The following is a 57,399-nucleotide window of genomic DNA, read 5'->3' on the forward strand; positions in this document are numbered from 1 at the left end:
GAACTCAGTAGTGAAACAGACCAGCGCCGATGATAGTGTGAGGCTTCCTCATGCGAAAGTAGGTCATTGCCAGGGCTTTTTTCCTAAGCGGCTTTTAAGCCGCTTTTTTTGTTTTTGATTAGCAGTAATATTGCTGATAAGAATGTTGGTTACAGCCTAATTCAGCGAAAAGTTGAGTGGCTTGAGAATTTAAAATTCCAATTGCTAAATCATTTTTTCAAAAAAATAAATTGGTAAGAATGATTCTCATTTGAGTTGTTTATGTTATTCTACCCACCACGCTGTCATTGCTAAAGTAGTAAACAAACGATAAATTGTTCTCGTAAGTTTAAAATAAATGCATTAAAATTAATTACCATTACAAGGATGTAGAGCAGTATGCTAGTCAGTCGAGTTCATGAATTTATCAAGGCTGTAGTAAGCATTGAACATAAGTTAGGAAAGGTTGATAAGGAATTTCTTCATGATTTCCAAGAAAAATATCCTCTTCTTAATAGCACTACTTCACTAAGTGTCGCTCAGCGTAATCCTCAAGACAGTCTAAATGAATATGAACTTCAATGGATTCAAGAAATCTTTGCCCAACGATGGCAGGAAATAGCAGATAAAGCAGAAGATTATACTTTTGATCCCAGAGAAAATAATGCACCTTGGGTTTCAATGGCTAAAGATTTGGCGATAGATCTGAAGAAGCCTTATCTTTTGATATTAATGCCTGTTCTTACGAATAAGTCTGATCCGGAGATGTTTTATAGATTGGAGCAAGATCAGGACCCCCGCTCTATCTATCTTTCCGATGATAATACTTGGCATAGAATTCAAGGGCTTTTCGAGCGGTTACAGCAGCCATCGGCGGTATTTTCAACTTATGATTTGAAAAAAGTTAAACCCAGAGCATTAACATTAAAAGAAATGTTTAGAATTCGTTCCAAGAAAGGTGCGGAATTAGCTAAAGAAATCGATAATGAAACCTATGTTAATTTCTGGGATTATGTGATTCGGCGAATTGCTCCTACTTGGGAAAAAAAGGGTAAATGCCCTGAGCAGTTATTGCCGAACTTGCTGGAAATAATTGAACTGTATTTTGATGCTAAGGCAACGAATGGCAACTTAAAAGATTTTCATGAAAAATTAAAAATATTAACGAGAGACTTGGAAGCTTGTCCTTTAGACGATATTAACCATTTCTATGGCATAGAAATTTATGGTAAGCAACGAAATCATTATCTTGTTGATATTTTATTGGATTGTTTGAATGAAGCGCCTGACCTAGAGGAAAAACTTGCAGATGTCGCTAGGTGGTTGTGCCGCTATGATCCTACATTAGTGAGTAAATGCAAAAATTTGATACCAGTATACGAAGTCTTAAAGGTGGGGGAATATTTTGATGCTTCGCATCTTCGCCAATCAATCACTAAACTTGATGTAGGGGTGGCAGAAACCAAGCCCAAGATTCAAGAACTTTTAGAAGTGATTCCTGAAGCTGGCCAAATTACATCCGAAATCATCGAAAATATAAAACGTCTTTATGCGTTGCGTTGGCAAAAAATTAAAGATACACCAGATGATTATTTCCGAAAGCCGAATGCAGAAAATCGTTCTTGGATTCGCTTAGCCCAATACTTAGCTGGTGCCGGTTACATCGACGCAAATTACTATAAATTACTAATTCCAACATTAACGCACAATACGGACCCGATTACTCAGGAGAATTTAACAAATTATCCTTTATCCCATTTTATTTTATCTGAAGATGAAAAAGAGCTGCTTTACTTACCTAACTGTGTCAGCCAGCATCAGGCTAATGGAACTTTTTATTGCTTCTCGATTACTAATCGATTCCGCATGTTAACTTTGAAAGAGTTAGGACGCTTACAATTTGCAGCATCACAATTTTATGAATATTACATGCAAGTAGTCGCTACTGAAGAAGTAAATCTTCCTATAAATAAAGAAACGATTGCTGCCCTGAAAGATTTAGTAAATGGTACTTTAAATCCATTAGCGCTGCGCTTAAGCCATAAGATCACAGTAGATCAAGAAAAAATTGCCGAGCAAGCTTATATTAAATTTTTTGACTTTTTGAGTGATTTACCGAGCGATGAATTAGCTCGACTTTATAATCATACAGTTATTTGGCGTGCTCAAAAAAAACGTATTTCTGAAATTATAGAAGATGTGCAGCTCAATGAAACGCCTAAGGTGGTTCAAGTTTCTAAGCCGGCACGTGTTTCAGGCACAGCAGAGAGTAGCTTTATTACCAAGCCTCAGGAAGGGCTGTTACTGACTGAAACGCTCCCTACTAATAAAGAAGAGCCGCCACGAGAGCGAGAGTGCATTGCTGTGGCTGGACAGTTTTTTGCCAAACTAGTGATTGACTATGATCCACAAGTCAAATTTCGTCCGGGTATAGAAGAATTGCCCTTAGCTGCTCTTGATGAAATGCGCCTGTGTTCCGCTAAAAATGTTTTTCGCGATTGGAGGCATATTGATGATAAAGAGGCTACCAGACGAGCTTTGACAATCCTGGTTTCCTTGATGACGCATAGTTTTAGCTACGTGTGGCGTACAGGGACCGCTCTGCAGGTTTGGGATGAAACAAATACCATTACTGCCACAGGAAAAGAGTTATATAAGGCTTTAGAGTTTGCTCTTGAGTTAGGTGATTTTAGTAAAATTCGATTTATTTATACTTATGTAATGCGCAATATTGTTGATAAGGCGCTTGCGCAAAATGACATTATAAAAAAATACACGCGTTATGAAGATACGCTGCATTGGTTAAAAACTATCAAGGATGAGTCTTTGTTTAAACCTGAGAATAGGGTTTGTTTTGATCCAAAGTTATTGCTGGTAACACTTACTCCTTTGACAAGAAAATACGGCAATAAGTCCAGATTTTTAATAGAGGGTTTTCTAGAGCAATTAGTTCACACATTAATGCAGCCACAAAATGAATATTTACAGTGGGTTCGCATAAATATTGAATTTAATAAATTATTAAGCAACAAAAGTTTACCATCAAAAGATCGTAAGGATATTCTTGAGGTTTTAAGAGGTGCCTCGGAACAAGTTAATGAAAGTGAGTTTCATCATAGCTTAATTAATTTTCTTGTTCAGCGTTTATCAGTTGTTGGGGTCCGAGCCAATAAGAAGCAGGGTATCTTTGGAACCAATCCAGGGCAGCATAGGCAGAGCTTTAGTTATATTAAAGAGAGTCTAGAACGTCATCTATCTTCCTTTTTGATAAAGCAAGACTCTGAAAAACTTGCGCCTACTGATATATTTTCGCAATTGAAAGAAGGGCTCCAAGAGTTAGGATTAAATCAACGCACTGTTTTGATACGTTATTTGGACTCACTACAAAAAACCATAACCCCTGAGAGAACAGAGCCAGATTTCATAGCTCATGAAACACTGTCTTCTTATAATTTAGCCTAGGGGGGCAGGTAACTCATCCTAATATGCATGATGTCCATGGGGGATGTAGGTAAAATTTTTATTTTACAAATTGTGTGGTAATTTTAATAAAATTTTCATAGCGTCTGGTTGCAATGTGACCAGTTTTTGTGGCGGCGATTATCGCACATTCAGGTGTGTCGCGATGATTACAATTACGAAATTTGCATTGTGAAATAAGAGGGCGAAATTCTCGGTAACCCTCAACTATTTGGTTCACGGGCATATGCCATAATCCTAATTCACGTACTCCAGGTGAATCAATCAAAGCTCCTCCTGCTGGTAAATGGTAAAGACGAGAATTACTGGTTGTATGACAGCCCAATTCAGTTCCTGAGGATATTTCAGCCGTTTGGATGTTCGCCTCGTGAGGCAAGATGCCTGCAATTAAAGAAGATTTACCCACACCTGATTGTCCGACAAAAACACTGACATGATGATTAAGTGCTTGGGATAACTCCCGGTAACTTTGTTCAATTATTTTACTGGTGAATAATAGAGGATAACCTAAAGGTTGATAAAGCTCTAATAACTCTTCTTGTATTGCTTCACAAGCCAGATCAATTTTGTTGAGTACAATACAAATTTGTAATCCTAAGTTTTCGGCCATTACTAAATAACTATCTAGCAAATGCCAGGATAGCTCAGGTTTTACTGCCACAACTATCATGATTTGTGTAATATTAGCTGCCACAGGCTTAAATTCGCCACGTTTGTCAGGACGCCCCAGCATTGAATCCCGAGGATAGCGGCTAACGACAACTCCTTGACCTTCACCTTCTGGTTGCCAGATAACACGATCACCCGCCACCAAAGAATCAATATTAGGACGAATGGAGCAATGGATACGGTTGCCCCCACTGTCTTCAATTTCTGCGTGTCTACTAAAACGAGTTAGAACCAAGCCAGTAGCAGAAAATTCATTGACTTTAGCATTATGACGGTAATCTGCCTGAATTTTTTGGATGCGTGCAGATTGTTGTTTGTTTACTCGTCTTTTACTCATGATTTAAAAATAGTCTATAATTGCCAAGGTTTAGAAACGTGGTCTCTGCATAATTTTACCATAGAAGCAGAACTAATTTATTATGATATAGTGAGTTAACCTCACTTGAGCGATGTTATGCCAAGCTTGATAATATGAGAAGCATATATTCATGAAAATCTATTTAGTGGGAGGTGCTGTTCGCGATCAATTATTAGGATATCCAATAAAAGAGCGCGATTGGGTAGTTGTTGGAGCAACTCCTGAAGAGTTACAGCAATTAGGCTACCAACAAGTTGGACGGGATTTCCCTGTTTTTCTGCATCCTAAAACAAAAGAAGAATATGCCTTAGCAAGAACCGAGCGGAAATCTGCTCCTGGCTATTATGGGTTTAAGTGTGATTTTAATCCTCATGTTAGCTTGGAAGAGGATTTATTACGTCGTGATTTGACCATTAATGCGATGGCTTTAGATACAGATGGTCAGTTGATTGATCCCTATCATGGACAAGCAGATTTAAAAGCCAAATTATTACGACATGTTTCGCCTGCTTTTGCGGAAGATCCAGTACGTGTTCTACGTCTAGCACGCTTTGCCGCGCGTTATCATCATTTAGGATTTAAACTTGCTGATGAGACACGTACCTTAATGTATCTTATGGTAAAGCGAGGAGAGTTAAGCCATTTAGTACCTGAGCGTGTTTGGCAGGAGTGGTATCGGAGTCTTGAAGAGAGGAACCCTGAGGTATTTATTAATACCTTAAGAACATGTGGTGCTCTCAAGGTGGTTTTACCCGAAATTGATGCCCTTTTTGGTGTTCCCAATCCTAAAAAGCATCATCCCGAAATTGATAGTGGGATACATAGCTTAATGGCGTTGCAAAGTGCCGCTAAGTTATCTAATGATCCGATGATCCGGTTTGCAACACTGGTGCATGATTTGGGAAAAGCTGCTACTGCGATGGAGGAGTGGCCTAAACAAATTCAGCATGAAATAAAAGGCGTTAAAATTATTAAAGCATTATGTGAGCGTTTGCGAATTCCTGCAGATTACCGTAAGTTTGCAGAAATGGTCTCTCGTTTCCATTTAAATATTCATCGTTTATTTGAACTTACGCCACAAACAAAAATTAGAGTACTTGAACAAACAGATGCTTTTCGTCGTCCACATCTATTTGAGAAGTTGCTCCTTGTTTGTGAAGCAGATGCAAAAGGGCGAGGACTCGAGGAGAAAGAATATAATCAAGCTGCGAATTGGCGTCATTTAATTAAAGAATGTGCAAAAATATCTCCGCAAGCATTAATAGCCCAGGGGTATCAGGGAGAGGCTATTAGAAAAGCGCTTCATGAGCAACGTGTTATCTGCGCAAAACAACTTTGGAATCAGAATGAAAAATAATGATAATTTAATTTGGATAGATTTAGAAATGACTGGTCTTGAACCAGAGAAAGATCGCATTATTGAAATCGCAACAATTGTGACGGATGCGCAATTAACAATTTTAGCGGAAGGGCCTGTTTTTGCAATCCATCAAGACGATGCGTTACTTCTTGGGATGGATGAGTGGAATACAAAACAACATAATCAATCTGGATTAGTAAAGCGTGTCAGAGAATCAGTAATAAATGAGGCTGAAGCCGAGCGTCAAACGATTGATTTTCTTAAAAATTATGTTGATAAAGGTAAATCACCGATGTGTGGTAATAGTATTTGCCAGGATAGACGTTTTTTATATAAATATATGCCTGAATTAGCTGCGTATTTCCATTATCGCAACCTTGATGTCAGTACTTTAAAGGAATTAGTTAAACGTTGGCGCCCCAAATTAATGAATGGTGTGATAAAGGAATCTAAACATTTGGCCCTCGATGATATCAAAGACTCCATTGCTGAACTTGTATACTATCGTCAACATTTTATTAATATATCGGGTACCTCATCATGATTGAACGTGAGCAATTAGCACTGCCAAACGGGGCGGATAAATTATTACTCCATTCTTGCTGTGCCCCCTGCTCAGGGGAGGTAATGGAGGCATTATTAGCGTCAAAGATAGATTTTTCTATTTTCTTTTATAACCCTAATATTCATCCTGTACAGGAATATGAAATTAGAAAACAAGAAAATATTGCGTTCGCTAAAAAGCATGACATCCCTTTTATTGATGCCGATTATGATAAAGACAATTGGTTTGCTCGCGTGAAAGGATTAGAGTGGGAGCCTGAGCGTGGAAAACGCTGTACAGCTTGTTTTGATATGAGATTTGAGCGAACGGCGCTTTATGCTTATGAACATGGTTTTGCAGTCTTTAGTAGTTCTTTAGGGATTTCTCGCTGGAAAGATATGAGTCAGATTAATGATTCCGGGATTCGCGCTGCTAGTCGTTATCCCAACATGGAGTATTGGACCTATAATTGGCGCAAAAATGGCGGCTCGGAAAGAATGTATCAAATAGCCAAACGTGAGAATTTTTATAAGCAAGAGTATTGTGGCTGTGTTTATTCCTTACGGGATACCAATTTGTGGCGCAAACAGAATGAGCGTGAACGTATTAAAATTGGGATAAACTATTATGGTAGTGAGGAGTGTGGCCTGCCCAATATTTCTGAAAACCAGGAGAAAGAATGATTTTTCACCAACATGAACATGATGAGCATGACCACAATCATTCTCATTCGCATGCTCACGGGCATCATCATGAGGTGTCACAATTTAATGGGGCATTCTTAATTGCCATTATTGCCAATGGATTATTTGTTATTTTCCAGATTATTTTTGCTTATGTGGCTAACTCCACCAGCTTGCTCGCGGATGCCATACATAATTTGGGCGATGTGCTTAGCCTGATTTTAGCTTGGATTGCAAATCGACTATTAAAACGCATCCCTACCAATCATACGACTTACGGGATGAAAAAAACTTCCATTTTGGCTGCATTGGCTAATGGCGTTTTATTGGTATTTACTTGCGGTATCATTGCGACTGAAGCCATGTATAAGTTGTTTACCCCGACAGAAATTCAGGCGGTTTCCGTTATTATTGTTGCCAGTATAGGCATTTTGGTGAATGGTGCCACCGCTGCCTTATTTATGCATGGTTCAGATGATTTGAATATTCGCGGGGCTTTTTTGCATTTATTGTATGATGCACTAATTTCTGTTGGTGTTGTGATCTCAGCAATTATCCTTTATTTCACCCATTGGCTGTGGATAGACCCTGTGGTTGGTTTATTAATCGCATTTATAATTATTAAAGGAACCTGGTCATTGTTTACAGACAGTTTTCATTTAATTATTGATGCTGTACCGCGTGGGATTTCTTGGATGGATGTGCGTGACTCCTTGCAGGCAGAAGACGGTGTAAAGGAGGTACATGATTTGCACATTTGGGCTTTAAGTACCAAAGAAAATGCTTTATCCGTTCATCTTTTTATGCCGGAAATGCCTCTGAGTGATGAGGCCAGGCAATCACTAGTTAAGATGTTGCGCGATAAGCACAAGATTCATCATGCAACTATACAAGTAGAGCGCAGTTTAACGTTTTGTGAGGATGCATGTAAACCTATTCTAGATTAGGTGAAGCACTAGATTGGCCGTAAATTTTCTATAGAGTCTTGGGTGTTTGAATCTGTTGATTCTTCAGGTTTTTCATTGTTGAATGGCGTTGGTTGATATTCTTTCCAGGAACGGGATGTGTAGTCAAAGTGGTGTATTTGAATTTTATGATGCTCATCAAATTGAAATTTAAATTTACCATGAGGTTTATGATGGGTACTCGTTACTTTTTTTTGGCCATTTATTTCATCTACTGAAACTGTCTCTATTCGTGCAATAACCGTAGTATTTATATTGAGCTCTGCTAGTTTTTTACAAAGTTGATAAGCAAAACTATTTTCGGGCCTGATATTTTTTTTTATAGAACCCGCGCCATAACAACTAATCAAATTAATTGTAAAGGAATCAGTACTTAAGGGAGCTTTTTTTAAATAGGAGGCTAAATATATTGCAGTATCATCAGGAGATTTTTTACCATTCTTTAGGGTGATTAAATTCCCGCCTCCATGTACATCAATAGTAACTTTTTGGGGTTTAAACTCAGAAAATGCCTGATGTAATTTTTCATCATTATCCTGCATGGGAGTAAATAATAGAGGATAATGATAGCGACTTTTTTTATTTTTTAACGCAGTGTCATCAAATTCAGTAAAATTAATAATAACCTCAATTTTAAGGAATTTACTGTTTTTCTTGATAAAATTTAAAACATCAACTAACAAACTCTGTTCCAAAGTTTTATCAAAGAAATTTGAGTCAATGCAATTGAAAATTTGATTTGTTGTTAAGAAATTGTTTGGACTTTTAAAGATGGCTGTGATTTTTTCTAGCTGTGATATTGGGACAAGATTAAATTCTTTAAGAATAGGAGCATGATATATTAGGTCAGAAATCACTCTAATGATATTCTGAACTTCATTGATTTCCGAATCTTCTTGCCTCCAATCAGCAATAAATCTTCTAAATAAAAATTGAGAAATATTCTGAGTAAGTGCTTTGTAACCTGATAACGAAGGGAGGTATTGCAAACTTTTTTGTGATGATTCTTCCCCCGATAGCTTATAACAAATAGCTAAATATTCATTCATTAGTGAACTGTATTCTTTATTTTGAACAGAGGTATACATTTTTGCCAAATACAGCACATACCAATGCATCATTGTCAGATCAAGACGAATTGTTTCTGGCAACTCTTGGATCAATTTTGCTAGATTAACGTAACATTTAGATCGAATAATATCTGTTTCAAGCTCATCTTCTAAGATACCTTGAAATGCGAGAATATATTGCTGCAATAGGAGTGGACTTAAATTTTCTAATTTAGGAAGTTGTTGCCGAAATCTATAAAAAAAACATTCTGCCCGAAGATTCTCTGCTTCTTTACTTTGATCGCAAACAAAGGTTGCATAAGTAGCAGAAATATCCAGTATTTCATTAATAGTCAAATCCGATAAAGGATTCTCTTTATGAGCTTTTAAGGTAGAGTCAACATAATTAAGATTTTTGAAAATAATGGCATCTTTTCCCACAATGCGTTGAATTGCATCTTGGATTCCCGTGTATTGTTTGTTGCCTGCTGATGTTTCTTCAATCACACACCCTGCATTATCTGAAGGTATGATTAAGATTTTTTTCTGTAGCTTATGCTCATGAAGATAGGTTAATTGTATTGTATTGTGTTCTTTTTGTTGCAAAATAACTATTTGCTTGGATGATTCTCTTTCAACAATTTCTTGGGCCTCATAATCTTCAATGGAGTGTAAGTAATTATTGATATCTATTGCCTCTGCAGAGGAAGGATCAAACCAATAGGAGAAAGAAGGGTCTTTTGCTTTCATTATTGACCAATAAAATAACTTATTGGTTAATTATACAACCAATAAGTTATTTTTGATCAAAAATAAACCATTTATTGTTTGAATGTTATAGCTAATTCCATATAAGACCCTAGAAGAGGCTTAATGAATTATCAAGCTAAAGGACGAGCTGCATCGTTCAGCGGTACTTCTTTTCTATTTAAGAGATAAGAGTCATTCACCAGCGCTCGGTAGAAAACTTTTGTTGACTCTTTCTGAGCGGTTCGCGGAGAGTCGAGTGCTTCTTGAGCATACTCTTGTATATCTTTATACAGTTTATAAGTCTCTTCTTCAGTGTGTGTTGTTTTGCTTTCATACTCCTGAATCAAGTCGACCATTTTGGCTACTCGGTGGGGGACTCTAAGGGTTTGACCATCTAAAGTTGTGGTAACCCCGCCGCGAAAAAATGCAAAACCACCTAAATCCCAGGGCTCTTTAATACGAGCTTTAATTTCTTTTATAGCTTGAACATAAGCTTCTGGATCATTGAGGCGAGCTTCGAAATAGCTATTAAGAGCCTCGGTGTTACTAATAACCGCCTGCATATTTCTTGCAAGGTTCAGGTCATTAGCTGCTAAAACCAAAGGATTAAAAATTTTATTGGCCAAATTACTCCATAAATTTTTGACAAAATTTTCATTCTTTTGAGTTGCAGCATATTCTTGGGCAACTTTTTTAATTAAAGAGAAAATTGCTTTAACTTCTTTATCGAATTCATAATTAAGAGGTAATGTCGTAGGTCTTGCCTTAAAGCTTGCGGCAAATGTCTTGCTTTCCTCGCGTGCCAGCTCTTTTTGTCGAACCAGTTCAAAGAGGATACCACCTAAAAAGTCGGCACTTCCACCTCTAATAAAAAGAGGGCCTTTGTCTGCAAAGCACAGTCTACTGAGTTTTTCTATTAAGTGAGGGAAGTTGGAGTCACGTTGCGCAACTATGTTTTGCGCGAGTTCTTCTCTCTCTTTTTTAGATAAGGCATTTAACTGCTGATAAAATTGTGTATCGAGGTCTTCTTTTAGCAAAAAAGAGGTTTTATTGGGGGCCGCATTAAAATTCGCAATAGTAGGCATTGGTTATCTCGATTGGGTCAATTCTGTGCATAGTATAGGAAAAAATACTTAAATGAAGATTAACGTATTGCAAAAGTTTTTATTGAGTGAGAAATAGATTACTAGGGCTGTTTATATTTCGCCAAAATGGTTTGATTTTGAAGATTAGAGTATACATTTTCGGAACGCAGAAAACTAAGCCACCTGGCTCAGATAATTGTAACAGGCCTTAAGGTTTATTTTTTTGAATGGTTAGAACTAACCCTTGGTGATAAGCGTTACATGCACCAGCCTGATCACTAAGTTTTTCAAGCAATTTTCCCAATTCAACATAAGCCTCAGCAGTAGCTCTGAAAGCAATGCTTTTTTCAAAATAGTTGCGCGCTTTGCCCCATAAATTATTGGTCAAACTTAAACGCCCCAAGCAAAGGTATAAAGCTGCAGAATCAGGATTTTTTTTAAGGAGTGATTCAGCAAAGATCAAAGGTTTATCTCCCATATTCAATTGACCATATAAGGTAATTAATTGTTCATTAAATTCTTTTCGTAGACAGTGATGAAGAATTGATTCCGCTTTTTTATCTTCATGACTTTCAAGTAAAAAGCGGCAATAAATAGCCATTAACTCGGGATTTTGAGAGAGGTCTTTCGGTAAGTTGGCTATCATTTTGTTTAAAAGTTCAGCCTCGGAGGATTTTGCAAGGTCATCCAACACTTCTTTGTAAGCTTCAAGACGTAATTGCTCAAATGTTTTAGGTGAAAGTACCCGATTCTTTTTTAATTCAGGTAATAAGGTAATTAATTGTGGCCAATCTTTGACTTCCTTATAAAGACGCACCAACAGTTTGAGGACATAAGGATGATGAGGGGCTAAATCTTGCAAATGTCTGAGAGTAGCTAAGGCTTGTTCCCACTGTTTGTTAGCCAATTGTAGTTGAGCCTGAGTGAGCTCGACTGCAATTTTGGCATCTGGCATTGATTGTTGAGCTTCACGTAAATAATCATCCCGTAATTTATTATCGCCCATCTCTTGGGCAGCACGGGCTGCGGTTAAGTAATTGAGTAATGGGGAGTCTGTGTCGGGAAGAGCTCGAATCAAATGATTTTTCGCTTGTGCCCAGTAGCCCTCACTAAATTCGATGAGTCCTTTTTGGGTTTTGGCTTGTGCTTTTTGAGTACGGCGTTTCATCTGCCATTTACGAAATGCATCAGGACTATGAGTAATTTTGCCTAAGATTAATAGAAAAATATGAATTAAAAAAAACGCAAGAATTACTCCAATAATTGCAACCCATAAAGTCGTTTCAATTGTCCATTGGTTAATAGCAATTAATATATAGCCAGGATCCCTGTTTAATTGAATACCTAACCAAACAGAGGCCAGCAGGACTATAAAGATGATAAGGATACGTATCATGGTAACTGCTCTCCTTCCTTGGATGCTGGAGTATGTGATTGTAAATTTTTGTTGTCAATTAATTGATTGAGTAAAGGAAGTGCTTTGCCGATGACAGGCTTAGCCAGGTTTAATTTTTGTTGTTGCAAGGCTTGTAATTGCTTAATGAGCGCTTGAGTGCTCGAAGCTGTTTCATCAAAAGTGCGTTTTATTGCGTTTATGGCTTGTGTTAATGCTAATTGATATACCGATGAATTATTTTGCAATATGGCCCATTGAGCCTCTTCCAAGTTCAGGCGAATTACTTCTTGCAGCATGGCTTGCTGAAGCGGTGATAACAACGGTTCAACATTCTCTTCATGCCGACGGATAACTACTAATTTCCCAAGAGAGTTGATGCTATCTCGCAATTGGTCACGCCATTCGGAAGACGTTTTCCCGTTAGTATCATGGGATTGCGGATGGGAGATTGGTTTTTTTAATGGCAAATTAGATAGATTATTTTTAGCCGCATCTAATTGGCTTAATAAACCTGCGACATCTACCTTAGGGAGGACTTGAAGCTGCGCAATTTCTTGGGCAATGGCCTGTCTGATAGTCAAGACTTGCTGATAAGATAAGGCTGCTAATAGCGTATCTGCTTGTTGTAAAAGAGCAATAGTAGTTTGTTGGTCGTCACTCCAGTGAGCATTAATTTGTGCAAGCTCTAAATAGTATCGTGCTTTTAAAAGAATCCAATCTTGTTTTTGATATAAACGTTGTTGTAGTGCAATTTTTAAAGCATTATCGAGGGCTTTTATATGATCTTGTAACTGGATCTGGCTTTGATTAAGGGTTTTGATATCCGTTTCAAGTGATTGGGCTTCTTGCTGCTGTGCTTTTAATGAGCTGAATTCTGTGCTTAATAGTTGTGTTTTCTGTGTGGTTTTTGCGACTAATTGCAGATTAGCTTTAAGCGCATAAATGCTACAAACAATGGCAATAGCAGCGGTGGCGAGAGCGAGTATTGAGAAAATTAAAACGAATGTTGGAGACGAAGTTAAGGTGACAGAAGGCTTTTTTTCTACGTGCGGCGTAGATTTTTTAGAATCATCCGGGATTGATTTGGAAGACGATTTTTTAGTCTGCACTTCATTGTTATTCGCCATGAGCTAATCCTTCGTTAAATTGATGCAGTGTCTGTAAAATGGTTTCTGGATTGCTGACCATAATTTGCCGAATCCCTAATAGCGCCGCTGCTTCTGCTAAGCGCTCACTAATAACTAGACAAGGCGTATTGCAGAGCCAAACATGAGCGGCTTTACCAAACATCGTAAAGATATTTTGCATCGCTTGCTGACTTGTAAACAGTATAATATCCACAGCATTTTCACGCCACAACGAATCAAGATATTGTTGCTTAAAGTTGGGCATGATGCGTTTGTAAACTTCTATTATGTTTAGATTAGCCCCACGGGCTATTAATGTTTCAGAAATAGTAGTGCGTCCTCCTTCCCCCTTAAATAAAAGAACAGTTTTGCCTTTGATATCTTGTAAAGTAGAGAGCGTTAGCAGTGATTCGCTTGTTGCTTCATCGGGAAGACAATCAATAAGGACATTTTGTTTCCGTAACGCGGCAGCAGTACCTTGGCCAAGCGCAATGGTTTTAATTGCCGATGGCCAAAGGATGTGTTGTTGTTTTAATTTATCAAATAAATAATTGACTGCATTGGCACTAATAAAAATAGCTTGTGTCGCATGATGCAGGTTAGGTAACGAAAATTTGAGGGCTTCAATGGCTAATGCTGGGCATTCAATTGCTATACCACCTGCTGCGACAATAGAGGAGCTTAGTAATTTTCCTTGTTCTAATGGTCTAGTATTTAAAACACGTAAACCTTGCAAACACTTTATCATGGTTGAAAAAGTAATTTGTCAGCACCCTTACTAAGGAGCGCCTGTGCACAATTATCTGCCAGAGTCATTGCTTCTGAATGGGCTCCTTCTTGGCTGTCTTCAATCATGACTGTGCCGCTCATATTTAAAACTCTGGCACGTAAAAGCAGTTGCTCACCCGGTTGTGGCTTGCAATAAACAGCCAAAGGGACATGACAATTTCCTCCCAAAAGTGCATTAACATGCCGCTCAACTTTTACGCAGAGAGATGAAAGTATGTCATTTAAAGGCGTAATAAGTTTTTGAAGGACTGTATCGTCTTGACGACATTCAATCCCCAAGGCGCCTTGGCCACAGGCCGGTAACATAATTTCATCATCTAAAATTTCACTTACATTCTCCACCATCCCTAAACGTTCAAGACCAGCAAGTGCAAGCACAATTGCATCATATTCTCCGGCCTTTAATTTCTCTAGACGCGTATTGACGTTGCCACGTAACGGTTTAATGGTTAAATCAGGACGATGGGCAAGTAACTGTGATTGTCGTCTTAAGCTTGTAGTTCCTATGATTGAGCCTTCAGGTAGATGTTCTAAGCTCCGATGTGCTTGGGTGATAAGTGCGTCAAAAGGAATATCACGCTTACTAATCACGGGTAAGCAAAGACCTTCGGGAAACGAAGCAGGGACATCCTTCATCGAATGAACGGCAATGTCAGCACGCTTGTCTAATAAGGCCTCTTCAAGTTCTTTAACGAAAAGCCCTTTACCACCAACTGCCTGAAGTTTGTCTTTTTGAAATCTATCGCCTGAGGTTAGCATAGGAACGAGTTCTATGCGTACAGCAGGATGGAGTTCATTAATTTTCTCCGCAATAAAATTAGCTTGCCATAAAGCCAGAGGGCTTTGTCTTGTTGCAATCCGTAAAAGCTCCATAGTGAACTCTTTGTTGGCCGTCAATGCCTGGATCATATCACTAATTTTAACAATAGCTATTGCTCATGTTGGGTACTTTTACCCATACAGGTTTTAGCATCCAAATGGTAAATTTGCGCCCAATTCATTCATTAAAAGTTCAATTGGCTAAATTGTTATGAAAATATATTGGGACAGAATAATAGGTGATCCGAGTTTGTTGGAGGGATATCAAGAAACAATTAACAAGATTGTGTTTGGTAATTATAAAGCAGCTGATCTGGACTTAAAAAAGTTATCCGGGCATCGTGTTTATAGTGTGCGTGTTAATCGGCGTGACCGGCTTCTTTTTACAACAATTCATGTACAAGGAAAAGCTTACTTATTATTGCTAGAGGTAGTACCTGAGCATGATTATCAGAAATCTCGTTTTCTTAAATCGGGTGTTTTAAGAAATTATCTTGAGAAAAATGCGAAGGGTTTGACGGAAGAGATCATTAATTTCGAAGAAGGTTTTATTGATTGTGCAGAAGAAGAGATTAAATTGGAAGGTAGTGCGGAGGATCCAGGGCAACTGCAATATGCGCAAGTAGAATTCTACAATAAAACATTCATTGAATTTAATGTTCGTCAACAAGAAGTCAAGCGAGCACCACTACCTCTTCTCGTCAGTGGTCCCCCTGGTTCAGGGAAAACATGTGGGGCCTTTGCAATATTAACCCAGGCTGCACTTCAACAAAATCAAGAAAATGGAGCCTCTTTTCTTTATATTACTGAATCGGCAGATCTCGTAAAAGTAATCCAAGAAATGTGGGAGGAATTTGCGGCTTATTACGGCGTTGCCAATAATAAAGTGCAATGTAAAACGTATCGGCAGATGCTTCATGAGTTAGATCCAGTTACGAAAGAAAAACAATTTGTAGGAGAAGAACATTTTTTTACTTGGTTTACTACTTACGTAGCTAAGCGTAAAAAAATATGTAAAACCACACAAAAAGGAGCACGTTCAAAGAACTCAGAAGAAATAAAAATTTTGGATGAGTTTGTAAAACAACAGGAGCAGGTCTATCAAGAATTTCGGATTTTAGGTGCTTATAGTAATCCTATGGAATATATGAAGTTAGGAGAAAAACAATCTTTGTTTCATAGCCCTCGACGAAAACAATGGTTGCTTGAAGCTTATACCTCCTATACCAAAGAGTTGGACAGTAGTAAGTTTTTAAACCCTGCTTTTTATTTTTTTGAATCGAAATCTAATTATTCTCTTGTTGTTGCGGATGAAGCTCAAGATTGGTCTTTTCTACAATTGATGTTGATCAGTAATCTAGCTCAAGATTGTGCCTTTCTTATGGATACTCATCAAAGTCTTCGAGACAAAATATCAAAAAGACCTTTTCTTTTCGACTTATATGAAAAACGGCGCAAAAAACTAACGCATGTTGAGTTATCGACAACATATCGTTGCCCGTCGAATGTTATCCCGTTGGTGAATGAAGTCATTGATATTAAAAACGTATTAACAGGAGGGATTGCAGATAAGAATGAGTTTGTCGAAATTGCTGACTCTCAAAACACAGATAGTGTAGGTGAGATCCGATGGCGAGATAGATTTTCTGATAATGAGCTCGCAGAATTAATAAAAGCGGCTTCTACTCCAGCAGTAGCCGTGATTACGCATGAGCGTTTCAAGAAAGAAGCCTCTGCCTTGTTTAAAACGCCGTTAGTTTTTTCGTCTGATAAGATTAAAGGACTTGAATATCCAATTACTATTATCTACAAGCCATTGGAACATGAACTTTTTATCGAGGCCAATACGATTTTAACCCAAAATATTAAGTCATTAGGGAAAACAATTCATCGTGCTAAGGAAGGCATTGGTAATGTCAAATTTGGCCCTTTGTTTAATCAACTGTTTGTCATGCTAACACGGACACAGGACATGACAGTGATTTATCAAGAAAATCACCGGGGTTTGGAGACATTAATTAACCGTCTATACCTAAAGGTAATACCCAATAGTAGTAATCAACCATTAGCCTATGAAATGGCAACAACAATGAATTGGCAGGACGAAGCAAAAAAGCAATATCAAAACGGAAATATTGAACAAGCCAAGCAGATTTTTATTGAAAAACTAGGGAAGCAAGAAGCAGATTTTGTCAGTTTTTTTTCCCCAAAACCGCAAGTGACTGTGATATCACAGGAAAAACAAAGATCTGATCAAGTAACCCAAAAAGAACAGCAAGCTAAACTAACAAAGCCTGATGTTATAGTTAAAAAAGCTCTGCTAACTAAGGAAAAGAAATTAACCAAAGAGCAATACGTGGAGGGATTATTAAAAAACTGTACTGCGAATAATTTAAGGAAATTATTTAAAGACCCAAATGCAACAAAATATCTTTTTGAGATAGTGCTTCCAGGAAAAAAATGCCTATTCTTGGAACTTGCTTCATCGGAACATAGTCATGATTTGCTAATTGACGTGTTGAATCAAAATAGTGCGTTTTGTGAGTTAATTACTGCAAAACACTTAGAAAGCATCTACGCTGGCACGGCAGAAAAACCTTTATTGCTCAGTTTAATTCCATATAAGAAAATTCCAGCATTGCTTTATGTATTAGTTAGCTCCAACCGAATGCTAGCTCATAAACTATCTGCACAAGTGTTATGTCAATTAGTTCCTTCGTCTAAAAATCATCCGGGTTGTACGGATATTAACGCTGTTTATTTATTATCCCGTTCTGAATTGGGAACGCAAATACTAGGTTACTTATTGATTGAAAATCCAGCCCTAGTAACCCAATCATTTGCTGAGGCGCTGTGTCATATGGCTAATACGCCAGATGATGTAGCAACAACAGCATTTGCGAACTTGGCTGTCGATGAGAAGGGAATCAAGTTGATTACTTATCTTTTAATTAAGTACCCGTGGATGATTTCCCATATAACGTCTGAGACTTTATATCATCAGATTACGCTTGAAGGCCCAGGGCTTGAAAACAGCTCCCTTTTTTCTATTTTATGTTTAATGGGGGAGGAAGGGATAGAAATCCTAACTTTGTTATTAGAGAACAATGAGTGTCTTCGAGGAGAAGCGTTTAGTAGTGCTGCTAATCGTGTAATGTCCGTTCATCATATAAAAGCATACTCTGGCTTATATTCTTTACTGATGGTGAAAAATGGTGTGAAGTTATTTCATAAGTTATTAAACCTTCCTTCTTCACCTGGCCCCACTCTTTCTGTCGATGCATTAAGCCAGCCCTTTATTGTAAAGCCGGGTATAGTGTCGCCTGAGGCCAATGCCACCTCTTTGTATCTCTTAGTTCAAAGTAAGGAGGGAGAGGAGGCATTAATTAAATTATTAAATCAAAATCCTGGGTTAATGGATGCAGTTGTTACTACAATGCTTTGTAAACCACTCAACATAATAAAGCATAAAGGGGAAGAGATATCAGTTCTTTATTATCTTAGTTTTTGGCAACGATTCGATCTACTCTCCATCATTTTTCAGAGAAGGGACTTGGCGACCGATGAGTTTGCAACCGCATTATGTCGTGTAACAAAAGATGGAAGCAGCTCTTATGCCTTTTATTGGCTAACAGCATCTGTATCTGGCCAATTGTTACTTCGACAACTATTTTGTAACAATCCTAAATTAATAAAGCTCTTAAAACCTGAAATGCTAACGATAACAGTTAATAAACAAGAACAGGCATTAACTAACTTACTAAACACTTTTACAGGGCAATACATTATAAAATTGTTTCTTGAAGTGCATCGCTCAGACTCTATCTCCGAACGTCTCCTGGAGGCTAACCCCCCCCCTGAGACTTTAGAGAATAGCGAGACAAATCGTATTGGTTGGCAATTTTTTGTTCCTGCAGACAAAGACCAACCAGATCCACAAGTGCAGGATAGACCTGCAACGAATTGTTAGAGTGGATTGCTTGTTTCTTCAGCTATACAATGGAGTTATTTAGGGATAGCGATAATTTCATACATGGCAAAGAATAATCTAAAAAAGATTATCGATTATTTTGATAATTCGATGCAGCGAAGCTTATCAAATGCAGCGCATCAGCTTGTTGCTGTGGGGGCGATAGCTTTTTTTGGTTTCCCTTTATTTTATTGGGTCTGGACTGAGTGGTTTCCGCAACCTTATGAGACTTTATGGTTACGTTTGATAGGTAGTTTTCTTGGTTTAGGACTCATGTTAACGCCTTATTGGCCAAGCGCAAGCAAGCCTTATCTGCCTTTGTATTGGTTTGTGACTATTCTCTATACATTATCGTTCTTCTTTGCTTATTCGTTCTTAATGAACCAGGCCAGCGTCATTTCAGCGATGTCGTTACTTTGTAGTATTTTTTTGCTGGTTTTATTAGTGGATTTGCTAAGTCTCACGGTGTTGTTAATGTTTGGATGGGGACTTGCATTAATCTGTTATTACGTTGTTTCGCCAGAGCTTTATTTTGGTGAAGAACATCTTGAAATGACGGTCGTTTTGTTTTTTGTCATTGTAGCTGGTTCTACCGTCAACTATAAAACTGCGATGTTACAACAGCAACGGTTAGCGGGAATGGCGGCTGCAGCCGGCATGATAGCTCATGAGTTACGTACTCCTTTGTTAGGGATCAAAAGTGGTGCGAAAGCAATGGCACATTATTCACCCCAATTATTTCAGGCTTACTATTTAGCAAAAGAGCAAGGATTATTAGATTCCAGTATTCGCGAGACGCGATTACAACAGTTAGAAGAGGTTAGTGAGCGAATTATTGGGGAAATTGATTATGCTAATACGATTATAGATATGCTGCTTGTAAAGGCTGGGCGAGAAAATTCATTGCAAAATTGCATACTAGAAGTTTGTTCAATGGCTGATTGTTTAAAAGAAGCTTTTTCTCGTTACCCATTTAAATCCGTGCAAGAGCGAGCTTTAGTCAATTGGCAAGGTGATTTTGTTTTTACAGGTTCAAAATTGCTCATGCAGCACGTGCTTTTTAATTTATTAAAAAATGCTTTATATGTGATAGCTACTGCCCAAAAAGGAGAAATTACTATATGGACAGTGCCTGGGGAAAAATTTAATATTCTTTATTTCAAAGATTCTGCGACAGGAATGTCGTCACAACAACTTTCAAAGTTGTTCAATCACTTTTATACCACAACATTTATGGGAACAGGTCTAGGATTATCTTTTTGTAAGTTAGTTATGAACCGTTTTGGTGGAGATATTCGTTGTGAATCAGAGGAAGGATGTTATACGCAATTTGCCCTCTTTTTTCCTACGATGTGACTCTTAAAAATTAAAGAGGTTTAGTCTGAAGAAGATTGATTTTTATTTGGGAAAAGCATCTACTCATGTTATTTTATATTCACAGAACTTATGGAAGCCCGCAACTTTTTTGTGAAAATTATTTTCATTATTTGATATGACTAGGATCAATTTACATTTCGCCTAACAATTTCTCGAATTGATAATCTAGACGAATGTTGACAAAGGATGTACTTGTAATAGGAGCGCTGCTCAGGAGGAGCTATGCAACATTTCTCGATACCAACCTGCTACTTTCCGAGCACGGCCTTGTTCATTGATGACAGCCGTGACTTTTTATTAAATTTTGTTTTGCAATTAGACGAAGGGCTTGCTTATCGAGTTTTTGATTCCCCGTTTGATGCCTTGGATTGTATTCATAAACAACGCTGTGAGTTAGACATGCTTAGCCAACGGTGTCTAAGTGAGTACACCGAGGCTAAAAACTGCCCTTTGACGAATCACACGGTAAATCTTGATTTAGCGGCTATTCATTCCGAAATTTATAATCCAAAACGCTTTACTGAGGTTTCAGTTGTAGTGGTTGATTATGCAATGCCGGGTATGAATGGTATTGAATTTTGCCGACGAATGGGGAATACGAACATAAAAAAAATTCTTCTAACAGGACAAGCTGATGAGCGGCTTGCTATAGAAGCTTTTAATGAAGGATTGATTCATCGCTATATTCAGAAAAGTGAGCCCAATGTTGCTGAGCTAATTACCAAGAGTATCTATGACTTGCAGCTGCAATATTTTCAATTGATGTCCGATATGATAGTACGGATGTTGTCAGTGACATCGCCAAGCTGTTTGCATGATAAAAAATTTGCTGATTTCTTTCGTCAACTCCGTCAAGAAAAAGGAATCGTCGAATATTATTTAGCTGATAATTCAGGGAGTTTTTTATTATTAGATGATGATGCAAATGTTAATTTCCTAATTGTAAAAAACGAGGCTGATATGCGTTTGCATTATGACTTGGCCTTGGATAATGGGGCTAGTGAAGAGGTGCTTGATCAATTAGCAAGCGGTGAAAAGATTCCCTGCTTTTGGCAAGCAAACACACAACCCCCAGAATGGAATGAGTGGTCTACTTGTTTAGTTCCCGCCCATCGTTTTGTTTCTGATGAAACGTATTTCTATGCATATACCTCAGGTGCGAGCTTGTTCGATGTGCATCAGGATAAGATACTTTCTTATCACCGCCATTTGGAGGATATTGATGCGGAAGAATTGCTGCTAATGTAAGTTAGCCATACCGCGACTTGCTCGCGGTATCCTAAGTCCTTGTAAACAAATTAGGGTTGTACATTAAATAATGGCAAATTTTTTCCATAGCGTTTAATTTTTAATAAACTCGCAAGCACTCTCTCTAACTCATCATATTGATGGTTAGCGCTGACAGATAAACGAATCAATGCATTGTTTTTGGGTGTTGCCGGAGAGCAAAAGACTGCACCATGAATATCTGCTTTTTCGAGTTCGTTACGAAGCCAGATTGTATTTGCTTCACTTCCTGTAAGAAGAGGAATAATTTGCGAATTACTTCCTCCTAAATTAAAGCCGGCTTGTTGCAAAGATTCACGCAGAAAAAACGCATTGTCATGTAATTTTTTGCGTCGCCATTCTTCTTTGGCAATAATATCTATGGAAGCTTGAAAGCCTGCTAAATCATGAGGTAAGAGGGTTGAACTAAATATAGTAGGTAAAGCAGTGTAGCGAATTAATTCAATTAAGTGATGATTGGCAATAATGATGCCTCCGCGGCCCGAGAGTGCCTTTGCAAGGCTTGCCGTAATAATGTCTACCTCATTGGATAAACCCAGATCTGCCACTAAACCACTTCCTTGCGGGCCGTGCGTTCCTAAAGAATGAGACTCATCGACAATTAATAAGCAATTGTATTTCTTGGCTAGCTCTACATAGTCTTCTATAGGACTAATAGTGCCTGTGGTACTGTAAATGGCATCGATGGCGATAATTCCTGAGCCATAGCGCTGCACGCGTCTATGGAGTGACTCGACCGAGTTATGTTGAAAAGGAATTGGTTTTGCATTAGCAACTTTCACGCCTTCCCAAAAGGACATATGCGCATAAAAATCTAAATAAACTGGCAAATCTCGCGACGCTAAGGCTTGAATTAATCCGATATTGGCGCACCATCCAGATTGCGCTAATAAACAAGCGGGATAACCAGTAAAATCAGCGAACTGTTGCTCGCAAGCTGCAAGAAGACTATCGTCATTTAAAAAAACAGGCGATTGCATTTGTCCATTACCATGCTCCATCATGGCTACTACTTGCGCTTGGATTAGCAGGGGATGACGACTTATATGTAAATAATCATTGCTAGTCAGTAGTAAAGCTTTCTCGGTGGGAGTCTTGCCTTTGAGAATATGGTGTCCTTGCCATGATTGCTGGACCCTAACTTCAAAGTATTGTTGCATGGCTTGTTGGATAAATGGGGGGAAATTATCGTTGCTTCTGGCGGCACTTCCTTTTGCAAAAGCCAATGAAAGTTGTCTCTTGTATTCTACCATCTAGTAGCTGATCCTGGCTGTTACCGATGTTATTAAATCGGAACAATAAATTGCTGTTACTAGGGTTATAACAAGGTCAGAGGGGTGCCGTCAATTTGTCTGGATTGTGAACTCACCCAATCTCAAGGGTTTGCTTTTCACTCAGTAAATCAAAGGACGAAGAAAAGCGTAGTTTCAGCAAATAAATGCACGAAGCAGTGGTTATTTTTAAAGATGCACCAAAAAGATAAGGCCAAATGGCAACCCACCAAGCTTGTAATGGCCCGAGGTAAAAACTTAAGACGACATAGCCGCAAAATAAAATTAAAGTCTCATTTAAAGAGAGACAAAGCCATGCGCTGAAGAAATTTTGAGGCTTTGTGCTTAGTAAGATTCTTGGTAAATAAAAAGATGAGAGCAAAAAGCCAAAATAATACCCGGCTGGTGGCGAAATATACCATTGGGAATTAACTGTGCCTTCCGGGAAAACCGGAAATGCTAAAGTTGCCAGACACAAATAAAATAAAACTACCCCAAACGCACGCTTACCAAGAAAAAGTACTAAAACTGAGATACTTAAGCTTTGTAAGGACATATAAACGGAAGTGCCTGGGATAGGTAGCTTTTTTAAAGCCATAAGTGTCATAAAGAAAGCCCCCAAAAATAAGATGACTCCTTGTGTCAGGGAATTAAAGATATTTAATTTTTTAGGGTTCGCAGGCATTGTTTTTACAGATAACAAAAAGAAAACACTATTTTATTAAATATCTTTTGTTGATCAACTAAATAAGATAAATGTTATAAGCCAAAACCTGATTTTAATCTTTGCAGAGAGTATTTTGCTTGTTCAATATCTTCATCTTCCAAAGCAAATTCTAAGGCTTCTATATTTATTCGAACAGCATTTAGATTTATTCGTCTGATGCTTCTTAAGAGAAAACCAATACAGATAAAAACAAGCATACTAAAGAATGGATATTGGCGTATAAACTCTTCCAATGATTTCATAAATACCCTTAAGCAATTCCTGAGATTCTCCCATCATATGCTTGTCAAAGAAACGGCTCAATAGCTGGATTGTTGCAGCCAGAAAATCGTTAAACTTACAATCCCGAAACAGGTTTTTTCCCTGAGAGCACATCATCAAGAAATTCATACTCTTGGATCATATCTTCGGAGCGGTGGCATCCAAAAATGTAACTTACAAGACGTTTAAACTGGGTGAAAATGGATTCATCATGAATGTCATTAAGTTTCATATGGAGTGTCTCTTGCATACGCTCTAAAATTTGTGATGGAGAAATCTTATCCAAAAGGGCTAGATGCGCTTTTAACTCATGTATCCCATGCGGTATAGACACTTGTTTGCCATCTTTATTTAATTTATAGCGAGAGCCAAAATATCCAAGTGACCAAGGATCATTTTTACCTTTAAGCGCTTGCTCTATCTTTTGATTTAAATAATTATCAATTTTGAGCAATAAGGTCCGGATACTTTGATTTTCCTGATCAATAATAAACTGCTTCCCAAATGGGGTTTCAACTTGTTGTTTAAGGAAGGTAAAAATTTGCGCTGTCTCAAAAGTATACTCACGTGACACCAAAATTGAGGCTAAGGATTTTACAATTTCCTCATCTTGATGGGTAATATCTTTAATTTCAGAATTAGAAATTTTGGCTATCAGTTGTGGTATCCGGGTGATGAATAATGCAGATGATTTATTTCTCTTTGCTTCTGCAAGTAGTTCGTCATGACTTAAAGCTAATAAAGATATTAGGATGTTTGCAGCGGATAATTGAGATTCTATTTCTTTAATGAATTTCTGTTGTCTGGCTAATTCGAGATTAATTAACTCTTTAAGGCTCTCACCATCTTCACCGTATTGTTCAACTTCCTTTAAGAGACCTTGATAAAACAGATTTTGTTGATTGACTGTTATAATCATTTCCTTGTATAAGACAATGAGTTGATTGGGCTCATTTTTTAATTGTTCTATTTTGTTTTTAGAGTTAAATTTAAAAAAGCCACTTTCTTGTACTCGATAGGTTAGAAATTTTTGTCTTAATTCAGCTAAGTTGGGACGACTTGCATTATTTTCCTTATTAATTAAGGAACCCTCTTCAAATTTACCGTGCATAATGACAACCTTAATTTCTCTTTATGGAATTAAAAAAGGAGCAAGATGGACTTATTATAAACAAATAAGTTAATTTTATTCTAGTCCTGAGCGGAGTAACTCCTTGCAAGAGTGCGCTGGTCTTTTTTGCAGAGCAGTTGCGCTCTTATCAAAGAGTATTGATGAGTGGGAAATAAGGGGGTGAATAAAAAAATAACGATTAATCCTATTATCAGTATTTCCTTGCATTATCATGACAAAAAGGATAAAAAAAATGTAAGTAATTGAATTTGGCTTTTATTTACGCCATTGTGTGGTTCTATGTCATTAAACGAGCTTGGGTTGGATGAGTTATTCAGTATTCTTGATTGTGACAAGATTAAAGAATTAGTCGCTATATTTGGCGAGCGTAACGTTCATCAATTTATCGGTGAATCCAGGAAATCTAGAGTCTTACAGCACAAATTCAATCGTGCTATCCAATCTTTGGCTGCCCTTATTAATGATGCCCCAAGATATCCTGTGATTATTCTCTGGAGTGTTTTGAATTTAATTAATCTTGGATTTATTACATTAACAATCATAACTGCAAGTATTTTTTTATCCACGTTGGGAGTAGGAGTTCTTTACTTCGTTGCTAATTACTTAGAAATGAAGAAAATGGAAGTGAAGATGGAGCGTCTTTTCCAGTTGATTGAGTTGAAAGATAAAGTTGCCGATTTAATCTTGGAGAAAGAGGGGATTATTCAGGAAAAGCTGCTAAAACCACAATTTAAGGATAAAAGACGACTTACAAGAATAAGAGATGCAGTAGGGTTGATCCTCTTCACTACAAGTACCTTATTTGGAACGTTTTTTTTAGGAGCAAATGCAATTGTCGCGGCATTCGGGGCTAGTGTACTTGCCGCTGCTCTTACAGGGCCAATAGGACTTCTAGGTGCCTTAGGGCTTTTCTTAGTGGTTGGTATGTACTTTGGAATTAATTATTATCAAATGAGCAAACGTGAAGATGAATGGAAGTTTGAACAAAAACAGCTTCTCAATGCATTGCATAAAAAAACTAAGCTATGCCACCGCATTCGAACTAGTCACTGTCAATTAGAGAGGATCAATATTGCTGAAGAGTCCAATGAGCCCTCCCAGTCTTTCAGTAAATCTTCGAATAAATCAGGCACTGAATTTTCTGAAAAGACAAAATACTCGTTACCTTTCTTTGGCAGAAGAATGATGGTTGGCCCTAATTTTTTAGTGAATCCGGGTTCAACTAAATTAAGAATGTAGGTAGTTCAAAGTTCTTAATTTCACGGCGTTGCGCAGGGTTTGATTAAAATATAATCAAATCCCCTTTGACTTTCTACTACTTGATTCGATATCATGCTTCAAAATAAATCAAACAGGTAATACTATGTACGTAATTGCTATTTGTGGTCCTTTAGAATCTGCTGCTCTTGAGTTTGCAAAACAACTAAGCCGCGAAGTAAAGATCCCAACAACTATCCTTCATCAATTCGATTATCAAATTAAAGAGGATATTGATTTTGAAAGATTAAAAAAAGATTTAGAACTCCAACAAGGAATTGTTTTATTGGTTGGACATACTCTCTATGTTGACGATGCATTAAAGAAAACTCTAGGAGAGGGTTTAAAAATCAAGTTGTTTATTGAAGCTGCATTAGATAGCTGTTTGACTAGCTTTATAAAGAAAAGATTGAGTGAGGATGTTGGTAAAAGTACTAGCGAGTATTTCGAGAAAGTTAAACCTCAAAATGAAATAATCAATGTAACAAAAAAATATGCTGATGTGGTAATTCCTGAGAAAGAGGATTATGCAGTTGCGCTGCAGCTACTTTGCTCAAGTATGCTAGCGTATCATTCATCGTTGGAAAAACAAGAACAAAAGAAGCCAACAACCTTTAGTCTTTTTTCAAATTAACTTCATGTTGCATGGCCTGTGTGCGACCGATTATCATTATACCTTGATTCAAGGATGATTCTTCACAGGCTATTTTAAGTCTATTTCCATTCTGCAATCCTGCGAATTAAAAAACCTGAACCATAGAGTACAACACCAGTAAGCAATAAGCAGAAAATACGAATTGTTGTTGGTGTTGAAGCGGCATCGTAAAGCAAAGCTTTGCCGGCAGCAAAACCTAGAACAATTAAAGCCGATCTAGCCATGGTCTTGTCTTTGCGAAAGAAAGCAAAACTAATCACTAAGACTGCATAGAATAACCATGATGCTGAAACTGCGAGAGAACCATAATCTGTCATCAATTGATAAAGTCCTGCGATCCCAAGCAAATGAGCCGTTGCGAGTAGTAAATAGCCATGATCTTCTTTCTTGGCAAAGCCCTTATTATCAAATAAGAGCAGTAACCAGATACTGAGGAAGGATGCTACTGACACGATAAACCAAGAGATGTCAAAATCACTTAATAATAGTGACGACAACATCGCTAGATATTCCATCGCTAGAATGGTAATGAGGGCAAGCATGGGAATAAAAAAAGAGGTTTTTTTGTTTTGTAAACGAGTTCCTGGCATAAAGAGATAGCCAACGGTGATGAAAACAAAAAGCCATGGTCGTACATTTATTGGTAAAAGCTCGAGATAAATCGAGTGAAAAGCGACCACTGTCACAAATGCCAGAATAAGAGGTTGACTATTTAAGCTTTGATTGGGAAACCACTTTTTTGCAGATAGATAAAGGCCAAACAGAAAACCTGCGAATACCAAAGAGATCCACGGAGCTAAATTAGGATAACTTCGGTCAATAAAATAATATTCCATCACATAAAAAATAATGAGTACTGGGAAAAGGCTCCATGCTTCAGTTTCAGTGAGATATTGCTTAGTCGTTTGTGTATAAAAATAGGTTCCCAGTGAAAAAATAATAAAATGACAAGCTAGAACTATAGCAATTAATGTGTCCTGATTTAACTCAAAGCCGATTATGGCGGTGGTTAAAATGGCTAAATAGGCTGAGATCATAGTTAAGGTTCTTGATTGAACCCATATTGAAATTGTTGCAAATGTAAATGAACAAATGATGCAGTAATATAAAGAAAATACGGTTGATGCATCAACTCCTAAGATAAGCGGTGCGGTATAGGCCCCGATCGCTGTGATAATAGAATATAAATCATGTTTAATTTTGATATATAGCCAAATGCAGAAGGAAGAAATTAGCACGGTTATGGCGATGGCTGTTTGGAATAATATCAGAGAATAAAGACGATGGGCGGCAAAAGTAGAAAGATAGAAAATAATAATACCCGCTGCGGGCAGCAAGCTGGCATATTTCCTATCCATGTTTAATAACACAATGCCACTCGCAATGAGGGCGAGACCAAGTAGGGTTGCAAGGCCGATTTGTCTTGCTGGTGTTAGCCAGCCGGACTCAATAGACAATTTAACAATAAAGCCTGCAGCCACGATAAAGCAGATAATGGCAATGATGCCAAGCCAATTTCCTGATTTCGCGGTCTGTATTTTAGATGTTTTGAGCGGAGGTACGGGAGAAGGAGAGGGCTCTGTCCATTGAGATGATTGATTAACGTTTAATTGATTTTCCAGCGTGGAAAGGCGGGTTTCGATTACTCTTAATTGCTCCTCAAGTCTTGTTTTATCCATCGTGCTCCCCGAAAAATCCTCTGATGTAGAGCATATTCGTTATTTCATTTCATTGCCATATTTTCATTAAAAAGATAATTTAAACAATAGCTTGCTCAAGTATAAGCTCATCAAGCGATAGCGAATAATTTATTAAAATTTGCACAAAAAAATCAGATAATCCACTCATTTTTGTGGAGATAAAAATTATGCCACATAACAAACTGGAAATACGGTCTGCTTGTCGGTATGATTTTTAGATTCGAGGGTAAAAAGGTTAAACCATGCGTTTTAGTGTATTGATGTTGTGTATTGTTACTTCAATAAGCGTTTATGCCAGTGAGGATTTTGATCGTCAACAAATCGAGAAGCGTATTAAACCGGTAGGTCAGGTGCGGTTGCAAGAGCAAAAAACTGCTACTCCTAACACAACCTCAACCTCTGAAGAAAAAACCGCTAAAGATGAAACGCCAGGAAAAGCAACCTATGAGAAATATTGTGTTGTTTGTCATCGAGATGGGGTTGCTGGGGCTCCAAAATTTCGGGTTGCTGAGGATTGGAAATCACGTCTTGATACGAAGAAAATGGATGGTCTCGTTGCTTCTGCTATTAAGGGACTTAATGCAATGCCTCCCAAAGGAACCTGTATGGACTGTAGCGATGCAGAGATGAAAGATGCCATTCAATATATGTTGCCGCAACCATGAAACAATTAACGTATAAATATGGACAAATAGTGCTGGTTCTATTTAGTTTGTTCGTCTTGGCAAGCTCTTATTATTTTCAGTACGTGAAGGGATTACAGCCTTGTCCTTTATGTCTGATGCAGCGTCTGTGTGTTTTTTTGTTACTGCTCATTGGATTCATTGGGTTTTGGAGTGATTATTTAAAAACCAGCAAATTACTAGCAATTTTGCAAATAGTTGCAGCACTAGGCGGATTATTTTTTGCAGGCCGACAGCTTTGGTTACAATCGTTACCAAGCGGTCAGGCACCGGCATGTATGCCAGAGCTTGATGTGCTGCTTCGTTATTTTCCTTGGCGTGACGTCCTTCATGCTCTTTTCTGGGGGGCAGGTGATTGTGCTGAGGTATCCTGGAAATGGCTTGGTTTATCGATGCCAGCATGGGCAGCTTTATATTTCTTTTTTATGTTTGTTGTAGGTTGCCTAATTCTTTATCAGCGACGTGATTATTTGGCTACAAACCAATCGTTATAATACTTTAATAGGCATTATAACGGACTAAGGTATAAATTCACTGGCAAATAAACAACCACTTGGCTATCATCGCTTCCCATTACGCCTAACAAAGCAAGTTATGAGCAATCAATTTAAATGTGAAATTATTAAGCGTCATTCTCATACCCAGGCTCGTGTAACGCGAGTGAGTACACCGCATGGTACTTTTGTAACACCTTCTTTTATGCCGGTTGGTACACGGGCTGGGGTTAATAACATGACCCCTAATGAGTTGCTACAGGCAGGAAGCCAAATTATTTTAGGGGGGAATACCTACCATATGCTTTGTGCCCCTGGAATGAAGGTAATTGAAGAAGCTGGTGGTATGCATCCTTTCATGGGATGGCATGGGCCAATGCTTACAGATAGTGGTGGGTTTCAAGTATTTAGTTTGTCCAAAAATAAAGAAATTTGTGTTATTGATGAAGAGGGGGCGCATTTCAAATTGCCGGATAGCGAGCGATTGATTCATATGACACCGGAGATGTCTTTAGAAACTCAGAAAATTATTGGGGCAGATATCATTATGGCTTTTGACCAATGTACTCCTGATAATTGTTCGCGAGACGAAGTGCAAAAAATAATGACCCGCACCCATCGTTGGTTAAGGCAATCAGTCGCTTATCATCAACAATTTCCAACTTCACGTTATGGAGCACACCAGGCTTTATTTGGTATTATTCAGGGCGGTATTTATGAAGATTTGCGTCGTGAAAGTGCTGAGTTTATTGCCTCAATGAATACAGATGGCATTGCAATTGGCGGTGAAACTATTGGTTTTAATATGGAAACAACGGTAGAAGTGATTCGTTGGGTACGCTCCTTTTTACCGGAAAACAAACCTCGTTATACCATGGGGGTGGGGATGTCTCCTCAGGATTTACTGGAGGTAGTAGCAGAAGGCATTGACATGTTTGATTGTGTGGCTCCCACTCGCAATGCTCGTCACGGCGCACTATATTGCGGTGAAGTAGCTAAAGTCGGGAATTGGTTAAAGTTTGAAAGTCCTTATGAAAATGAGCGTATTCAGATTAAAAAAGCATGTTTTGCAGAGGATTTAGAACCCGTTATGGCCAATTGCTCTTGTTACACTTGTAAGCATTATTCGCGCGCATCTTTACATCATTTGTGTAAACAAAAGGCCAACGTATTCACAGCATTAGCGAGTATACATAACATCCATGTCATGCATGATGTTTGTGCTAAAATGCGCGATTTAATGATGGCTTAAATTTTTATAAAAGATACAGGAGATTCTTAATGATTGTAATCGCTACTTCAAAAGGTGATATTCGTTTAAAACTTGATGAAGAAAATACGCCCCTTACCGCCAAAAATTTTCTTAATTATGTTCGCAGTGGCTTTTATAACAACACAATTTTTCATCGTGTAATTGATGGTTTCATGATTCAAGGTGGTGGTTTAACTGGTGACATGACGCAAAAAACAACAGAGCAAGCAATCAAAAATGAAGCTAAATCGGCTAAGCCTAACAAGAGAGGGACAATTGCGATGGCAAGAACCATGGACCCTCATTCAGCAACCTCACAATTTTTTATCAATGTTGCTGATAACGCGTTTCTTAATTTTACCGGTGAACATGCGCAAGGTTATGGCTATTGCGTATTTGGCGAAGTGGTTGATGGGATGGATGTGGTTGATGCGATTGTAAAAGTTAAAACAGGACAACGAATGGGACATGCCGATGTACCAGTGGAAGAGGTCGTTATTCATGAAATCCGTGAAGAGGAAATAACACAATAAACTGTGAGATTAATTGAGTGCCCGGGTAAAAAATACCCGGGTTTTGTTTTATTTGCGACGTTGTAAACTTTTTGAATAATCAAATTTAGGCATCTCAATACGATAGGAAATTGCTATGACGCGAGTAGTAAAAATAGCAATTAGCGTGATAATTACATTGATATTTTTAGCAACATGAAGATGGCCCAGAGTAATAAATAACAACGCGCCGGCTAATGCAATTACCGCATACAATTCTTTGCGCAATACCAAGGGTATGTCATTGCAAAGTATATCCCGCAACATACCTCCACAAATGCCAGTGATCATGCCACTTAAAATTGCGATGCCTGGAGAATAGCCATTGACTAAAACTTTCTGTGTGCCGATGATGACAAACGCCGATAGACCTAAAGCATCCAGGATGAGAAAAATTTTCATGATGCGCACTAAGGAGTGGGCGATAAAAATAGTTAAAAATGCGAAACCTGAAGTATAAAGTAGATATTCTGGATGAGCGACCCAGGTTAATGGGTGTGTATTAAAAAGCACGTCCCTCACCGTTCCTCCTCCGAGGGCGGCGATACAAGCAATTAGCATAACACCAAAAAAATCCATTTTCTTTCTGCCCGCTGCGATGGCACCTGTGATTGCTTCTACACAAATACCCATAATAAAGAGATAATGTAACAACATGATTGTGCATTGCGCTTAAAAAGTGCAATCATATCACTGTTTGTCGAGTTGGCGAAACAAAATGAATACGCTAGGCTTATAGTAAATGGGTGATGAAGAGGAAGGTTTAATGACTAATGAGCATAAAGAGTTTACGTTTTTAGAGTCTGTAGATACGGAAACACACGATAATATTCTGCGTCTTGATCAAAAACTCAAAGGATTACAAGCTGAAATTCAAGCAAAAATTGATGCGATAGGCTCTGCTATAGATGATTCTTCTATAGAACGCAAAGAGCAGTTAATCGCCCTGTCTGAAGAAGTAAAAAAAGCAATCGAGGGGATACAAAAGCTGGTTAATCTGGTTATTGATGATGATATATCTCCCAGTGAGTTTAATGAGATAAATCATGAAAGCATAGATGCTTTGCGTGAGATTTTTAAAGACAGTGCTGATAAAATATCTGTAATCAAAGAAAAGTTTTAATTCAGACTAAGTTCTCTATTACTTTGTTTACTAGTCAATCCTAGTGTTTAAAAGAGTCTAATACCCACTCCTTAGGTACTCTTTTGATGATTACTTATGGAAGATTAAATGAATAAAAAAGGATTTTATCTAATTTTTATTTCTTGTTTCCAGCTTTTCTCATGGCAGTGGCTTCATAGTGCTACTGCGCCAACGGTTGAACAAGAAATAGATAATGTAATCACCCATAGCATGCAGCAATATGCGATTCCAGGTTTGGCGATAGCAATTTTAAAAGATGGCAAACCCTTGCTGTTGAAAGGTTATGGCTATGCTGATATTCAATTAAAGCAACCAGTGGACAGCAAAACTTTATTTGGTATTGGCTCTGTTTCGAAGGTGATTACGGCCTTTGCATTAATGACTCTCGTACAAGAAGGAAAAATTAATCTCGATGATTCTGTTCTTAAATACATTCCTCAGGCGCCTGAGCAGTGGCAAGCAGTGACAATTCGTGAGCTTCTTTCTCATACCAGCGGAATTCCCCAGCATCAAGGGCCCCATCGTCCTTGGGGTAAACTGTGGCTTATAATGGCAAATGAACCGGTGCAGTTTGCCCCATGTACTGACGTAAAATACAACAATTTTGGTTATATTTTATTAGGAAGGGTGATTGAAAATGTGAGTCGACAAAGTTTGGCGGATTATTTAAAGCAAACTGTTTTTAAGCCTTTAGGTATGGCTGATACGGGTTTTCCTGATGTTTTATTTCCGCAAGGCTTGGCAACAGGGTATCGTATCAAGGCAAATATGCCTGTATCTAGCCCCAATTATAAACCCTGGTTACAGATGTGGAGCTCCGGTGGGCTTGTTTCAAGTATTAGTGACATGGCGAAATGGGATGCGGCAATGTCATCTGGAAAGATATTGGCCCCTTCCAGTTATCGACAAATGTGGAGTCCTGTTTTTTTGAAAAACGGTAAACCTGCTGGCCATGGAGATTGGGCGTGGTCATTAGGATGGCAAGTATCTTATGTTGCGGATGAGTTGGTTGCTATGAAAAATGGAGCGATAAGAGGATACAGCAGTTGGATAGTGCGTCATATTGATAAGAATCTGAGCATAATTATTTTAGCAAATACGAATAAAGTGCCACTAAAACGAATTGCGAAGCAGGTATTTAAGCAGATAATACCAATAAAAAACGAATGACTAAAGTTGCATTAGAGTGGATTGAATTGTGACAAAAAATTTAAAAAGATTAGTTTCATTTTAAATAACTCCCGGTTATGCTGTGCAAACCATAGACAGCAACCCCTAGGTGATTTTTGAATTTTATTTCCACAAAAACACAGGTGCACATTAATGAATCTTAGCTCCTGGTATTATCCTTCTCTTGTCGCTCTATGCCTTTACGGCGCTTGGGGGTATTGGGGGACAAGAGCATCTAGCTTTATTAACCCATTGTCGATTACTTTTTATTCAAGCTTAGGTGTTTTGATTTCAGGGGTTCTTGCTTTAGTCTTACTTGATTTTAAGCTGGAGCTTTCTCCTAAAGGGGGAGTCTATGGCTTTCTTAATGGATTGGCGAGTGGCATCGCATGCATTTTTTTCATTGTCGCTTTGCGTAAAGGACCGGCCATGCCTGTTGTTTTAATTACTTCCATGTATCCCTTGGTTACTCTAATCCTATGTATGCTTTTCCTAAAACAAGGCATTACTTTTAAGCAGATTTTGGGAATGGTTTTTGCGCTTGTTGCGCTGATTTTATTTGCAACGGAATAGTTTTGTCCAGTTAATAATCTTGAAAATTTGAGAAAAAAATTATTATTGTGTTATAATTCGCCAGCTCGATAGGAAGCTGTTGCAAGTTGAAGGTCTTGCGACATTGAAGATATCCATCATTTAAAGAAAAACATTTTTAGTAGTTTAAATTTTAAAAGTTTTGGTGCAAACTACAGTAAGCCTTATGTGTTGCTTTAAATGATTTTAAGTCCAAACTTAACCAGAAGGGTCTTTTAATGAAAAAATTAGCAATAGTAATAGGTTGTTTGATGCCTCTATTATCGTTCGCTACTAATGTAGAAAGCGACAAATCCTTGGATACTTTTCAAGAGTTATGCGCCAAAGAAAAAGATCCCCTAAAACGTCAAAATTATTGTCATATCCTTGATCAAAAAAGCCATTCACAGGCTAATCTAAGTGACTTCAATCAAGATACAGTTATTGTTTAGAGAATCTGTTAGATACTCAATCTGGCTCAGGGAGCCAGATTGAGTAATTGCAAATACCTATAAAACTCATGCCTTGCTATTCTTAGAAGTAGGTTTCATCGTTATTTTATCATTTACCTCATGGACACCGTTCACTGATTTAACAACTTTCATAATAGAGTCTTTTTGTTTAATAGAGCCAACTTGCCCGGTGAGAAAAACTTGTCCTTTTTGGGTATCCACATGAATAGTCCAGGAAGAAATATTTTTGTCCATAATATCCTCCCTAATCAGAGCCCCTTTCACTTTTGCAGTTATAGAAATATCTTTTAAAGATTGTTGGCTGCCTTTAACAGTTAATTGATCAACGTTGACATCTTTGACGCCTTGGGTGGACTCTGCCAGAGTAATTATTTTCTCGTAATTAGCTTCAGAATCTAACCGGCCTGAAAGAAAAACAACGCCATTGGAAACTTTCATGGTTACCTTACTCATATAATCCCTTAAAGCCGATTGAACAGCATTTTTTATGGCTATCATTTTATAGTTATAGGTTTGATTAGCTGTAGTCTTGGAGGTTTGGTTTTCCTTGGCAAAGGCAACTAAGGTTAAGCTGATGCAGCTCACAACAATTGCAATTTTAAAGGTTATAGATTTGTCCATGCTCTCCTCCTTGAGTCAGTTTCTCTCATTTCTAATGAGATTAGCCTTTAATTCCATTTTTTGGCCTGGTGTTAAAGCATAGTCAATGAAAAGAAATTCTTCAAATAGGAACTTAACAGACCTAAGAAAAAATGGCTTACAGATTTTCAGACTGAAAAAGATGAGTTAGCCTGCTGCTGCAATACTCACCTATGCGATAAAAATCATCAAAGTGACTGATGAATGATTCACGTGTGGCATCACAGTCACGACTGCTTGCTAGCGAGTAAATAAAGTAAGTGTCATCAATTTTTTTGCTTAAGGCAAAACCAAGAGGATATTGATGTTTAATCTGTTTAATGTAGTAAAGTTCATCATAACGTTCTGGGATATATAAAGCCTGCCATTCGCTTTGAGTACAATGATAAAACCATTCTGGATGATATGACTTGTCAAAAAGCCAGAGGTTATTTTTAAAGAGATTAAATTCAAGCGCAGGCGTTGAGGAGAAAGCTAGAAGCTCACCGTCACTGTTAATCCTTGTAACGGCAACATGATCAATTTCATGGAGGCCGAGGACATCGCCAAATACGCGAAATGATTCACTTTTAAATGTAAAAAGTAGCTCCAAAAACCTTGGATGGGGGGAGATTTTTATATAACTATTTTCCATAATAATACTGAACTTTGATCCATGTTAGTGACGAAAATGTTTAATAGAAGATAACGCTAAATCTATAATTTGCTTAGATTGTTCTTCATTGGTGTTAATCTTACTAATATTTGTGATCAAATCCAAAAGAAAATCAGCAACCTCTTCTTCAAAGCGAGATGCATTATACAAATTAGCCACTTGAGTGAGTATATAATGTAATAAATTCTTAGAAATGCTGATTATGTCTTTTCTTAACCCAGAATCATTATGACTATCACCAAAAAGTAGCCACCCAGGTGAAACTTGAAGTTTCGCGGCAATTTCTATGAGTTTGGTTGGTTCAGGGATTGCTTCGCCACGAAGATATTTTCTACAAATTTGCACGGAATATCCCGTGATCTCAGTCAGTTTTTGGACGCAAACCCCTGAAGTAGAGCGTTGTGAGTTGAATCCAGCTGCAGCCATGGCATCTCGCAGGCGATAAGAAAACTGCTTGGTTAAGTCAACTTTTTCCATGGAGAGAGTGTCCGAAACATAAACTTATAAGTGTAACAAAGGCATATTATAACTGCAAACAAGATGAAATAAAAGGAAACTTTTTGTTTCCATTGGAAATTATTTGTTGACATTTGGGGTTAGTATGGAATAATGGCTACGAAACGCATGGAAATAGTTTCAACCAAAATAGGACGCTTTGATACCTTCGATGGAACGAAGAGTAGCTTGAGAGTCCGCACGGAAGAAAGTGGATAACCCGTAGCGGTTTGACCTCGCAATCGTATGGCTTGAAAGAGTGTTTTAATTTTCAAGCCTTTCTTAACAAACGAAGAAGCGTAAAAAGTTTGAGTTCATAATGCTAATTAAAACATTGCTTTGTAATCAGAGCTTTTATATAATCTACGCCTATTCTTTGAAGTAGAACGAATTATAGGCACGTAGCTCAGTGGTAGAGCACCACCTTGACATGGTGGTGGTCGGTGGTTCGATCCCACTCGTGCCTACCAGATTAACCCTGCCTGGCAGGGTTTTTTTTTGCCGCAGAATGGTGAATTTATTTTTCTTGTGCCTAGGGTCTGTAGACAATTCGCTAGATTGAGTCGAAAAATCTCGATTTTTGAGCACGTACATGAAGTATGTGAACAATGAAGCACAGAAAATCGAGACTTTACGGCGAAGAGAGTAGAATTGTAAATAGAGTCCTATTAGGGGCTAGCTATCAATAGCCTTTACAACTATGATTGGTAAATTTTATTGATTCACCACGTTTAAGTATCTAAAGAGTTACAATAGATTTATCTGTCTGAGGATGGAGATAACATGCCAAACATTAAATTGCCTGATGGAAGTGTAAGACATTTTGAGCACTCAATATCCGTTCACGATGTCGCTCAAAGTATCAGCCCTGGTTTAGCCAAAGCGGCTTTGGCCGGTAGAGTCGATGGAAAGTTGGTTGATACGAGTTATGTCATCCAAGGTGATTGTGTTTTAGTGATTATTACTGAAAAGCAGGAAAAAGATAGTCTTGAGGTGATACGTCATTCTACTGCTCATTTATTGGCACAGGCTGTTAAACTGCTATTTCCCAGTGCTCAGGTCACGATTGGTCCGGTGATTGAGGATGGCTTCTATTATGATTTTGCTTTCGCCAGGTCGTTTACTCCTGAGGACTTAGAGCAAATAGAAGCTAAAATGTATGAGTTAGCGAAAGCTGATTATCCAGTGACGCGTCGGGAAATGCCTCGCGATGAAGCTATCGCTTATTTCCGTGGCTTAGGCGAAGAATATAAGGCAAAAATTATTGCTGATATTCCTGAGGGAGAAGTACTTTCTCTCTATAGACAGGGAGATTTTGAAGACCTTTGCCGAGGCCCTCATGTTCCATCAACAGGACACTTAAAGGCATTTAAATTAACTAAATTAGCTGGCGCCTACTGGCGTGGTGATGCTCGTAATGAAATGTTGCAGCGTATTTATGGTACCGCATGGGCAGATAAAAAATCATTGGCTACCTATTTACATCGTTTAGAAGAGGCTGAAAAACGAGATCATCGTAAACTAGGAAAGGCATTGGATCTTTTTCATTTTCAAGAAATTGCTCCGGGTATGGTTTTTTGGCACCCCAAAGGGTGGATGGTTTATCAAGTTTTAGAGCAATACATGCGTAGCCGCTTGGTTGATTTTGGTTACCAAGAAATTAAAACACCGCAATTGGTTGATAAGGTTTTATGGGAAAAATCTGGCCATTGGGCTAATTTCCGGGATGAAATGTTTGTCACAGAAACTGAGAATCGTGAGTATGCGGTAAAACCAATGAATTGTCCTTGCCATATCCAAGTCTATAATCAAGGATTACGAAGTTATCGCGATTTACCCATGCGGTTATCTGAATTTGGTAACTGCCATCGTTGTGAGCCTTCTGGTTCTTTGCATGGACTAATGCGTGTGCGTAATATGGTCCAAGATGACGCGCATATTTTTTGTACTGAAGAGCAAATTCAATCCGAAGTTGCCATGATGCTTGAGTTGGTGCAATCTGTTTATGCTGATTTTGGATTCACGCATATAAAATATCGTTTAGCTTTACGCCCGGATAAACGAGTAGGTAACGACGCTGTTTGGGATAAAGCAGAAGATGCTCTAAAACAAGCAATGCGTGGAAGAGGGATTGAATGGGTAGATGCTCCAGGTGAAGGTGCATTCTACGGTCCTAAGATAGAATGCTCTTTGGCTGATAGTCTGGGAAGAATTTGGCAGTGTGGAACTATCCAAGTTGATTTTTCCATGCCAGAAAGACTTGAAGCACAATATGTTGCTGAAGATGGTAGTCGAAAAACCCCTGTGATGTTGCATCGTGCTATTTTAGGCTCCTTCGAGCGTTTTATGGGGATTTTGATAGAGCATTATGCGGGGCGATTCCCGTTATGGTTGGCACCAATTCAAGTTATGGTCCTTACTATTAGTGATAAACAGCATGATTTTGCCGCAAAAATGACACAAATTTTGCAAAAGGAAGGTATTCGTGCAAATTTTGACTTGAGAAATGAGAAGATTGGCTTTAAAATCCGCGAGCATACTTTGCAAAAGATACCCTATTTACTGGTTATTGGTGACAAAGAGGTCGAAAATAATACAGTTGCAGTACGTACTCGTGAAGGTACGGACCTCGGGGTAATGAGTATTGATACAATTTGTGATACTTTGCGTCGGGAAATAGCCGCAAAAGGCCTTTAAACCATTTGGAGGATTGAACTATTACTGCATCAAATAAGCGTGATAACGATCGCGCGCGAGTTAATGAACAGATCAATGTACCTGAGGTACGCTTAATTGATGTCGATGGCAACCAGGTGGGAATTGTATCAACGCGAGAAGCTTTGCGTGCGGCGGAAGAAGGGGGCTATGATTTAGTGGAAATTTCCCCAACAGCTAAACCGCCCGTTTGTCGCATTATGGATTATGGTAAATTTCTCTTTGAATTGAGTAAAAAACAAGCTGAAGCGAAGAAAAAGCAAAAGCAAATTCAAGTCAAAGAGCTAAAATTTCGTCCAACGACGGAAGATGGAGATTATCAGGTCAAGCTACGCAACCTGATTCGTTTCCTAAATCATGGTGACAAGGTCAAAGTAACGCTACGTTTTCGTGGTCGAGAAATGGCGCATCAAGAAATTGGTATGAAAATTATGGAGCGTTTACTGCAAGACACTGGGGAATATGCAGTGGTTGAGCAGCAAGCGAAACGTGAAGGCCGTCAATTATTGATGGTTTTGGCACCTAAGAAAAAATAAGGTAGTTGTGAACAATTGGTTTTGACCAATTGATAGCTACATCATTATCAGTAGCAGAACAAATGCGGAGTAATATGTTATGCCTAAATTAAAGTCACATCGAGGAGCGAGCAAACGCTTCCGTAAGACAGCGAGTGGTTCTGTTAAGCGCCGTGGTGCTTATAGAAACCATATCCTCACCAAAAAAACAAGTAAACAAAAACGTCAGCTGCGTGTTGAATGCGGTAGGTTGAAAGAGTGCGATGCACGCTTGGCCAGACGTATGTTGCACGGTAGTTAAGGGGAGGATTAAAGAATGCCAAGAGTTAAACGTGGTGTGACGGCAAAAGCTCGTCATAAGAAGATTTTAGATCAAGCGAAAGGTTATTACGGTGCTCGTAGTCGAACCTATCGTGTCGCTAAACAAGCTGTTATCAAAGCTGGCCAATACGCTTATCGCGATCGACGTCAGAAAAAGCGTCAATTTCGTGCGCTATGGATTACTCGTATTAATGCCCAGGCTCGTGAGTGTGGTTTGTCCTACAGCCGTTTGATTGCTGGTCTAAAGAAAGCTGCAATCGAATTGGATCGCAAAGTACTTGCTGACATGGCAGTTTACGATAAGCCTGCTTTTGCAGCAGTTGCTGAAAAAGCCAAAGCAGCACTTGCATAATAATTGTTGTCGTGATAACTAAGAGCTTTAGCAAATCATAAAGCCTGAGATTGTAACTTAAAATGCGTCATGCGTTTTTACAGGAATGAATAAATATTCTTGGTGACAATTTCTTCGTGAATGGTTTGCAGCCGCTCTAACTAAGGAGGCTGTGGCCTCCTTTTCTACATGTAGGTTTAAATCATGCAAGATATCATTCTCTTACAGCAACAAGCTGCGGATGCTATTGCCCAGGCAAAAGATATTCCTGCCTTAGAAGCAATCCGGGTTGATTATTTAGGGAAAAAAGGACAGCTAACCGAAATTCTAAAAGGATTAGCAGGTTTATCAGCCGAAGAAAAACCCAAAGCAGGACAATTAGTTAACCAAGCCAAACGAGAAATCAGTACCCTAATTGAAGAAAAAATGTTGCAACTGAAGGAGACGCAACTTCAGAAAAAATTAGATGCAGAGCGCATTGATGTGAGTTTGCCAGGTCGTGATAACAAATGCGGTTCATTACATCCAGTGACCCAAGTAAAGCAGCAGATTACCGATTATTTCAGTCGTTTGGGCTTCGATATTGTTACAGGTCCTGAAATTGAGACTGAATTTTATAATTTTGAAGCATTGAACATTCCTGGTCATCACCCAGCTAGAGCAATGCACGATACTTTTTATTTCGGTGATGGTCAGTTGTTACGCACCCATACTTCTCCTGTGCAAATCCGCGTTATGGAAAAGCGTACACCACCTTTGCGATTAATTGCACCAGGCCGCGTTTACCGCTGTGACTCCGATGTAACCCATACACCTATGTTTCATCAAGTTGAAGGCTTGTTAATTGATAAGCAGGCAACTCTCTCAGGTCTTAAAGGGTTGTTACAAGATTTTTTTGCCCATTTTTTTGGTCGACAGTTGGCTTTGCGATTTAGGCCTTCCTATTTTCCCTTTACCGAGCCCTCTGCTGAAGTTGATATTGAGTGTACGCAATGCTTTGGTACAGGATGCCGTTCTTGCAAATTTACCGGATGGCTGGAGGTATTGGGTTGTGGCATGGTTCATCCCAACGTATTAGAAGCGGTCAACATTTCTTCAAAAGAATACCAAGGTTGGGCTTTTGGTATGGGAATGGATCGACTTGCGATGCTTTACTTCGGAATCGACGATTTACGCATGATGTTTGAAAATGATGTGACCTTTTTGAAACAGTTTTAGAGCCAGGTTGACAGGAGTCCAACCATTGTACTGCAGTTTATTGCAGTTCCATGAATCTAGTTACATCACTCTATTAAACGGGTATTTACAATGAAAATTAGTGAATTATGGTTACGTGAATGGGTAAACCCTTCCTTAGATGAGCAGCAGTTAGCTGCCCTTCTAACCATGGCGGGTTTGGAAGTTGATGCAGTAAATCCCGTTGCTGGTCAATTTGAGGGTGTTATTGTTGCACAAGTTATTAACACTAAGCCCCATCCGCAAGCCGATAAATTAACGCTGTGTGAAGTTGATGCTGGAGAGGGGCAGGTTTTAAAAGTAGTCTGTGGTGCTTCCAATGTGCGCAAAGGATTAAAAGTAGCTCTAGCTCAAATTGGCGCTCATCTACCCGGTGATTTTATAATAAAAGAATCAATGCTTCGAGGAGAGTTGTCACAGGGAATGTTGTGTTCAATGTCAGAGTTGGGCTTGGCGGAGAATTCAGATGGTATCATGGAGTTAGATGATAACGCCCCTATTGGTACTGATTTAAGAGCATATCTGGCTTTAAATGACTGGGTATTCGATATTGATTTAACACCTAATCGTGCGGATTGTTTTAGTGTGCTTGGCATCGCACGCGAGATTGCAGCCTTAACGCAATTACCATTGCAAGCAATGCCAAAAGATATTGTGCAGCCTGCTATCGATGAGTCGTTAGCAATTAAATTAATGGTTCCTGAGGCTTGTCCACAATACTGTGGGAGAGTAATTCGCGATATTAATCCTCATGCCCATACGCCGGTATGGATGGTTGAGCGTTTACGTCGTGGTGGCATTCGCCCGATACATCCTGTCGTTGATGTGACTAACTATGTGATGCTTGAGCTTGGTCAGCCTATGCATGCATTTAATCTACAAGCATTGCGCGGAGATATTGTTGTGCGCTTTGCTAAGGCAGATGAAAACCTGGAATTGCTTGATGGACAAGAGGTGAGTCTGAACGAGAAGGTTTTAGTTATCGCTGATAAAGAGAAAGCGCTGGCTATGGCTGGTATCATGGGGGGGCAAGCAAGTGCTGTTGAAGAAAATACCACGGCAATATTTCTTGAAAGTGCATTCTTTAATCCTATCACAATAGCTGGAGTTGCAAGAAGCTATGGCTTATTTACAGACTCATCTCAGCGCTATGAGCGAGGCGTTGATCCGCAATTGCAACTTGTTGCCCTAGAAAGAGCAACTAAGCTATTGAGCGATATAGTTGGCGGTATTGCAGGGCCTGTGTGTGTTGCTTCCAAACCAGAAGCGTTGCCTAAAAGAAATAATGTTTTATTTAATCCTGCAAGAGTTGAACAAGTCACTGGTTTGCAAATAACGGAGGGCGAAATAGTTGCTATGCTCGAGGGATTGGGTATGCAAGTGAACAAAAGCGCTTCGTTATGGGAAGTTAGTGTTCCTTCTCATCGTTTTGATATTAGTCTTGATGTCGACTTGGTTGAAGAAGTAGCACGATTATATGGCTATGATAAGCTTCCTGGCAGTATTATGCTAACAGAAGTACAAGCAGGGACTATTAATCCTCTGGAATCCCTCGCATCGCGCGTTTCGCAGTTGTTTATATCTCGCGGTTATCACGAAACAATTAGTTACAGTTTTGTTGACCCCGAACTGCAAGAAACGCTTTATCCTGGTGTGCCCACCATGCAATTGCTTAATCCTATCTCGTCCGAATTATCACAAATGCGAGCAGGAATGTGGCCTGGACTATTAGCTTCAATGATTTATAACATCCATCGACAGCAAACTGCAATTAAATTTTTTGAGACTGGTGTAGTTTTTGATCTTACGGATGGAAGTTTAAAAGAGCACCCCTGTATTGCTGGTTTATTAACTGGGGAGCATGGCACACTCAATTGGAGTGAAAAATCTGGTAAATTTGATTTTTTTGACTTAAAAGGGGATTTGCAAGCACTGTTTGCCTCACTGCAGTTAAGTGAGGTTAGTTTTCTTGCTGAATCACATCCGGCATTACATCCCGGAAAATCTGCCCGGATCTCTATTCATGGTCAAGACGCGGGTTGGTGTGGTGTGCTGCATCCAAGAATTGCAGATGCGCTCGATATTCATGATGAGGTCATACTTTTTGAACTTCATTTGAATTCATTGACTAATCAAATGACGCCTCGCTATCAGCAAATCTCAAAATTCCCTCAAATACGTCGAGATTTATCATTTTTAGTTGATAATGAAGTGAGTGCTGCAGAAATCGAGAATGCTGTCCGTGAGGTTGTTGAGCGTGAGTGCTTAAAATCATTTGATGTATTTGATGTATATACCGGTGAATCTATTCCTGAAGGTAAGAAAAGTCTGGCAATTGCGCTGACTTTGCAGGATGATAAACGAACGATGGTTGATACGGAGATCAATGCAATAATCAGTGCTATAATCAAAGGGCTTAATGAAAAATTTGCCATTATATTGAGGGACTAATCGTGAATGCACTAAGTAAAGCAATGATTGCGGAAACTTTATGTAATGAATTGGGTCTTGGTAAATCTGATGCTAAAGACATGGTAGAACAGTTTTTTGAAACTTTAAAACATGGTCTGGAGAATGGTCAGCATGTTAAGTTATCAGGCTTCGGTAACTTTACACTGCGTGACAAGCCGCAACGACCTGGAAGAAATCCTAAAACGGGACAGGCTATTCCTGTGGTTGCAAGACGTGTAGTAACGTTTAAACCAGGCCTTAAATTGAAAACTAAAATTGAAGAGCGGGGTAAGTAGCTCATTGACTCATTATGTTAAGCATGTCTTTTTGTGTACTAATCAAAAAATACCTGGCAAGCAATGTTGTGCGAATACAGGTGGCGGGCTTTTTTTTGATTATATGAAAGCAAGGTTGCTAGAGCTTGGCTTGTATGGTCCAGGCAAGGTAAGAATCAGTAAGTCTGGTTGTCTCGGGCGTTGCAGTGAGGGACCATGCATTGTTATTTATCCTGAGGGAGTATGGTATACTTACGCCTCCATGACTGATATTGATGAGATTATAGATAAGCACTTAATTGCAGGAAATAGGGTCGAGCACTTGCTCATTTCTAATTAAATATCTAATTTTTAATATATTTGGATTTTTGATATAAGTTTCATTTTGCTTAAGATTAAACCTCCTCTGAGGGCATCCATGGACCCTTAAGCTGGGGTTTTTGCACATCAAAACAAGTAAATTGTCCATAGAATCTAAAAAGCTTGCAAGAATTTATAGTATTAGACTTGTAGGTTATGCAGCTTTTAGTTAAAATCGCCCGTCTGATTGAAAGATTACCAATAAAGGCGGTACGGAGTTAATTTAATGAAAACATTTAGCGCCAAGTCACACGAAGTCAAACGCGACTGGTATGTGATCGATGCTAGCGACAAAGTTTTAGGTCGTCTTGCTACCGAGATTGCTCGTCGTTTACGCGGCAAGCACAAGGCTGAGTACACACCACATGTTGATACAGGTGATTATATCATTGTAACCAACGCGGAAAAGGTAACTGTTACTGGCCGTAAGTTTAAAGAAAAGATGTACTATCATCACTCAGGTTTTCCTGGTGGTATAAAGTCAACTTCTTTTGATAAGTTGCAGAAAAAGAATCCTGTACGTATTATCGAGCTCGCTGTAAAGGGAATGCTTCCTAAAAACCCTTTGGGTCGAGAAATGTATCGTAAGCTGAAGGTTTATGCTGGCAATGAGCATCCGCACACTGCGCAACAACCTAAGCAACTTGACATTGAGGAATAAACATTATGGCTGAAAGAAAGCAATACTATGGCACTGGTCGTAGAAAAAGTTCAACGGCTAGAGTGTTTTTACGCCCTGGTAAAGGCGAAATTAGGGTTAATAATCGTGCCTTAGAAGATTATTTTGGTCGCGAGACTTCCTGCATGGTTGTTCGCCAGCCTTTAGAAACAGTTGATGTAATCGGTAAATTTGATATTTATGCAACTGTAGTTGGTGGTGGGATTTCTGGTCAGGCGGGCGCTATTCGCTTGGGTATAGCTCGTGCATTAGTTGCTTACGATGAATCTGACCTGGTTGAAGGTGCTGAGCCTAGCCCTACTTCTTATCGCAGAAAATTGCGTGATCGAGGTTTGTTGACTCGCGATTCAAGACGTGTGGAAAGGAAAAAGGTTGGTTTGCACAAAGCACGTCGAGCAACCCAGTACTCCAAACGCTAATATTAATGATGTTAGCCTCAAGCCCCGCTTTAGCGGGGTTTTTTAATTTAAATTATTACATTTTTATATTGCGGGATTCAGTAGTCGCTTAATTGTTAATAAAGCATAAACACAGGAAGTCTCCATTGAAAGAAGTCTATATCCACAAATTCGTAGAGTTTTACGCCTTATTAATCTAATTTCCTACCCCAAAAATACCACAAGTTCTTCGTCAATCTCCTTAAAAAACAAAGCATTTTGGAAAAATTTATACGTACGGTAAGCGTAATAATTTCTTAAGCTTAATTTTATATACTAAGTTTAAGCAATATACAGAGTGTGGAGAAAAAATCATGGCTCGTAAAAAAGTAGAGAAGCAAACTGTTAGTAATAACTTTGATGGCTTGCTAGAACTTTTGGACGTTGAGGAACTAACGGCTGACAATTTAAAAAAGAGCTATAAAAATGCTGCAGCGAAATGGCATCCGGATAAAAATCCTAATGATCCTGAGGCAGGAGCAAAGTTCGATATTTTAAGAAAAAATTATGCGCTGCTTTTGCCTCTTGCTGAAACTAAGAATGGGAAAATTAGCCCACTAGAAGAAATCGCAATTGCTGAAAAAATGGCGGTTTCTTCAGTGAAGGCTAATAACACCATTTTAAACATGATAGCAGGTGTTAGCCAAGATTTAGCAGATGCAATTAAGGGTTTAGTTACAGATATGCTGACAAAACTAAATCTTGAAGCAGTTACTGGGTTACACTATGAGTATGCACGAGTAGACATAGATGGTGGCCGGCAACATAGTCGTCAGGTTGACGTAAGCACTGCGGGTCTTACTGAGGAACAGCAACAAAAGCTACACCCTTCTTTGCAGGGTTTAAAAGGCGATGTTTTAAAAACCAAGATCTTGGCAAATTTCAAAGATTCTTTTCGTCTGGCCCAAAATCAAGAGGATGTTGACAGAATAGTGAAGGAGTTTAAAGCTGGGCCTGAGTATAAGATTCTTAAAACAGGCCAAGATATGGCAACAAGATTTTTCCATCTCAAAACAAGTTCTGCTATAGCAGTTGAGGATATTGTTAAAGAAGTTGAGGCAGACTTAGCAAGCAAAAAAGCAGCTGCTCCTAACAATTAAAAATCCTCATCGAGTTCTGTCCCTTTCTTAAAGGAAGGGACAGTTGAATTCCCTATTACCCCATTCCTTTTTAGACAAAACAGACGATTGGTTCAACTTCCTTTTGTATAATGTTTCGAAGCAGAAGTTTAAGAACTAAGGTTTTAGCAATTTCAAAGACTTTTCCATTCAGAAGAAACTCAAGGGATAGTCATTCGAGGTGAGCCTGAGAAACAAAAGTCTCGGAGTTTGCAACAGGATTTCCACCTCACAATAAGTTCTACTGTAGCTGGTGACGAAATTGTCATGAAGTTGAGCTGGATTAGGTGAAAACTGGCTCTTTGGCAATTAAATCTTCATAGAATTTGTTCTTTTTATAAAGAGACAGCTTATACCAAAGCATGTGACTCCAATATTTTTCATAAGAATCAAGTATTTGATCACTCTATAACACAGCAAAATTTCTCATCAAAAAAATTATTAATTAAAAAAATCTCTGTGCCGGACAATTTTTTAAAAGACAGTCTCTGTTGATTTAAAAAGAATCCAATTTGAAAAATTGAGGAACAATTTTGTATTGATTCTAGAATGAGTAAGCGAGTCATCTAAGATGATCTAAGCCCAAGCGAAAAAAGCTGTTTTTTGGTCTTTTTTGATTGCGTAATTTTTTAAGCGGAATAGGCTTGATAGATGCTCTCCATTCGCCAATTCGATGGGCCCAAACAAATCCTAAAGCGAGTAAAACCAAGAGTTTTTCGATGCGTTTAGGCTCAATAACCCGGGTATCTTCAAACTGCCATCCCTTTGTTAGTGCAGCAAAAAGTGTTTCGATTTCCCATCGGCGCAAATAGGAAGCAATAGCATTTCTGGGATGCCGATTTGTCACTACGACCATCAAGTCTTCACGATAATTTTTGCTCCCTGCCAAATAAAGAGATTGACCAAAAATAGTCACATTCATCCCAAATACGTTTTGCTGATAGGGGGCTAGATGCTTGAATAATTGAGCTGAGGTTTTAAATTTCCTCCTCCCTATACACACGTCTACGGTTCCTTTAATCCGTAAATAAAAAGGAATGTCTTCTGTTACAAGCCAAGCAATCAGTGCTTTGTTAGGGAATTCTCTATCCCCCCAGAACGCCTTGTATGGACTCTTTACCGAAAGTATTAACAAATCGCGATAATAATTCGATTTGCTCTTTAGCTGTCGTACTTCATGCTTTCTTTAACAGGCGCCAAAAAGAGTGATAGCTATTCCTTCATAACAAACATAAATACATTGATTTTAGCTTTTCCCCAATACCAGTTTGTCCTATCAATAGCTAAATAGACTTTATGATTTTTATTAAAAAATAGAGCATATATCCAGCGCGCAATCCAGGTAAAATCTAACTCAAATTTTGAAAAAAAACGGTATATGCATTTATAGTGTGAATCAATACTTGCTTTATCACCATCCATCGTCACGGCAATTTCACTTAAATTGACACTTCTTACCATAAATAGGGCTAACAACATTTGCGCCAAACAGTCTATTCTTGACTTGTGCCAATTTAATTGCTGACTTAAAATCCCACCCAACATCGCTGATGTACGTCATATATGCTCCTTTTGGGTCGAAGCTGAGTATATAAAATACATTGTAAATCAGCGAGTTATTTCTAATCTCCCTTTCTTAAATTCGTTTTTTGTCCAGCACAAAGTTAAAAAAATAAGCTCTTAGGTAATGGTAATAATTTCTTAAGGTTAATTTTATATACTAAGTCTAAGCAATATACAAAGTGTGGAGAAAAAATCATGGCTAGTAACAACTTTGATGGGCTTTTAGAGCTTTTTAATAATGCTGAGATATTAGATATTAAAGATTTAAAAAAGAATTATCAAAAAGCGGCATTAAAATGGCACCCTGATAAAAATCCTGGCAATCCCATTGCAGAAGAAAATTTCAAAGCTTTAAACGAAATGTATAATCTGCTTTTACCTCTCGTTGAAAAAGAAGGGAAGATTAGTAACGAAGAAGTATTTGCTATTGCTCAAAAGATGGTAGATTCTTCACCAAAGGCTAATAACGTCATTTTGAACATGATAGCAGGTATTAAAGATGTTGGCCAAAGTTTGGCAGAAGGAATTAGAAGCATGTGGAATGCCCTAGTAGGCATGCAGCTACATTATCAATATGCAAGGGTAGATAAAGGTAGTCGTAAACATAGCTTCGGTGCTGAGCTAACCGAGGAGCAGCAAAAAAATCTGGATCCTTCTTTGCGGGGTTTAAAGGGAGATGCTTTAAAAACCCAAATCTTGGCAAATTTCAAAGCTTCTATTACTAAATTAGACAGCCAGGAAAAAATCGATAAGGTGGTAGAGAAGTTTAAAGAAGGGCCTGAGTACGCGATTCTTAAAACAGGCCAAGATAGAACGACAAGATTTTTCAATCTGTCAACGACTTCTGCTAAAGGTGTGGAGGGAATTGTCGAAGACGTTAAGAAAGATTTGGCGTACAGACAAGCGGCAGTGGTGAATCCTAACAGCTAATAACGTAGGGAATAATCATGTTTTATTCCCAATAACCTTCCTAGATATGTCCCTCTTAAAAATAGAGGGACTCTCTTATACACTGGAGATTTTTAGAAACCCATTTCTCCTGCAGAAAAAGATAAAAGTGTTTTTTGTGCATGTAATCTATTCTCACTTTGAGTGAATAATACTGAAGTAATATATCAGGTAAGGAGACAGAAACTTCTTTACCATGCTCCATAGGCATGCAATGCATGAATAGAGCTTCAGGTTTTGCTTTTGCCATGAGTTCCTCATTGACTTGAAAGCCTGCGAAATGCGTGTACTACTGACGTTTCTACTGCGTACCCTCTCTAAATTTTGATCGCGTGTGAAAAACTTAGACGGGTTCGAAATGAAGATTTTTCAAAAATCATTAGAATCTTTTGTGAATGTCATTCAGTGTTTTTTAGCCATTTGTTCTTTAATTTCTCGATGTCGCCATTTTCTTTAAGTGTGCTTAGGATGTTATTAATTTCGATGGTTAAAGGGGAGTTTTTTGGGCAGGCAATGCCATAACCGTTTTCAGATTGGGCAATTATTGCATAGGAAAAACTTGGATTTTTCTGAGTAAATATCGCGCCTTGTTCTCCATCCATTAATACTGCATCGACATGTCCGGCTTTTAAGGCTTCTATTGCTTGATTATTATTATCCATGACTAGGATTGCAGAGTCTGCAGCATGTTTTTTTAGCCAAACTTCCATAGTGCTACCTAATTGAGCAACTAGTTTTTTTCCGGCGAATTGAGAAAGAGTATGAATAGGTGCCTTCTTCCTAAAAACAACGGCGATACCATCAAAATAATAGGGATGACTGAAGTCAAAATTGTTCTTCCTTTCCTCGGTGATCGTTATCGTCGAAATGGCTGCATCAACTTTCCTAGAGTTTAAAGCTGGCAGGATGCTGCTGAATGGCAAATTATCAAAAACGGCTTTTTTTCCCATTTTGTGAGCAATTAATTCCGCAAGGTCAATATCAAAGCCCTTTAATACTTCATGATCTTTATATTCAAAAGGTGGATATTCTGCTGCAGTGGCAAAATGAATAATAGTCGCTGGCGATTTAGCATCTTTATTGTTGAGTCCGACAATAAAAAAGCCTATAAAAATAATTGCAGGAGTAATTAATAGTCTCATTGTAGTTTTGTATTCATTTTTTATCCATTTTTTGACTATATTAAGTTTGCTTTTTTCTGTCAACAATTATGGATATAATTCCCAATATGATGGCTGTATATTCAATACCGCGGATCTAATAAAGGAGTTGAGTATGTCTTATGACAATATTCTTGACGGGCATATTTTAAGTATTGTGCAAACGCAAGAAATTCCCGAGCAAAGCGACCTGCAAAAATGTTTACAAGAAAGAGGTTACGACATTCCGCAAGCGACCTTGTCGCGTCGATTAAAAAAATTGAAAATTGCTAAGGTGGCAGGAGTGTACCGGGTTGTCGATTTTAGCATGCCTAGTTTGCCCTTTATTTTGAACATACAAATTTCGGATTATGGGATGATTGTTTTGCATACTCATCCGGGGCATGCAAGTAGTCTTGCATCGTTTCTTGATAAAAAATATGTCAATTTTTCTTCCCCAAATGCTAATGACTCCGGTATCCTAGGCACGATTGCTGGTGACGATACCATTCTACTTATTGTTAAAAGCAAGCAGCATTTAGAGGCAGTGCTCGAGATACTCCAAAAAGAATTTCCCTATCTTAATTTTTGAAGTAAGTTAGCCACGTATTGTCATGCTGCCCCAAACTTCTGGATTTATTTCATTTAGTTCGTTGCGAATCTCGCTCAATCGTTCTGGAACTTTTCTCATCCCGGAAAAGAAATTGTAATTAGGGGCATCCAGAAGGGATATTTCATAACTTGCAAAAGCGCCAACCATTGCAGTAAATATCGCGACTGGGATTCTTATCTCGTCGGAAAACATTGCAAGGCTCAGAAAAGCGCTGACGCTACCGCCTACGATAGTATTTGATAAAAGATTCTTATTTCGCCAGTTCGCAAAAAAACTAGCGTTTTCGGGATTCTTAAGTGTCTGAATGAGTTCTTGTAATTGTTGAAATTGTAGTTGAGGATTTACTTGCTCATATCTTTCGATATCATTTTCTTTAACAAATAGATCGATTTCTGACTTCAATTCACTGTCTAGCTCAATGTTTACAATGGGTAAGTGATAAAGTGGAGAAAGAGGTTTCCTGATGGATTTTAAATACTTAAAAAAAGGTTCGAGCTCAAAGTATTGAATGAGTAATTTGTTGTTATTTTCGACAGTTACTTTGATTGGATTAAGCATTACCAGTCTAGAAATTGAGCATTTTGCTTCATTCGGTAGGTTTGTCAGTAAAGGCATTTGAGTTATTTTAGGGTTAAAAGGATTTTAATTATACATTTGTGCTAATTCATAGTCTATGTTATCGGAAAAAAATCATAGTCCATCTTTAACTTAAAGTAACACTTGACCTCTGGTTGACAAAAAATTCCAATTAATACGCTAATTTCATCTTTTTAGCAGATTCTAAATTATTTCACTCAAAGAGAACTAGGGTCTGTTTTAATTCGCTAGCTTTTCGACCAAGATAATAGAATTATAAACAGACCCTGTTAGTTTTCATTTTCAAATACCTAATTCTTTGTTATAACTGAATTTAAATTTTTCTTGTTAGAATAGCTAGCGGAAATGGACCGAGGGATAAAACAGGACGAGACGAACGTGAGTGATAATACTGATCCCAGCCAAAATAATACTCCTACTGAAGAAGAAATTGATGAGCAAAGACGCAAGTTTTTATTAACAACCACTGGCATTTTGGGAGGGGTTGGGGTGGCTTGCGCCTTAACTCCCTTTATTTCTTCATGGCTTCCGAGTGCACAAGCAGAGGCTGCTGGAGCACCAGTGCAGGTTGACTTAAGTAAAATAGAGCCAGGGCAACAAGTCACAGTAGAGTGGCGAGGTAAGCCCGTATGGATTATTAGACGTACCAAGGAAATGTTGCAAACTCTAAAAGGTGCAGAAAATCAGCTACGTGACCCTGAATCTTTGGTTGAGCAACAACCTTCCTATGCTCAAAACCAGTATCGTTCGATAAATCCAGAGTACTTGGTTCTTGTAGGGATTTGTACCCACTTAGGTTGTTCGCCAAAGTATTTTCCCAATGTCAATGAACTTGGACCCCATTGGGCAGGAGGATTTTATTGTCCTTGCCATGGATCTACCTTCGACTTGGCTGGACGCGTATTTAAAGGAGTTCCTGCGCCAATCAATTTGCAGGTGCCGCCTTATTATTTTGTTAGTGAACATGTCATTGTAATCGGTGAAGAAAAGAAACAAGGATAATCCAAGATGAGTGGATGGTTTAATTGGCTAGATGCGCGTTTTCCCCTATTGAGTACTTGGCGAGCGCATGCAAGTGAATATTATGCACCGAAAAATTTTAATTTTTATTATTACTTCGGTTCATTAGCAACGATTGTTTTAGTTAATCAACTCGTTACGGGGTTGTGGCTAACAATGTTTTATACCCCAACTGCGCAACAGGCTTTTAGTTCAATTGAATATATTATGCGCGATGTGAATTATGGCTGGTTGTTGCGCTATATGCATTCCACTGGGGCTTCTGCTTTTTTTATCGTAATTTATCTGCATATGTTTAGAGGCTTACTGTATGGGTCTTACCAGAAACCCAGAGAGCTAGTATGGCTTTTAGGGGTAACCATCTTCCTGTTGCTGATGGCGGAAGCATTTTTTGGATACTTGCTACCTTGGGGGCAGATGTCTTTTTGGGGAGCACAAGTGATTACTTCGCTTTTTGGTGCAATCCCTTGGGTTGGGGATAGTGTTGCCACTTGGTTGCGTGGTGATTACAACGTCGCCAATGCCACTTTACAACGGTTTTTTGCTTTACACGTAGTAGGCGTCCCCTTATTACTCTTATTACTTGTTTTTTTACATTTAGTTGCCTTGCACAAAGTGGGATCTAATAATCCGGAAGGAATAGAAATTAAAAAACATCTTGATGCTAATGGAAAACCACTTGATGGTATTCCTTTTCATCCTTATTACACGGTTAAAGATTTTGTTGGTGTGATTGTTTTTCTAATTATCTTTTTTGCGGTGGTCTTTTTTATACCAGAAATGGGCGGGTATTTTCTAGAATACGCTAATTTTGTGCCGGCAAATCCAATGGTTACGCCAGAACATATTGCTCCGGTATGGTATTTAACCCCGTTTTACGCCATGTTAAGGGCTATCCCTAATAAATTATTGGGAGTGATAGCCATGGGGGCAGCTATATTAATTTTGTTTTTTATTCCCTGGTTGGATAAAAGCCCTGTACGGTCGATGCGTTATAAAGGTTACTACTCAAAGTATGCATTAGCGGCGTTTGTAATTAGCTTTATTATGCTGGGTTATCTTGGCACGGTGATTATGACCCCTTTTAAACAATACCTGGCTCGCGCTTTCACAGCAATTTATTTTGCTTATTTCCTATTTATGCCCATTTATACACGATATGAGCAGCATAAGGTCGTACCAGAGAGGATAACAGCATGAATAAAAAGCGAGTATTCTCCTATCTCTTAGGATTATTGGCTGCTTCGCTTGTGCATGCTAATACTAATATTGATATGCTGCCGGTAAAAGTTGATTTGCAAGATCCTGCAAAATTGCAGCGTGGTGCAAAAATATTCATGAATTACTGTTCAGGTTGCCATGCTTTGCGTTATATGCGCTACAACCGCATGGCTCAAGATTTAGGATTAACGACCTTTGATGGTCAGATTGACAAAGACTTATTGTTCAATAACTTAGTTTTTACTACAGCCAAAATCCATGATCCCATCCAAATTAGCATGTCTGATACTGATGCCAGACAATGGTTTGGGATTGTCCCCCCTGATCTTTCACTCACTGCTCGTGAGCGTGGGCCTCAATGGATCTATACCTATTTGAAAAGTTTTTACGAAGATAAGAAACGACCTTTTGGTACTAATAATTTGCTGATACCAGATGTTGCCATGCCCAATGTCCTAGAACCCTTGATTGGGCGTGTCGTTGCGATTACTGAGGGAAATGGACCAAAGCCGCCAATCTCCCATTTAGTATTGGTTGGACAAGGAGAAATGAACGAAAAAGAGTTTGACAGTACTCTGGAAGACTTGGTTACTTTTCTAACATATGTGGCAGAGCCAGTTAAACTCGTTCGCTATCGTATAGGAGTTGTTGTTATTATATTCTTATGCATTTTCTGGTTAATAGCGTATCAACTTAAACGAGTATATTGGAAAAAGGTTCATTAATGCATTTAAAGAGGAAAGGATAGCATCCCATTAAATTTCAATAACATAACTTTGTCATCCTAACCTCCAAAGGTAGTATAGAGGAAAATGTTATACCGCAAATTGCTGATAAATTCGGAAGATAGAAAAATGTCAGGAATTATCATCACGCTGAGCAAATTTGTGGTAAAATAATGCCCTTTGACATACCAAAAGGTATGAATTGAACGATTGACGAGGAGTTTGCTGATGGCTATTGTGGCAAAGCGCACGATTATGTCTTTATATTCTGACAATGATGATATCTATAGTCATCAAGTTCGTATAGTTTTGGCTGAAAAAGGGGTCAATGTCGAAATTCTTCATGCCAAACAAGGTGAAGCTCCTAACGATCTGCTTGCTGTTAATCCTTATGGAACAGTTCCTACTTTGTTGGACAGAGAATTAGTTCTATACGAAGCTCGCATCATTATGGAATATTTGGATGAACGGTTTCCTCATCCACCACTCTTACCGGTCTACCCTGTTGCTCGGGCTGAAGCACGTAAGATGATGCATCGCATAGAGCAAGATTGGTATTGTTTCCTGCAAAACATTAAAGCAGGGCATGAAATTGAACAATCACGTCAATATTTAATGGAAAGTTTGATTAATCTTGAGCCTGTTTTTGCGGATAAACCTTACTTTTTAAGTGATGAGTTTTCTTTATTAGATTGCGCACTAGCTCCTCTATTGTGGCGTTTACCCCAATTAGGCATAGATATTCCTGCCAAAGCCAAAGGTTTGCACGCTTATATGCAGCGTATATTCAAGAGAGATTCCTTCCAAGCAAGCTTGAGTGATGCTGAGAGGCAAGTAAGAGCGGCCTGATGATGAATATGACTTCAAATAAGCCTTATCTTATTCGTGCTATTTATGATTGGATTGTGGACAATGATCAGACACCGTACATATTAGTCAGCGCTAATTATCCTGGCGTACAGGTACCACAAGAATTCGTTAATGATGGGCGGATAGTATTAAATATTTCTCCTAAAGCATGTCGTGGCTTGCATCTTGAGAACGATAGAATTATCTTTACTGCTCGTTTTTCTGGCCAAAGTATGCAGATTTTTATTGTTCCTGCTGCAGTTCTGGCAATATATGCTAAGGAAAATGGTCAGGGCATGGAGTTCCCGGAAGAAATTCATGAGCCGTTACCGCCAGCTACATCAGGAACAGAAAAGGGACGTAAACCTGCCTTAACTCTTGTAAAAAATAAGGAGTAAAGTTTTCCCCCTGCATGGTGCTCATTCTTAGCTATCGTTTAATAGATAGCGATTGATTCGAGTATCTAACAGGGTTATGAACTTATTCTTGTATTGCTGAAGGAGCACAAAAAGGCTATGACCACTGCAAAGATTTCTCTGTATCAATCCAAGCATATTCGTTTATGTGAACAATTAGCCATTACTGATTTAGGATTATCTGAAGATGAGCTAATGGAGCGCGCTGGTCATAGTGCATTTTTAACTTTGACTAAACTCTATCCTGCTGTACGCAACCTGGCTATATTTTGTGGGAGTGGTAACAATGCTGGAGATGGTTATGTATTAGCACGTTTAGCTCATGAAAAAGGTTACTCAGTTCTTATCAATCAGTATAAGAGCGTAGAAAATTTACCACCTGCAGCCCGTCATGCTGCGTTAATTGCTATCGCCGCAGGTGTTCCTTGTCAATGTTTGGATGACCCCATTGATAGTGATGCAGAGTTGGTGATTGATGCTTTACTCGGCATAGGATTACAAGGCGAAGTTAAAGGCCCTTTAGTTGCGGCTATTAATCAAATTAATGAGAGTGAACTTCCTATTCTTGCTCTTGATATTCCCTCTGGCCTAAATGCAGATACAGGAACTGTATTAGGTGTCTGTGTTCGCGCAACAACAACAGCTACTTTTATCGCTCGTAAGTTAGGTTTAATGACCTTAGATGGTCCTGATCATTGTGGTAAAATTGTTTGCCATAGCTTAGGGCTTGAGAATTGTATGTCAACGATTTCGCCTGCAGCTTATTTGTTAGACGAAAATTTGCGCAATACGCTACTGCCTCGTCGCTTGAAGAATTCTCATAAAGGACTTTATGGCCATGTTTTAGTGATCGGTGGCGGTCATGGTATGCCTGGCTCAGTTTATTTAACTGCCAATGCTGCATTGCGAGTAGGAGCAGGACTTGTCACTATAGCTACAAGACCAGAGTATGCTGGTCATGTATTGCCTTCACTACCTGAGGCTATGATTTATGGTATTGAGGAGGTAGAAGAGCTTTCCCCCCTGATCAGTCGAGCAACAATTTGTGTTATCG

General features: G+C 38.6%; 58 protein-coding genes and 1 tRNA gene (1 of these 59 only partly in view). 38 read left to right on the top strand and 21 right to left on the bottom strand.

All coding sequences use genetic code 11. The annotated features are described in order from the left end of the window. The first annotated feature begins 378 nt into the window (after positions 1 to 378). Positions 379 to 3,441 (top strand): hypothetical protein, encoded by a 3,063-nt coding sequence (locus tag Lbru_RS04445; protein WP_058440992.1) that lies wholly within the window; start codon positions 379 to 381, stop codon positions 3,439 to 3,441. Between the two features lie 58 nt (positions 3,442 to 3,499). Here Lbru_RS04445 and rsgA read toward each other — a convergent pair whose 3' ends face one another. Further along, entirely contained in the window at positions 3,500 to 4,465 is a 966-nt protein-coding gene (gene rsgA, locus Lbru_RS04450; protein ID WP_058440993.1) for a small ribosomal subunit biogenesis GTPase RsgA, read from the bottom strand. Positions 4,466 to 4,616: 151 nt separating this feature from the next. Here rsgA and Lbru_RS04455 point away from each other — a divergent pair, with 151 nt between their 5' ends. From Lbru_RS04455 to Lbru_RS04470, 4 genes are read left to right on the top strand one after another with little or no spacing between them, the layout of a single operon-like run. Then, complete coding sequence (locus tag Lbru_RS04455) at positions 4,617 to 5,843, top strand: multifunctional CCA addition/repair protein (protein ID WP_058440994.1); 1,227 nt, start codon at positions 4,617 to 4,619, stop codon at positions 5,841 to 5,843. After that, positions 5,833 to 6,390, top strand: a complete 558-nt coding sequence (gene orn, locus Lbru_RS04460; protein WP_058440995.1) for an oligoribonuclease — start codon at positions 5,833 to 5,835, stop codon at positions 6,388 to 6,390. The genes Lbru_RS04455 and orn overlap by 11 nt, the downstream gene beginning before the upstream one ends. Continuing rightward, positions 6,387 to 7,073 carry an epoxyqueuosine reductase QueH gene (locus tag Lbru_RS04465; protein ID WP_058440996.1) on the top strand — a complete coding sequence of 229 codons (687 nt, stop codon included), beginning with the start codon at positions 6,387 to 6,389 and terminating at the stop codon, positions 7,071 to 7,073. The genes orn and Lbru_RS04465 overlap by 4 nt, the downstream gene beginning before the upstream one ends. Next, a complete protein-coding gene (locus Lbru_RS04470; RefSeq protein ID WP_058440997.1) occupies positions 7,070 to 8,020 on the top strand; it encodes a cation diffusion facilitator family transporter in 951 nt (316 codons plus the stop codon). The genes Lbru_RS04465 and Lbru_RS04470 overlap by 4 nt, the downstream gene beginning before the upstream one ends. 8 nt (positions 8,021 to 8,028) lie before the next feature. Here the strand turns inward: Lbru_RS04470 and Lbru_RS04475 are convergent, their stop codons facing one another. The 6 genes from Lbru_RS04475 to hemC form a co-directional block, all read right to left on the bottom strand. Next, the gene (locus Lbru_RS04475) at positions 8,029 to 9,837 is read right to left on the bottom strand and encodes a hypothetical protein (protein WP_058440998.1); all 1,809 of its coding nucleotides are present in this window, start codon (positions 9,835 to 9,837) and stop codon (positions 8,029 to 8,031) included. A gap of 131 nt (positions 9,838 to 9,968) precedes the next feature. Next, on the bottom strand, positions 9,969 to 10,922 hold the full coding sequence (locus Lbru_RS04480) for a hypothetical protein (protein ID WP_058440999.1): 954 nt from the start codon (positions 10,920 to 10,922) through the stop codon (positions 9,969 to 9,971). Between the two features lie 208 nt (positions 10,923 to 11,130). Continuing rightward, positions 11,131 to 12,318 (bottom strand): heme biosynthesis protein HemY, encoded by a 1,188-nt coding sequence (locus Lbru_RS04485; protein ID WP_058441000.1) that lies wholly within the window; start codon positions 12,316 to 12,318, stop codon positions 11,131 to 11,133. Continuing rightward, positions 12,315 to 13,445, bottom strand: a complete 1,131-nt coding sequence (locus Lbru_RS04490; protein WP_058441001.1) for a uroporphyrinogen-III C-methyltransferase — start codon at positions 13,443 to 13,445, stop codon at positions 12,315 to 12,317. Before Lbru_RS04490 ends, Lbru_RS04485 begins: the two co-directional genes overlap by 4 nt. Beyond that, a complete protein-coding gene (locus Lbru_RS04495) occupies positions 13,435 to 14,181 on the bottom strand; it encodes a uroporphyrinogen-III synthase (protein ID WP_238583819.1) in 747 nt (248 codons plus the stop codon). The genes Lbru_RS04490 and Lbru_RS04495 overlap by 11 nt, the downstream gene beginning before the upstream one ends. Before the next feature lie 8 nt (positions 14,182 to 14,189). Further along, on the bottom strand, positions 14,190 to 15,107 hold the full coding sequence (gene hemC / locus Lbru_RS04500) for a hydroxymethylbilane synthase (protein ID WP_058441003.1): 918 nt from the start codon (positions 15,105 to 15,107) through the stop codon (positions 14,190 to 14,192). 157 nt (positions 15,108 to 15,264) lie between these two features. Here hemC and Lbru_RS04505 point away from each other — a divergent pair, with 157 nt between their 5' ends. The 3 genes from Lbru_RS04505 (at position 15,265) to Lbru_RS04515 (ending at position 21,648) form a co-directional block, all read left to right on the top strand. Next, positions 15,265 to 19,023, top strand: coding sequence for a RasGAP domain-containing protein (locus tag Lbru_RS04505; protein WP_058441004.1), 3,759 nt, complete (start codon positions 15,265 to 15,267; stop codon positions 19,021 to 19,023). Between the two features lie 63 nt (positions 19,024 to 19,086). After that, on the top strand, positions 19,087 to 20,379 hold the full coding sequence (locus tag Lbru_RS04510) for a sensor histidine kinase (RefSeq protein WP_058441005.1): 1,293 nt from the start codon (positions 19,087 to 19,089) through the stop codon (positions 20,377 to 20,379). Between the two features lie 243 nt (positions 20,380 to 20,622). After that, positions 20,623 to 21,648 carry a response regulator gene (locus tag Lbru_RS04515; RefSeq protein WP_058441006.1) on the top strand — a complete coding sequence of 342 codons (1,026 nt, stop codon included), beginning with the start codon at positions 20,623 to 20,625 and terminating at the stop codon, positions 21,646 to 21,648. A 50-nt stretch (positions 21,649 to 21,698) separates the two neighbouring features. Here the strand turns inward: Lbru_RS04515 and cqsA are convergent, their stop codons facing one another. The 4 genes from cqsA to Lbru_RS04535 all read right to left on the bottom strand — a co-directional run bounded on the left by cqsA (position 21,699) and on the right by Lbru_RS04535 (position 25,057). Continuing rightward, positions 21,699 to 22,940 (bottom strand): alpha-hydroxyketone-type quorum-sensing autoinducer synthase, encoded by a 1,242-nt coding sequence (gene cqsA, locus Lbru_RS04520; protein ID WP_083500820.1) that lies wholly within the window; start codon positions 22,938 to 22,940, stop codon positions 21,699 to 21,701. 112 nt (positions 22,941 to 23,052) lie between these two features. Next, on the bottom strand, positions 23,053 to 23,565 hold the full coding sequence (locus tag Lbru_RS04525; protein ID WP_162262387.1) for a biotin transporter BioY: 513 nt from the start codon (positions 23,563 to 23,565) through the stop codon (positions 23,053 to 23,055). Between the two features lie 152 nt (positions 23,566 to 23,717). Further along, entirely contained in the window at positions 23,718 to 23,927 is a 210-nt protein-coding gene (locus Lbru_RS04530; RefSeq protein ID WP_058441008.1) for a hypothetical protein, read from the bottom strand. A 95-nt stretch (positions 23,928 to 24,022) separates the two neighbouring features. Further along, a complete protein-coding gene (locus Lbru_RS04535; RefSeq protein WP_058441009.1) occupies positions 24,023 to 25,057 on the bottom strand; it encodes a hypothetical protein in 1,035 nt (344 codons plus the stop codon). 300 nt (positions 25,058 to 25,357) lie between these two features. Between Lbru_RS04535 and Lbru_RS04540 the strand changes: the two genes are divergently transcribed. Both Lbru_RS04540 and Lbru_RS04545 read left to right on the top strand, forming a co-directional pair. Then, positions 25,358 to 26,317, top strand: a complete 960-nt coding sequence (locus Lbru_RS04540) for a hypothetical protein (RefSeq protein ID WP_058441010.1) — start codon at positions 25,358 to 25,360, stop codon at positions 26,315 to 26,317. A gap of 124 nt (positions 26,318 to 26,441) precedes the next feature. After that, on the top strand, positions 26,442 to 26,969 hold the full coding sequence (locus Lbru_RS04545) for a nucleoside/nucleotide kinase family protein (RefSeq protein ID WP_058441011.1): 528 nt from the start codon (positions 26,442 to 26,444) through the stop codon (positions 26,967 to 26,969). Between the two features lie 80 nt (positions 26,970 to 27,049). Here the strand turns inward: Lbru_RS04545 and Lbru_RS04550 are convergent, their stop codons facing one another. Next, on the bottom strand, positions 27,050 to 28,669 hold the full coding sequence (locus Lbru_RS04550; RefSeq protein WP_058441012.1) for a DUF2339 domain-containing protein: 1,620 nt from the start codon (positions 28,667 to 28,669) through the stop codon (positions 27,050 to 27,052). Between the two features lie 263 nt (positions 28,670 to 28,932). Here Lbru_RS04550 and Lbru_RS04555 point away from each other — a divergent pair, with 263 nt between their 5' ends. From Lbru_RS04555 to Lbru_RS04570, 4 genes are all read left to right on the top strand, one after another. Continuing rightward, positions 28,933 to 29,355, top strand: a complete 423-nt coding sequence (locus Lbru_RS04555; protein ID WP_058441013.1) for a c-type cytochrome — start codon at positions 28,933 to 28,935, stop codon at positions 29,353 to 29,355. Continuing rightward, positions 29,352 to 29,867 carry a disulfide bond formation protein B gene (locus Lbru_RS04560; RefSeq protein WP_058441014.1) on the top strand — a complete coding sequence of 172 codons (516 nt, stop codon included), beginning with the start codon at positions 29,352 to 29,354 and terminating at the stop codon, positions 29,865 to 29,867. Before Lbru_RS04555 ends, Lbru_RS04560 begins: the two co-directional genes overlap by 4 nt. Positions 29,868 to 29,967: 100 nt before the next feature. Then, the gene (tgt, locus tag Lbru_RS04565) at positions 29,968 to 31,119 is read left to right on the top strand and encodes a tRNA guanosine(34) transglycosylase Tgt (RefSeq protein WP_058441015.1); all 1,152 of its coding nucleotides are present in this window, start codon (positions 29,968 to 29,970) and stop codon (positions 31,117 to 31,119) included. Positions 31,120 to 31,148: 29 nt separating this feature from the next. Further along, complete coding sequence (locus Lbru_RS04570) at positions 31,149 to 31,652, top strand: peptidylprolyl isomerase (RefSeq protein WP_058441016.1); 504 nt, start codon at positions 31,149 to 31,151, stop codon at positions 31,650 to 31,652. 48 nt (positions 31,653 to 31,700) lie between these two features. Here Lbru_RS04570 and Lbru_RS04575 read toward each other — a convergent pair whose 3' ends face one another. After that, positions 31,701 to 32,327: a trimeric intracellular cation channel family protein gene (locus Lbru_RS04575; protein WP_058441017.1), complete on the bottom strand. Its 627-nt coding sequence runs from the start codon at positions 32,325 to 32,327 to the stop codon at positions 31,701 to 31,703. Between the two features lie 85 nt (positions 32,328 to 32,412). Between Lbru_RS04575 and Lbru_RS04580 the strand changes: the two genes are divergently transcribed. From Lbru_RS04580 to Lbru_RS04595, 4 genes are all read left to right on the top strand, one after another. Continuing rightward, on the top strand, positions 32,413 to 32,793 hold the full coding sequence (locus Lbru_RS04580) for a hypothetical protein (RefSeq protein WP_058441018.1): 381 nt from the start codon (positions 32,413 to 32,415) through the stop codon (positions 32,791 to 32,793). A gap of 108 nt (positions 32,794 to 32,901) precedes the next feature. Next, complete coding sequence (locus tag Lbru_RS04585; protein ID WP_058441019.1) at positions 32,902 to 33,984, top strand: serine hydrolase domain-containing protein; 1,083 nt, start codon at positions 32,902 to 32,904, stop codon at positions 33,982 to 33,984. A 153-nt stretch (positions 33,985 to 34,137) separates the two neighbouring features. After that, positions 34,138 to 34,557, top strand: a complete 420-nt coding sequence (locus tag Lbru_RS04590; RefSeq protein ID WP_058441020.1) for an EamA family transporter — start codon at positions 34,138 to 34,140, stop codon at positions 34,555 to 34,557. Positions 34,558 to 34,793: 236 nt separating this feature from the next. Beyond that, entirely contained in the window at positions 34,794 to 35,006 is a 213-nt protein-coding gene (locus Lbru_RS04595; protein ID WP_058441021.1) for a hypothetical protein, read from the top strand. Between the two features lie 66 nt (positions 35,007 to 35,072). Here the strand turns inward: Lbru_RS04595 and Lbru_RS04600 are convergent, their stop codons facing one another. The 3 genes from Lbru_RS04600 to Lbru_RS04610 form a co-directional block, all read right to left on the bottom strand. Further along, positions 35,073 to 35,648: a BON domain-containing protein gene (locus tag Lbru_RS04600; protein ID WP_058441022.1), complete on the bottom strand. Its 576-nt coding sequence runs from the start codon at positions 35,646 to 35,648 to the stop codon at positions 35,073 to 35,075. Positions 35,649 to 35,784: 136 nt separating this feature from the next. Beyond that, positions 35,785 to 36,300: a hypothetical protein gene (locus Lbru_RS04605; protein ID WP_058441023.1), complete on the bottom strand. Its 516-nt coding sequence runs from the start codon at positions 36,298 to 36,300 to the stop codon at positions 35,785 to 35,787. A 24-nt stretch (positions 36,301 to 36,324) separates the two neighbouring features. After that, positions 36,325 to 36,798 (bottom strand): helix-turn-helix domain-containing protein, encoded by a 474-nt coding sequence (locus tag Lbru_RS04610; RefSeq protein WP_058441024.1) that lies wholly within the window; start codon positions 36,796 to 36,798, stop codon positions 36,325 to 36,327. 413 nt (positions 36,799 to 37,211) lie between these two features. Here Lbru_RS04610 and Lbru_RS04615 point away from each other — a divergent pair. The 12 genes from Lbru_RS04615 to Lbru_RS04665 all read left to right on the top strand — a co-directional run bounded on the left by Lbru_RS04615 (position 37,212) and on the right by Lbru_RS04665 (position 47,236). Further along, positions 37,212 to 37,286: transfer RNA gene (locus Lbru_RS04615), tRNA-Val, on the top strand. Between the two features lie 313 nt (positions 37,287 to 37,599). Then, complete coding sequence (thrS, locus tag Lbru_RS04620; RefSeq protein ID WP_058441025.1) at positions 37,600 to 39,513, top strand: threonine--tRNA ligase; 1,914 nt, start codon at positions 37,600 to 37,602, stop codon at positions 39,511 to 39,513. Positions 39,514 to 39,533: 20 nt separating this feature from the next. Continuing rightward, positions 39,534 to 40,067, top strand: a complete 534-nt coding sequence (gene infC / locus Lbru_RS04625; RefSeq protein WP_058441026.1) for a translation initiation factor IF-3 — start codon at positions 39,534 to 39,536, stop codon at positions 40,065 to 40,067. 79 nt (positions 40,068 to 40,146) lie between these two features. Continuing rightward, complete coding sequence (rpmI, locus tag Lbru_RS16755) at positions 40,147 to 40,347, top strand: 50S ribosomal protein L35 (RefSeq protein WP_083500821.1); 201 nt, start codon at positions 40,147 to 40,149, stop codon at positions 40,345 to 40,347. Positions 40,348 to 40,362: 15 nt separating this feature from the next. Then, positions 40,363 to 40,719, top strand: coding sequence for a 50S ribosomal protein L20 (rplT, locus tag Lbru_RS04630; RefSeq protein ID WP_058441027.1), 357 nt, complete (start codon positions 40,363 to 40,365; stop codon positions 40,717 to 40,719). A gap of 183 nt (positions 40,720 to 40,902) precedes the next feature. Continuing rightward, the gene (pheS, locus tag Lbru_RS04635; RefSeq protein ID WP_058441028.1) at positions 40,903 to 41,916 is read left to right on the top strand and encodes a phenylalanine--tRNA ligase subunit alpha; all 1,014 of its coding nucleotides are present in this window, start codon (positions 40,903 to 40,905) and stop codon (positions 41,914 to 41,916) included. A gap of 90 nt (positions 41,917 to 42,006) precedes the next feature. Then, positions 42,007 to 44,385, top strand: a complete 2,379-nt coding sequence (gene pheT, locus Lbru_RS04640) for a phenylalanine--tRNA ligase subunit beta (protein ID WP_058441029.1) — start codon at positions 42,007 to 42,009, stop codon at positions 44,383 to 44,385. Positions 44,386 to 44,387: 2 nt separating this feature from the next. Continuing rightward, on the top strand, positions 44,388 to 44,681 hold the full coding sequence (locus Lbru_RS04645; RefSeq protein ID WP_083500822.1) for an integration host factor subunit alpha: 294 nt from the start codon (positions 44,388 to 44,390) through the stop codon (positions 44,679 to 44,681). 4 nt (positions 44,682 to 44,685) lie between these two features. Continuing rightward, positions 44,686 to 45,000: a (2Fe-2S) ferredoxin domain-containing protein gene (locus Lbru_RS04650; RefSeq protein WP_058441030.1), complete on the top strand. Its 315-nt coding sequence runs from the start codon at positions 44,686 to 44,688 to the stop codon at positions 44,998 to 45,000. A gap of 246 nt (positions 45,001 to 45,246) precedes the next feature. After that, positions 45,247 to 45,681 (top strand): 50S ribosomal protein L13, encoded by a 435-nt coding sequence (rplM, locus tag Lbru_RS04655; RefSeq protein WP_058441031.1) that lies wholly within the window; start codon positions 45,247 to 45,249, stop codon positions 45,679 to 45,681. A 5-nt stretch (positions 45,682 to 45,686) separates the two neighbouring features. Then, on the top strand, positions 45,687 to 46,118 hold the full coding sequence (rpsI, locus tag Lbru_RS04660) for a 30S ribosomal protein S9 (protein ID WP_058441032.1): 432 nt from the start codon (positions 45,687 to 45,689) through the stop codon (positions 46,116 to 46,118). A 332-nt stretch (positions 46,119 to 46,450) separates the two neighbouring features. Beyond that, on the top strand, positions 46,451 to 47,236 hold the full coding sequence (locus tag Lbru_RS04665; RefSeq protein WP_058441033.1) for a DnaJ domain-containing protein: 786 nt from the start codon (positions 46,451 to 46,453) through the stop codon (positions 47,234 to 47,236). A 580-nt stretch (positions 47,237 to 47,816) separates the two neighbouring features. Here the strand turns inward: Lbru_RS04665 and Lbru_RS17725 are convergent. Together Lbru_RS17725 and Lbru_RS17730 are read right to left on the bottom strand one after the other, a co-directional pair. Further along, positions 47,817 to 48,389 (bottom strand): transposase, encoded by a 573-nt coding sequence (locus tag Lbru_RS17725; RefSeq protein ID WP_131793532.1) that lies wholly within the window; start codon positions 48,387 to 48,389, stop codon positions 47,817 to 47,819. A 77-nt stretch (positions 48,390 to 48,466) separates the two neighbouring features. Next, positions 48,467 to 48,733: a hypothetical protein gene (locus tag Lbru_RS17730; protein WP_162262388.1), complete on the bottom strand. Its 267-nt coding sequence runs from the start codon at positions 48,731 to 48,733 to the stop codon at positions 48,467 to 48,469. A 279-nt stretch (positions 48,734 to 49,012) separates the two neighbouring features. Between Lbru_RS17730 and Lbru_RS17320 the strand changes: the two genes are divergently transcribed. Beyond that, positions 49,013 to 49,747: a DnaJ domain-containing protein gene (locus tag Lbru_RS17320; protein WP_058441036.1), complete on the top strand. Its 735-nt coding sequence runs from the start codon at positions 49,013 to 49,015 to the stop codon at positions 49,745 to 49,747. 55 nt (positions 49,748 to 49,802) lie between these two features. On the opposite strand, the gene Lbru_RS04685 is transcribed toward Lbru_RS17320, so the two are convergent. Next, the gene (locus Lbru_RS04685) at positions 49,803 to 50,015 is read right to left on the bottom strand and encodes a hypothetical protein (RefSeq protein WP_058441037.1); all 213 of its coding nucleotides are present in this window, start codon (positions 50,013 to 50,015) and stop codon (positions 49,803 to 49,805) included. Between the two features lie 148 nt (positions 50,016 to 50,163). Continuing rightward, positions 50,164 to 50,907, bottom strand: coding sequence for a substrate-binding periplasmic protein (locus Lbru_RS04690; protein WP_058441038.1), 744 nt, complete (start codon positions 50,905 to 50,907; stop codon positions 50,164 to 50,166). Between the two features lie 133 nt (positions 50,908 to 51,040). Here Lbru_RS04690 and Lbru_RS04695 point away from each other — a divergent pair, with 133 nt between their 5' ends. After that, positions 51,041 to 51,496 (top strand): arginine repressor, encoded by a 456-nt coding sequence (locus Lbru_RS04695; RefSeq protein WP_058441039.1) that lies wholly within the window; start codon positions 51,041 to 51,043, stop codon positions 51,494 to 51,496. 6 nt (positions 51,497 to 51,502) lie between these two features. Here Lbru_RS04695 and Lbru_RS04700 read toward each other — a convergent pair whose 3' ends face one another. Then, positions 51,503 to 52,075 carry a hypothetical protein gene (locus Lbru_RS04700; RefSeq protein WP_058441040.1) on the bottom strand — a complete coding sequence of 191 codons (573 nt, stop codon included), beginning with the start codon at positions 52,073 to 52,075 and terminating at the stop codon, positions 51,503 to 51,505. A 417-nt stretch (positions 52,076 to 52,492) separates the two neighbouring features. Between Lbru_RS04700 and petA the strand changes: the two genes are divergently transcribed. The 6 genes from petA to Lbru_RS04730 all read left to right on the top strand — a co-directional run. Next, positions 52,493 to 53,116 carry a ubiquinol-cytochrome c reductase iron-sulfur subunit gene (gene petA / locus Lbru_RS04705; RefSeq protein ID WP_058441041.1) on the top strand — a complete coding sequence of 208 codons (624 nt, stop codon included), beginning with the start codon at positions 52,493 to 52,495 and terminating at the stop codon, positions 53,114 to 53,116. 6 nt (positions 53,117 to 53,122) lie between these two features. Further along, positions 53,123 to 54,334 (top strand): cytochrome b, encoded by a 1,212-nt coding sequence (locus Lbru_RS04710; RefSeq protein WP_058441042.1) that lies wholly within the window; start codon positions 53,123 to 53,125, stop codon positions 54,332 to 54,334. Positions 54,335 to 54,408: 74 nt separating this feature from the next. Further along, positions 54,409 to 55,080, top strand: a complete 672-nt coding sequence (locus tag Lbru_RS04715; RefSeq protein ID WP_420795310.1) for a cytochrome c1 — start codon at positions 54,409 to 54,411, stop codon at positions 55,078 to 55,080. Positions 55,081 to 55,308: 228 nt separating this feature from the next. Continuing rightward, positions 55,309 to 55,929, top strand: coding sequence for a stringent starvation protein SspA (sspA, locus tag Lbru_RS04720; RefSeq protein ID WP_058441044.1), 621 nt, complete (start codon positions 55,309 to 55,311; stop codon positions 55,927 to 55,929). 2 nt (positions 55,930 to 55,931) lie between these two features. Then, a complete protein-coding gene (locus tag Lbru_RS04725) occupies positions 55,932 to 56,327 on the top strand; it encodes a ClpXP protease specificity-enhancing factor (protein WP_058441124.1) in 396 nt (131 codons plus the stop codon). 117 nt (positions 56,328 to 56,444) lie between these two features. Further along, positions 56,445 to 57,399, top strand: partial view of a bifunctional ADP-dependent NAD(P)H-hydrate dehydratase/NAD(P)H-hydrate epimerase gene (locus Lbru_RS04730; protein WP_058441045.1) — the 5' portion only. It continues 545 nt past the right edge of the window; 955 of the gene's 1,500 nt are visible here — the first part of the coding sequence; its start codon is at positions 56,445 to 56,447; the stop codon falls past the right edge of the window.

The organism is Legionella brunensis (assembly GCF_001467025.1).
Lineage (GTDB): Bacteria > Pseudomonadota > Gammaproteobacteria > Legionellales > Legionellaceae > Tatlockia > Tatlockia brunensis.

Excerpts from the sequence above, each read along its gene's own strand:
- Lbru_RS04445 (WP_058440992.1), top strand. The coding sequence starts at position 379 with ATGCTAGTCAGTCGAGTTCATGAATTTATCAAGGCTGTAGTAAGCATT.
- rsgA (WP_058440993.1), bottom strand. The coding sequence starts at position 4,465 with ATGAGTAAAAGACGAGTAAACAAACAACAATCTGCACGCATCCAAAAA.
- Lbru_RS04455 (WP_058440994.1), top strand. The coding sequence starts at position 4,617 with ATGAAAATCTATTTAGTGGGAGGTGCTGTTCGCGATCAATTATTAGGA.
- orn (WP_058440995.1), top strand. The coding sequence starts at position 5,833 with ATGAAAAATAATGATAATTTAATTTGGATAGATTTAGAAATGACTGGT.
- Lbru_RS04465 (WP_058440996.1), top strand. The coding sequence starts at position 6,387 with ATGATTGAACGTGAGCAATTAGCACTGCCAAACGGGGCGGATAAATTA.
- Lbru_RS04470 (WP_058440997.1), top strand. The coding sequence starts at position 7,070 with ATGATTTTTCACCAACATGAACATGATGAGCATGACCACAATCATTCT.
- Lbru_RS04475 (WP_058440998.1), bottom strand. The coding sequence starts at position 9,837 with ATGAAAGCAAAAGACCCTTCTTTCTCCTATTGGTTTGATCCTTCCTCT.
- Lbru_RS04480 (WP_058440999.1), bottom strand. The coding sequence starts at position 10,922 with ATGCCTACTATTGCGAATTTTAATGCGGCCCCCAATAAAACCTCTTTT.
- Lbru_RS04485 (WP_058441000.1), bottom strand. The coding sequence starts at position 12,318 with ATGATACGTATCCTTATCATCTTTATAGTCCTGCTGGCCTCTGTTTGG.
- Lbru_RS04490 (WP_058441001.1), bottom strand. The coding sequence starts at position 13,445 with ATGGCGAATAACAATGAAGTGCAGACTAAAAAATCGTCTTCCAAATCA.
- hemC (WP_058441003.1), bottom strand. The coding sequence starts at position 15,107 with ATGGAGCTTTTACGGATTGCAACAAGACAAAGCCCTCTGGCTTTATGG.
- Lbru_RS04505 (WP_058441004.1), top strand. The coding sequence starts at position 15,265 with ATGAAAATATATTGGGACAGAATAATAGGTGATCCGAGTTTGTTGGAG.
- Lbru_RS04510 (WP_058441005.1), top strand. The coding sequence starts at position 19,087 with ATGGCAAAGAATAATCTAAAAAAGATTATCGATTATTTTGATAATTCG.
- Lbru_RS04515 (WP_058441006.1), top strand. The coding sequence starts at position 20,623 with ATGCAACATTTCTCGATACCAACCTGCTACTTTCCGAGCACGGCCTTG.
- cqsA (WP_083500820.1), bottom strand. The coding sequence starts at position 22,940 with ATGGTAGAATACAAGAGACAACTTTCATTGGCTTTTGCAAAAGGAAGT.
- Lbru_RS04525 (WP_162262387.1), bottom strand. The coding sequence starts at position 23,565 with ATGACACTTATGGCTTTAAAAAAGCTACCTATCCCAGGCACTTCCGTT.
- Lbru_RS04530 (WP_058441008.1), bottom strand. The coding sequence starts at position 23,927 with ATGAAATCATTGGAAGAGTTTATACGCCAATATCCATTCTTTAGTATG.
- Lbru_RS04535 (WP_058441009.1), bottom strand. The coding sequence starts at position 25,057 with ATGCACGGTAAATTTGAAGAGGGTTCCTTAATTAATAAGGAAAATAAT.
- Lbru_RS04540 (WP_058441010.1), top strand. The coding sequence starts at position 25,358 with ATGTCATTAAACGAGCTTGGGTTGGATGAGTTATTCAGTATTCTTGAT.
- Lbru_RS04545 (WP_058441011.1), top strand. The coding sequence starts at position 26,442 with ATGTACGTAATTGCTATTTGTGGTCCTTTAGAATCTGCTGCTCTTGAG.
- Lbru_RS04550 (WP_058441012.1), bottom strand. The coding sequence starts at position 28,669 with ATGGATAAAACAAGACTTGAGGAGCAATTAAGAGTAATCGAAACCCGC.
- Lbru_RS04555 (WP_058441013.1), top strand. The coding sequence starts at position 28,933 with ATGCGTTTTAGTGTATTGATGTTGTGTATTGTTACTTCAATAAGCGTT.
- Lbru_RS04560 (WP_058441014.1), top strand. The coding sequence starts at position 29,352 with ATGAAACAATTAACGTATAAATATGGACAAATAGTGCTGGTTCTATTT.
- tgt (WP_058441015.1), top strand. The coding sequence starts at position 29,968 with ATGAGCAATCAATTTAAATGTGAAATTATTAAGCGTCATTCTCATACC.
- Lbru_RS04570 (WP_058441016.1), top strand. The coding sequence starts at position 31,149 with ATGATTGTAATCGCTACTTCAAAAGGTGATATTCGTTTAAAACTTGAT.
- Lbru_RS04575 (WP_058441017.1), bottom strand. The coding sequence starts at position 32,327 with ATGTTGTTACATTATCTCTTTATTATGGGTATTTGTGTAGAAGCAATC.
- Lbru_RS04580 (WP_058441018.1), top strand. The coding sequence starts at position 32,413 with ATGGGTGATGAAGAGGAAGGTTTAATGACTAATGAGCATAAAGAGTTT.
- Lbru_RS04585 (WP_058441019.1), top strand. The coding sequence starts at position 32,902 with ATGAATAAAAAAGGATTTTATCTAATTTTTATTTCTTGTTTCCAGCTT.
- Lbru_RS04590 (WP_058441020.1), top strand. The coding sequence starts at position 34,138 with ATGAATCTTAGCTCCTGGTATTATCCTTCTCTTGTCGCTCTATGCCTT.
- Lbru_RS04595 (WP_058441021.1), top strand. The coding sequence starts at position 34,794 with ATGAAAAAATTAGCAATAGTAATAGGTTGTTTGATGCCTCTATTATCG.
- Lbru_RS04600 (WP_058441022.1), bottom strand. The coding sequence starts at position 35,648 with ATGGACAAATCTATAACCTTTAAAATTGCAATTGTTGTGAGCTGCATC.
- Lbru_RS04605 (WP_058441023.1), bottom strand. The coding sequence starts at position 36,300 with ATGGAAAATAGTTATATAAAAATCTCCCCCCATCCAAGGTTTTTGGAG.
- Lbru_RS04610 (WP_058441024.1), bottom strand. The coding sequence starts at position 36,798 with ATGGAAAAAGTTGACTTAACCAAGCAGTTTTCTTATCGCCTGCGAGAT.
- thrS (WP_058441025.1), top strand. The coding sequence starts at position 37,600 with ATGCCAAACATTAAATTGCCTGATGGAAGTGTAAGACATTTTGAGCAC.
- rpmI (WP_083500821.1), top strand. The coding sequence starts at position 40,147 with ATGCCTAAATTAAAGTCACATCGAGGAGCGAGCAAACGCTTCCGTAAG.
- rplT (WP_058441027.1), top strand. The coding sequence starts at position 40,363 with ATGCCAAGAGTTAAACGTGGTGTGACGGCAAAAGCTCGTCATAAGAAG.
- pheS (WP_058441028.1), top strand. The coding sequence starts at position 40,903 with ATGCAAGATATCATTCTCTTACAGCAACAAGCTGCGGATGCTATTGCC.
- pheT (WP_058441029.1), top strand. The coding sequence starts at position 42,007 with ATGAAAATTAGTGAATTATGGTTACGTGAATGGGTAAACCCTTCCTTA.
- rplM (WP_058441031.1), top strand. The coding sequence starts at position 45,247 with ATGAAAACATTTAGCGCCAAGTCACACGAAGTCAAACGCGACTGGTAT.
- rpsI (WP_058441032.1), top strand. The coding sequence starts at position 45,687 with ATGGCTGAAAGAAAGCAATACTATGGCACTGGTCGTAGAAAAAGTTCA.
- Lbru_RS04665 (WP_058441033.1), top strand. The coding sequence starts at position 46,451 with ATGGCTCGTAAAAAAGTAGAGAAGCAAACTGTTAGTAATAACTTTGAT.
- Lbru_RS17730 (WP_162262388.1), bottom strand. The coding sequence starts at position 48,733 with ATGTTGTTAGCCCTATTTATGGTAAGAAGTGTCAATTTAAGTGAAATT.
- Lbru_RS17320 (WP_058441036.1), top strand. The coding sequence starts at position 49,013 with ATGGCTAGTAACAACTTTGATGGGCTTTTAGAGCTTTTTAATAATGCT.
- Lbru_RS04685 (WP_058441037.1), bottom strand. The coding sequence starts at position 50,015 with ATGGCAAAAGCAAAACCTGAAGCTCTATTCATGCATTGCATGCCTATG.
- Lbru_RS04690 (WP_058441038.1), bottom strand. The coding sequence starts at position 50,907 with ATGAGACTATTAATTACTCCTGCAATTATTTTTATAGGCTTTTTTATT.
- Lbru_RS04695 (WP_058441039.1), top strand. The coding sequence starts at position 51,041 with ATGTCTTATGACAATATTCTTGACGGGCATATTTTAAGTATTGTGCAA.
- Lbru_RS04700 (WP_058441040.1), bottom strand. The coding sequence starts at position 52,075 with ATGCTTAATCCAATCAAAGTAACTGTCGAAAATAACAACAAATTACTC.
- Lbru_RS04710 (WP_058441042.1), top strand. The coding sequence starts at position 53,123 with ATGAGTGGATGGTTTAATTGGCTAGATGCGCGTTTTCCCCTATTGAGT.
- Lbru_RS04715 (WP_420795310.1), top strand. The coding sequence starts at position 54,409 with ATGCTGCCGGTAAAAGTTGATTTGCAAGATCCTGCAAAATTGCAGCGT.
- sspA (WP_058441044.1), top strand. The coding sequence starts at position 55,309 with ATGGCTATTGTGGCAAAGCGCACGATTATGTCTTTATATTCTGACAAT.
- Lbru_RS04725 (WP_058441124.1), top strand. The coding sequence starts at position 55,932 with ATGAATATGACTTCAAATAAGCCTTATCTTATTCGTGCTATTTATGAT.